Source organism: Halobacillus naozhouensis (assembly GCF_029714185.1).
GTDB lineage: Bacteria > Bacillota > Bacilli > Bacillales > Halobacillaceae > Halobacillus_A > Halobacillus_A naozhouensis.
Genome location: NZ_CP121671.1, coordinates 2,074,938 through 2,132,608 on the forward strand (window position 1 = coordinate 2,074,938; position 57,671 = coordinate 2,132,608).

Consider the following 57,671-nt stretch of genomic DNA (forward strand, 5'->3'; position numbering starts at 1 on the left):
AGAAATAATGATCTATACACTACAGGAGTTAAAAGGTGCAAAGCCGATTTATGTTCGCATCAATGACACGTCCACACCATTCTGGGAAGAAGATATTACATCTTCTATTTTAAATGGTGCAAGCGGGGTGGTCGTACCTAAATCAGAAAGTAAGGAACAAATGATTCATCTTTGCGAAAGAGTGGTTAAATGGTTATCCAGTGAGAATGCAGCCTATGCTGATGGCACCTCACCCTTTGATGTTATTCCGTTGATTGAAACCGCCAAGGGGGTTCAGCATGTAGATGAGATTGCCGGGGCGCATTCCTTTATTTCTAACTTGGCTTTCGGTTCTATTGATTATTCCTTAGATATAGGTTGTGAATTAACCCCGGAAGGAAAAGAACTGATCTACCCTTTGTCTAAAATCGTCGTGGCTTCGCGAGCCGCTGAGATAGGAGGACCTATAGACGCAGTGTACCCTGATCTTTCGAATCATACGGGTTTGGTGGAAGAAGCTAAGCGGTCAAAAAACTTAGGGTTCAAGGGGAAATTAATCATTCATCCTAAGCAGTTGGAAGCGGTTAACCAATTATTTGCTCCTAGTGAGCGAGAGGTGCAACAAGCTCGCGAAATTGTTGATGAGTTTGAAAAAGCAGAATTATCCGGCAAGGCATCTATTACAGTCGATGGAAGGTTAGTCGATTATCCTGTTTATAAGAAAGCGAAAGAGATTGTAAGTTTAGTTAACTATTAAACACAGGAAGCTTTGATTATAACAGTTTACAAAGGAGTGATCACCCGTTGGATTACCGGGTAGAACAAGACACTTTAGGTGAAATGAAAGTACCTGTCGACAAGCTTTGGGCTGCTCAGACGCAGCGAAGTAAGGAAAACTTCAAGATTGGAATAGAAGAAATGCCTGAGGAAGTCTTGAAAGGGTTTGCCGTTTTAAAGAAAAGTGCTGCGCTTGCAAACCAAGAACTAGGCCATTTAAATGCTGATAAAGCTGAAGCTATTGTACAAGCTTCTAATGAAATCCTTGATGGAAAGCTCTATGAACATTTTCCACTTAAGGTTTGGCAAACAGGCAGTGGTACGCAATCCCATATGAATATTAATGAAGTGATTGCCAATCGAGGTAACCAATGGCTTGGGAAAAGCGGCAGTGAGGAAAGACTTCATCCTAATGATGATGTCAATTTATCACAAAGTTCAAACTGTAACTTTCCAACAGCCATGTACATTGCTGGTGTGACAGCCATCGAAGATCAAGTCTTTCCAGCATTAACTGCTATGAAGGAAACACTCTTAAAAAAGTCAGAGGAGTATCAAGACCTTGTGAAGGTGGGGCGTACCCATTTACAAGATGCTGTCCCGCTTACACTAGGCCAAGAGATTAGTGCTTGGCATCGAATGATGGAAAAAACAGAGGATATGATTCAAGAGAGTAATGTCAAGATGGAAGAATTGGCTTTTGCAGGTACGGCTGTAGGCACTGGTCTAAATACGTACAAAGCTTTTCCAGAAATAGCTGTTAAGAAAATTAGTTCATTTACTGGAAAAAGGTTTGTCCCTGCCTCTAATAAGTTCCATGCGCTGACAAGCTATGATGAAGTCGTGTACTGTCATGGAGCATTAAAGGCATTGGCTTCGGATTTAATGAAACTCGCCAATGATATTAGGTGGCTAGCTAGCGGTCCGAGAAGCGGAATCGGTGAAATAACAATTACTGCAAACGAACCAGGGAGCTCCATGATGCCTGGTAAGGTGAATCCAACACAATGTGAAGCATTAACGATGGTTGCAACGCAGGTAATTGGAAATGATGTAACCGTTGGCCTTGCAGCTAGCCAGGGGAATTTTCAGGTGAATGTTTTTAAGCCAGTGATTGCCTACAACTTCCTACAATCAGCTAGACTGCTAGCTGACGGAATGATCTCATTCAATAAAAATTGCCTTAAAGGGCTAAAACCGAATGAGGAGGTTATTAAAAAGAACTTAGATCAGTCATTAATGCTTGTGACTGTTTTAAACCCACACATAGGTTATGAAAATGCTGCAAAAATAGCAAAGACCGCTCATGATCAGGGTTTAACTTTAAAAGAGGCAGCCGTCCAAACAGGCTTACTTACCGAAGAGGTCTTTGATGAAATTGTAAATCCTATTAACATGACTCATCCGAAGTCACTTGAACGAACTCTTTAAGATCATCATACCCTCTGTACTTCTGAGAATTGTCTTTAAATAGGAGACGGAAATGCTATGACCAATCATGCACGGGTAAAAACTCACACAACGATGGACCGAGACAATACAAAACAGAAGTCTTTACAAATTAATAATAGACAGCTATCTGGTGTAATTACAGCTGTCGCAACATTTTTAATTATTTTTCTCTTATTGCCCGGTTCCTTTGATGACCCGGCAAAAGAAATGATTGCAATTGTGACTGCTGGGGTGGTGCTCTGGATTTTTGAAGCTTTTCCCCTAGGTTTGACAGCTGCAATAATCATGTTACTCATGCTCTTATTTAAGCCCGTATCTATTGATGTGATATACAGTGGGTTTGCATCTTCTGCCGTTTTTCTAATCATTGGTGGCATGATGCTTGCGAGAGCGGTGAATGAGACACAATTAGCCAGACGGATTACTTATAGCATTCTTGCGAAATGGGGAGGAACTTCAAATGGGCTGCTAGGGTGCATACTAGTCATCCCGCAAATCCAATCCTTCTTCATACCGGCGGCTGCTGTTAGAACGACATTATTATTACCAGTGGCCCTGGATGTTTTAGACACGATAGGAGCACCTGCACATAGCAATTTAAGAAGGAAAATTTTGCTGGGAGTGGCATTTGGCGGAACGATCAGCGGGACAGCAGTAATGACAGCAGCGATTGGGAACATATTAACAGTGAATTTATTAAAGCAATTCCTAGGGGTGGAGATCACTTATTTTGAATGGTTTATTTATTCATTGCCTCTATGGATCACATTGATTCCGGGTGCTTGGTTTGTGTTGAATAAATGCTTTCCACTTAAAAAGAAAGAACAATCGTTTCCAAAAGTTAAAAAAGAAATGCAAGAAATCATGGCTGAATTTGGCCCCTTAGATAGGAAAGAAAAAAAGTGTTTGGCGATATTAACTTTAACCGTCCTCCTATGGATGACAGAACCTCTCCATGGTTTGGATTTAAGTATTCCCGCAATTATGGGGGTTGTGCTTATGACACTTCCTGGAGTTGGGTGTGCCCATTGGTCGAATGTCATAAAAATTAACTACGACACTATTTTTCTATTAGGGGCTACGCTTTCTATGGGATATGCCTTAACTGAGTCAGGTGCTGCTGAAAAAATCGGAAAAGCTTTGGCTGCCCCTTGGGTTTTATCATTGATTCAAGACCCAATCGTTGCGGTTATATTTATTATAGTTGCTACACAAATGTTTCACTTAATTATGTCAAACGTCTCTACGGCTGTTGTTACATTGATTCCTGTTTATATAGGGATGTCACAGGAAGCAGGTGTTGACCCAACTTTTATATGTTTTACAGCAGCTCTTACCTGTTTACATGGTTATATTTTGGTAGTTGAAACGATGCCGAATGTGATTGTCCATAGTTCAGGGCAAATATCTCAACGTGAATTTTTAGTCCCTGGTCTTTATATGACTTTGTTAATGATGGTGCTGACTATTGTCATTGCTTTCAGCTGGTGGAATTGGCTTGGGCTCGTTCCATAGCGAGAGGTACAGGTGGCCATGATTTATAAACAATATAAGTTCTTAAAATTTACTGGAGGTGTAGAAGTACATGGAAATAGTAGATATTAAAGTTTCAACGGTTCCGATCAAATCAAAGATTAGTAATGCCTATATCGATTTCAGTAAAATGACAGCTGCTGTTGTGGCGATTGTTACTGATGTTGTCAAAGATGGCAAGCGTGTTGTGGGCTACGGGTTTAACTCAAATGGCCGTTATGCTCCAACTGGACTACTTAAGGAAAGGTTTGTCCCTAGATTACTAGACGCTAAAAAATCAGAGGTACTGAATGATACAGAGACAAATTTTGAACCTCATAAAATATGGGATGTCCTTATGACTGGAGAAAAGCCAGGCGGACATGGAGAACGTTCTGTTGCTGTTGGAACATTGGATATGGCCGTTTGGGATGCGGTTAGTAAGATTGAAGGGAAACCTTTGTATCAACTTCTTGCAGATCAGTATCGGGGAGGTGAAATCGATGAAGAGGTGTTTGTTTATGCAGCAGGCGGATACTATCAGCCCGGAAAAGGATTAGAAGAACTTAAAGATGAAATGCAAGGCTATTTAGATCTCGGCTATTCTGTCGTGAAAATGAAAATAGGAGGTACCTCACTTGATGATGACCTTCGTCGAATTGAGTCTGTCCTGGAGGTAGTCAAAGATGGAAGCCGCTTAGCTGTTGATGTCAATGGCCGGTTTGATTTAGAGCAAGCGATTGAGTATGCAGAAAAATTAGAACCTTATGGATTGTTCTGGTACGAGGAGGTAGGAGACCCTCTAGATTATGACCTGCAGGCGGAGCTATCCAAACATTATAAACATTCAATGGCTACCGGAGAAAACCTCTTTTCAATGCAAGATGCCCGGAATTTGATTAGATACGGTGGTATGAGACCTGATCGTGATTATTTGCAGTTTGATTGTGCATTAAGCTATGGGCTTGTTGAATATTTACGAATCATTGACATGTTAAAAGAACACGGTTGGTCACCACGGCGTTGTATTCCTCATGGTGGGCACCAGATGTCATTGAATATTGCTGCCGGTTTAGGGTTAGGAGGAAATGAATCCTATCCTGGTGTATTTGAACCCTTCGGTGGTTTTGCGGACCATTTGCCGGTTGAAAATGGCTATGTCCGTATGCCTGATGAACCAGGTATTGGTTTTGAAACAAAATCTGATTTAAGAGACTTGCTGCATTCTATAGCTACATGATTTTCATATTTTAAAAGTGGAGGAGAGATATCATGAGTAATAAATTTGAAGAAGGTCTTGAAGTTCGTCGGAGTGTACTTGGAGCATCCTATGTTGATCAAGCGATTGAAAATGCTGATGACTTTAACCGCCCTTTACAGGAGTTGGTGACTGAATATTGTTGGGGTGAAATCTGGACGCGGGATGGTTTGCCAAAGAAAACAAGAAGTATGATTAACCTGGCCATGCTGACGGCACTAAATCGCCCGCATGAAATAAAGCTTCATTTGCGTGGGGCGTTAAATAATGGAGTATCTAAGGAAGAGATTCAGGAGGTGTTATTGCAAACAGCCATCTACTGTGGTGTGCCGGCAGCGATTGATAGTTTTAAAATTGCAAGAGAGGTTTTTGCAGAAGCTGATCAAAACTAGGTCTATGTGGAGGGGAAGTTTATGAAAATCGGCTTAGTAGGACTAGGGAACATGGGCGGGCGTATTGGCAAACGACTGCTTAAAGAAGGGCATGAGCTTCATGTCTATGATGTAAATAAAGAGGCTCTCATCGAATTTCAATCCTTAGGAGCTATACCAGCACAATCACTGACAGAATTGGCAAGCAAAAATAACTATATACTCACAGTGTTACCTAATGCGGACATTGTTAAAGACGTGGTATTAGGGGAAAAAGGCCTGGTCACAGGGCTGGAACCTACCTCTGTACTGATCGATATGACGAGCTCAATTCCCAAAGTAACCAATGAGGTTGGTAATGAATTAAAAAAGCATAAGGTTGAAATGCTAGACGCACCAGTAAGCGGCGGGGTCAAACGAGCTGAGGCGGGGACACTTACGGTTATGGTAGGCGGAGATTTGTCTACCTATGAACAGCTGATGCCAATCTTTGAATCCATTGGTTCAAAGATTACACACGTAGGCAAGAGTGGGACGGGACATGCAGTAAAGGCATTGAATAATTTAGTATCAGCAACGACCTTGTCTGTCACTCTTGAAGCTTTAGCTGTTGGGATGAAAACAGGTATAGATCCTTATAAAATGCTAGAAGTTATCAATCATAGCACAGGGAAAAGTAACTCAAGTGAAAATAAAATAGCTCAACAAATTTTGTCAGGAAACTATGAAATTAGCTTTACCATGGATCTTATGTATAAAGATTTAACTACGGCTATGAGTATAGCGGAGACAACTGAAGCACCAAGCCCGATTTCTCAAGCTGTCTATAACTTATGGGGCGAAGCTGAGAAACAAATGGAAGAAAATAAAGTGGACCACACGGAGATCGCCCACCTTATTGGAGAAAGGTCTGGGATAAACTTTTCAAAAGATGGAACAAAATATTATTATGAATATTCCGAATTCATAGACAAGTGAGATTGGATACAGTATCCTAAACGTGAAAGCGTTTTACAATTATTGAAACTGGAGGAATAGACTATGCAACTTACTGTTGAAAAACAAGAAGAACATTTGCTAATTCGTAAGAGCATTCAATCATTGTGTAAAAAGTTTCCGGAATCTTATTGGAGTGAACTTGATGAACGAAAAGCGTATCCGGAGGAATTTATTCAAGCGCTTACTAATGATGGCTGGCTCTCTGTTCTAATTCCAGAAGAATATGGCGGGGCCGGTTTAGGCATTACGGAAGCAGGGATTATCTTGGAGGAAATTAACCGCTCCGGAGGTAATGCCGGGGCTGGACACGCTCAAATGTATACGATGGGGGCCCTTTTAAGACACGGTAATGAGGAACAAAAACAGCGATTGTTACCAAAGATCGCTTCTGGTGAACAACGATTACAGGCCTTTGGTATTACAGAACCGACCGCCGGCAGTGATACCACTAGTATTACGACGACTGCAGAGAGAAAAGGCGATCACTATGAAATACACGGACAAAAAATTTGGACGTCACGAGCAGAACACTCCGATTTAATGATGTTATTAGCCCGGACAACCCCGAAAGAAGAAGTAGCTAAAAAAACAGATGGTCTCAGTCTATTTATTTTAGATATGAAGGATCAAGCAGACAACATTGAGATTGTTCCTATCGATACAATGATCAATCATGCAACAACAGAAGTATTTTTTGATGGAGCAGAAGTTCCGGTGGAGAACATGATTGGTGAAGAGGGTAAAGGGTTCCGCTATGTGTTAGGAGGAATGAATGCTGAACGTATTCTAATTGCTTCTGAGAGTGTTGGAGATGGCATGTATTTTGTTGATAAGGCCGTCGATTATGCGAATGAACGTGAAGTATTTGACCGGCCGATCGGTAAAAACCAAGGCGTGCAATTCCCTATCTCTGAGTCTTATATGGAAATACAAGCGGCCAATTTAATGAGAGACCGTGCGTGTGAATTATTTGATGCCGGTGAAAAATGCGGGGAAGAGGCTAATATGGCTAAATACTTAGCCTCGGAATCTACATGGAAGGCAGCCAATGCAGCCATGACTACGTTCGGTGGATATGGTTTCGCTACAGAGTACAATATAGAACGAAAATTTAAGGAAGCACGACTCTTTATCGTAGCGCCGGTCACTAACAATCTCGTATTAAGTTATGTCGGCCAACACGTTCTAGGACTGCCGCGGTCATTCTAATGGGAGTACGGAAAAGAGGGGTGGGTGACAAGTGCTAAGTCAAACAGTAGCTAAGTTTATTCGCAATACGTCTTATGAGGACTTTCCAGAAGAAGTTATTGATTTTACAAAAATGTGCCTTCTAGATTGGGCGGGGTCTGCCATAGCTGGAAAAGATAAAGCCCCCGTACAAAAAATCGCTGAACACATTGACGAAATGGGGGGACATTCGCAAGCAGCCACGGTTAATGGGAAGACAACATCAGCCGTACAAGCCGCTCTAGTTAACGGGGCGTCCAGTCATATTGTGGAGCTTGATGATATTCATAAGGCATCGATCATTCATGCGGCAACCGTTGTCATACCTGCAGCATTAGCTGTAAGCGAGTGGAAAGAGAGAAGTGGAAAGGAACTGATTACAGCAATCGTCCTTGGTTATGAGGTATGTTATCGAATAGGCGAAGCAGTTTCTCCTTCTCATTACTACTATTGGCATAATACGGCTACATGCGGAACATTTGGAGCTGCTGCAGCGGTTGCTAAATTACTTGACCTAAGTGAAGAACAATTGGTTTATGCTTTGGGAAGTGCCGGTACACAAGCCTCAGGATTATGGGAATTCATTGAAGATGGAGCGATGACTAAGCAGCTTCATCCAGGAAAAGCCGCATACAATGGGACCCTTTCCGCTTTGTTGGCTGAGAAAGATTTTACGGCGGCCGAAAAAATATTAGAAGGGGATCGCGGATTCTTTCTTGCGACGTCTGAAGAGTTTGATCAATCCAGAGTAACTGCTGAATTAGGAGAGCGCTTCAAGATTACCGAAAACTCTTTCAAGGTACATGCCTCATGCAGACACACTCATTCTGTCATCGATGTCATTCTCGATCTGATAGATAAGCATCAGATTGATTTTGATCAAGTGGCTGCTATTCACATAGGGACCTACAAAACAGCCTTGGATATTACAAATAATCCTGATCCAAATACAGTGTATGCATCTAAATTTAGTATACAGTTTTGTGCTGCTTTAGCTTGTTTACGTAAGCAAGCATCTCTTTCCGATTTCGATGAGGAAAATTTGCAAGACGCATCCATACGCTCACTTATAGAACGAACTAAAGTATTTGTAGAACCGACAATTGAAGCGGATTACCCAGAAAAATGGGGAGCGGAAGTTGAGATTGTTTTTAATGATGATAAATCGATCAAACAACAAACGGATTATCCGAAAGGGGATCCAGAAAACCCAGTATCACTAACTGAGTTAACAACTAAATTTAAGGACCTAGCCTCATCTTCTCCTGAAAATGATACAGAGGCAATGATCGAATATATTCTGAATATTGATAAAGAGAATGAACTAGCCATGCACAGTATTTTTAAGGCTGTTTAGATCTAGCATTAAATAAAACCTTCCAATATTCGCGAACTTAGGAACACCATTTAAATAGTCTAAAGGGCGATCGATATGAGCAAAAATTTGAATTTAAAATTAGAAGATAAAAATACACTTCATTTAAAAGTATGCAATGTTTTACGAAAAGCCATTCTTCAAGGTGATTTTGAACCGGGCCAACGATTAATTCAATCTGAACTTGCGGATTCTTTGGGTGTAAGTAGAATGCCGATCCGTGAATCCCTTCGAAAATTAGAATCAGAAGGCTTAGTAAAACTCGAACCTCACCGTGGAGCCATTGTAAAGGCTATGAATGTTGAAGATATTGAGGAAATTTATCATCTAAGAGCATGCCTCGAGAAACTAGCTGTCGAACAAAGTGTACCTCATTTAACAGCAGGAGATATCAGTGAACTTAAGCGTTTAATGGAGGAGATGGAAGGTACAGAAGATCCTGAGGTTTTTGTACAAGCGAATATTTCCTATCACCATTTATTAATTAAACGTTGTAATTGGAACCGATTATTATCCTTTATTGAAACGCTTTGGAATGGCTTTCCACAACAAACACCAACGTTATTACCTGGACAGATGGATTTATCTAATCAAGAGCATCAGCAAATTTTGGATGCAGTGAATGAAAAGGATGAATCGAAGGCAGCTGTACTAGTTTCTGAGCATATCAAACGTACAGGGGAAGCACTAGTAAACAGTCTGGGTTAGAGAATTCATGGTTATCTATAAAAGTGGCCTTTTTTTGGATACAGTATCCGATTTTGAGATCTGATTCGTAACAATACGGATCTTCGGAAGAGTAAGCGGGTGTTCAAGGCATTGAATACCCTCACTTTCGATTTTAAACAATGTTTTGTAAAGGAGAAAGTGGATGAGCGACAAGGAAGAGAAGCAGTTCATGATTGATCGTATCCTTGATAAACTCCCCGATTATTCCTTAGAAGAATTGAGCCATGTGGAGCATGTGTTAGATTCTCTGGAAGCATCGAATAAAAGTGAGCTTTATTATTTTGCGAAGTTCCTTGGTATCCATTGGGATCGTGAAAGAGCAGTTATGAAATTAGGCATTCAACACGCTAATACTTATGGTGTTGCTCAAGGAGGGACCATTTACACTTTGGCAGATTTTGCAATGGGATACAAAGTTCTTTCAAGATTCTCAGGGGAAAAGCAGGTGTACACGTTAGAAATGAAAATGAATTATATCAGCCCTGGAAGAGGTGAAGAGCTTATCGCTGTTCCCGAAATTCTTCATACCGGGAATCGTACAGCCGTACTGACTTGTGGAGTCAAGGATGAGCACTCAACTCTTATTGCACATGCCCAGGGTACGTTCTATATTAAATGACCATTACTAATTGATTAGTTAATGGGTGGGGGAATATCTTATGGTTACGAATAATTTGGTTGAACATATTTTGGAGACAACCTATGAAGATATTCCTGATAGAGTCATTGAACACGGAAAAAAGAGCCTGTTGAACTGGCTTGGCGTTACCATTGGAGCGGCTCAGCATAAAAGTATTGATATTTTACTCGAGGTCTCCAATAGTCTGGGGACTTCTCAGCAGGTATCGATCTTTGGACGCTCAATAAAAACAGATCTGTTAACAGCCGTTTTAGTTAATGGAACAGCTTCTCACGTTTTTGATTTTGATGATACCCATCTAGAGACGATCCATCACCCGAGTGGCCCGGTTGCCCCAGTGGCACTTGCGCTTGGAGAAAAGTTTGATCTCTCCACAAAGGAGATCCTTAGAGCTTTTGTTTTAGGTTGTGAAGCTGAGCTTCGGATTGCTAATTCTGTGTACCCTTCGCATTATCGAAATGGGTTCCACATTACATCCAGTACAGGCGTGTTCGGGGCGGCAATTGCAGCGGGAATTTTACTTAAGCTCAGTAAAGAAAAAATGGCGATGGCACTTGGTTTAGCTGGAACCCAGTCGTTCGGTCTAAGAGAAATGTTTGGAACAATGACCAAACCATTTCATGCCGGAAAAGCAGCTCAAAATGGATTATATGCTGCCATGTTAGTGGAGAAAGGTTTTACAAGTTCATCACAAGTGCTTGAAGCAAAGCGCGGATTTGCCAATGTATACAGTACCTCACATAACTTAGGAAGAATTAACGAGAGGTGGGGGAAAGTCTGGGAGTTTGAGAACAACACATTTAAACCTTTTGCGTGTGGAATTGTACTCCATCCTTCGATTGATGCGTGTATTCAGTTCAGTGAATATGCGAGTCCAGATGAGGTAGAGGAAATTAGATTAAGAGTACATCCATATGTCCACGAATTAACTTCAAAAGAAAATCCGAAGACAGGACTTGAAGGTAAGTTCAGTATTTATCATACAGGTGCCATTGCCTTTTTAGAAAAAGGAGCATCAGAAAACCAGTTTCAAGATGAGCGTGTGAATGCTGGAGAGGTCGTTCAGTTTAGGAAAAAAATAAAGCCGATGGCAGATGAGCAAATCGATAAAGATAAGGTCGTGGCTACGCTGGTACTAAAGGATGGGACAACGAAAAAGCTGGTGATCGACCATGCTATCGGCAGTCTGCAAAATCCTTTAACAACTGAAATGCTAGCTTCAAAGTTTATGAATCTATCTAGCCCTATTATTGGAGAAGAGTCTTCCAAACAAGTGATTGAGAAGATTATGAAACTTGAAAAGCTAGATTATATTCATCCAGTAATCGAAGCGATTGATTAATCTGTACATTCAACATGATTGGGTCCATGAGTAATTCTAAGAATCACTAAATAAATAGGAGGGTTCATATGCGACCATTACAAGGAATTACAGTAGTTTCGATCGAACAGGCCGTTGCCGTACCTTTTGCGACTAGACAACTGGCTGACTTGGGAGCACGTGTGATTAAAATAGAGCGAACGGGTACGGGTGACTTTGCGCGTCATTATGACACCTCCGTCAACGGGATGTCGAGTCATTTTGTTTGGTGTAACCGGTCGAAAGAATCGATCACCCTAGATCTCAAAGATCAGGACACCAAGCAAGTTGTAGATCGACTTTTAGAGAGTGCGGATGTGTTTGTACAAAACCTTGCTCCCGGTGCGGCGGAACGGATGGGATTCGGATCAGATGTCCTTAAAGAGAAATACCCTGAACTGATCATTGGTAATTTATCAGGTTATGGAGAGACAGGTCCATACAAGGACAAGAAGGCGTATGATTTACTCGTACAGTGTGAGGCCGGGCTTGTTTCAGTAACAGGGACAGAAGACGTTCCTTCTAAAGCTGGGATTTCAGCCGCTGATATTGCGGCAGGAATGTATGTCTATTCAGGCATACTCACCGCTCTATTCCAGCGCATGAAAACAGGGAAAGGTACAGTACTTGAAATCTCCATGCTCGAGGCTCTAGGAGAATGGATGGGGTACCCTGCCTATTATGCTGGAAACAGTGGTAAAGAACCAACCAGAACTGGGGCCAGTCACTCGACGATTTATCCCTATGGTCCTTTTACCTGTGGGGATGAAAAAACAGTGTTTCTTGGATTGCAAAATGAAAGGGAGTGGGGGCACTTTTGTGAAGTTGTTTTAAAACAGCCAGAATTGACTGACGACCCCGTCTTTAAGACGAATTCATTAAGAGATGAAAACCGCGACTTACTAAAATCAATCATTGAAAAAGTCTTTGCCGAGCTGACTTCCTCTGAGGTGATTGAAAGGCTTGAAACTGCCAAAATTGCCAACGCCCGTCTCAATAAGGTTCAGGATTTTTACCGGCATCCACAGCTTGAGGCAAGAGACCGGTGGCAGGAAGTAGATTCGCCTGTAGGTGGAATTCGATCCTTAAAGCCGCCTGTTACAATGGAAGGCTTTACCCCTGTAATGAAAGCGATTCCAGCGTTAGGAGAGCACACGGAGGAGATTTTAAGGGAGTATGGCTTTGAAGAAGAAACGATAAATAAATGGGCTAGAGCAGGTTTAGTTTAAACGACTGAGTTGATTAGATTAAAATTTTTAGGGAGGAATGAAGATTGACTGTACAAAAAGGCTGGGAAGGACGATTTTACGAAGACTTTGAAATTGGTGATATTTATCCGCATCCACTAGGAAGAACGATAACGAAAACAGATAATATTTGGTTCACACTGTTAACACAAAATACCAATCCGGTCCATTTTGACGATGTTTATTCAGAGCAAACTGAATTTGGAGAACCGCTCGTTGATTCCACCTTTACTTTGGCATTAGTAACTGGGCAATCGGTTACAGACCTATCCCAAAATGTCATGGCTAATTTAGGATGGGATGAGGTTAGACTGCCCAATCCAGTATTTGAAGGGGATACGATCTATTCCTATTCAGAGATATTAGAAAAAAGGGAATCAAAGTCACGCCCAAATGTTGGGATCGTTCGTGCAGAAACAAGGGGATACAACCAAAATGCTGAAGTCGTGATTAAATATAAACGAACGTTTATGGTCTACAAACGAGAACATGCTCCAGAGAAAAGAGATGAGTTGTTAAATAAAGTCCTTGAGAAGAAAGAAGTGAGCCATAAGTAAGTTTTATGCATTAAATGGGAGATGATGTGAGTGAAAAAAGTTCATTATCAAGATATAGTCGCACACGTTTCCAGCATGTGTGAGGAAGCTAATTTTGAGCTTGGCGAAGATGTCATGAATGCTTTTCAGAGCGCCGTTCGCGAAGAAAAGTCCCCTATGGGGAAGGAAGTTTTGAACCAATTAATTGAAAATGCGAACATTGCCTCTGCCGAGCGGGTGCCAATGTGTCAAGATACAGGGGTGTCTGTTTTTCTTGTAGAATTAGGGCAAGATTGTCACATTGTTGGGGGCAGTTTGCATGATGCGCTTAATGAAGGTGTACGCCGTGGGTATGAAGAGGGGTATTTGCGTTATTCAATCGTAGATGATCCGATTAACCGAAAAAACACAGGTGACAATACGCCGTCGATCATCCATGTGGAGTTAGTTGAAGGCGATAACTTAACGATTCATATGACCGCCAAAGGAGGCGGTGCAGAAAATATGAGCCGTTTGCAAATGCTTAAGCCGAGTGACGGTCTTGAGGGGATCAAAGAATTTATTTTTGAAACCATTAAAATCGCCGGCCCCAATGCCTGTCCGCCGTTAGTCGTCGGGGTAGGCATTGGCGGAAACTTTGAGACTTGTGCTTACTTGGCGAAAAAATCATTGTTTAGACCGGTTGGGGAGAGAAATTCCAATGTTGAGGTTGCTAAACTTGAAGAAGAATTTATGAGTGAAATTAACCAGTTAGGTATTGGTCCCCAAGGCATGGGAGGTTCGACAACAGCGATCGATGTGAAGGTTGAAACAGGGGCTTCGCATATTGCTGCCCTCCCTGTAGCTGTTAATTTAAATTGCCATGCCAGCCGTCATAAAAAAGTGATTATTTAGTGGAGGTTTTCCATGTCTAAACTACGAATTTCCGTTCCTTTTACAGATGAACAGACGATTACTTCTTTAAAAGCTGGTGATCAAGTAACGATTAGCGGAACGATTTATACTGCAAGAGACGCAGCGCATAAACGAATGGCCGAGCAAGTAGAAGCTGGGGAAAAGCTGCCCTTTGATATCAATAATCAAGTCATTTACTATGTAGGACCGACACCTGCTAAACCCGGAGAAATCATTGGTTCGGCGGGGCCTACAACGAGCAGCCGCATGGACAAATATGCCCCTGGACTATTAGATTTGGGGTTAAAGGGAATGATTGGGAAAGGTTATCGAAATCAATCAGTCATCGATTCCATTGAAAAAAATAATGCGGTCTATTTTGGTGCTGTGGGAGGATCGGCTGCTCTAATTTCACGGTCCATTAAGAGTGTAGAAATGATCGCATATAAAGACCTTGGTACAGAAGCCATACGTAAAATGGAGATCGAGGACTTCCCAGCCATCGTCATTAATGATAGTCAAGGGAACGATTGGTATCAATTAGCTTTAGAAAAATATCATAATTAAACTATCCAATTTTTTGGATCAATTAATCATTCGAGTTGTCCTTAATGACGGCTCGATTTATTTTTTCTGCATATTTCATGTATACCTTATCTATAAAGTGGGAACAAACGTTCTGATATTATAATATAAACGATAGATCAATAATGTTTGATCATTGGATTGCGCAATCTTCTCATTTTGTGTAAAATCCATAATTGAAGTCTCCCTTCGGTACATAATTCGAGGTCATGCATGACACTCTCTATCGTACCAAGGGGGCTTTTTTTATGCACATCGCAAATATATTGATATATCATCAAATCATTTCCTACAGGAATGCTCCTCGGGCAAAGCCCTGTGAGGTCTTACCTATCTCGCACGTCTATGTGTATTTCGGGCTGGGACTGCGGTTACTCGCCCCACCTAAAACCATTCCTCAGAGCATATATAGTAGTTTTTTACTTCATTCAAAAGCAACAATCTTTTAGAAAACAGCCTTCTTTTATTATAGTCATCTGACAAGAACCAAGAAACAAAGAGAACTTTCAACCTTTGAATTTACAATGTACATAATAATTCAAATTGCAATTGCTTTTTTCGCAGTCAGTATATGGCTTTTTACGATTAATTGTTGCGAGAGTGTTTAAGGGAGAAGGGGATATCCTTTAAAAGGGGATTCTGATTTATGGATGGTTGAGTGAAAGAAGAATTAACTCTAACTTTTGGACAGTACTCCCTATTCAAGGTATACAAGATAGAAGATTAACCTTTATTATCTTGGAATCGAGTCTTCCATAATCAGGGCTATTATCTTGAAGACTTGATTTCGGGATAATTACAAAAACTATTATGTTAAAATTTAGGTAAATTAAGCTATGAAAGGAAATTATAATAGGGGATTGGTAAAGAAAATTACTTGATACAACTCGCGGAGTATTTGAAATATTCATAAAGGGGAAGGGAGTACCAATGTGTGTAACCCACCTTTACTCTGAATTTAACCAAACAGGAGATTACTTTGCCGAAGCATTTACAAGAACTCACAAAGTCTTCTTAGTAAACTTAAGAGACACTGGTCACTCAGAGAAAGCAAAGGAACCGTATCAACTAAGCATGTTGGAAGCCATATTTGATTTAGAAGCTATTCGTGAAGAACTTGGATTTAATAAGTGGGACTTCGCTGGCCATTCAACAGGAGGAATGTTAGTAATTTACGGAATTTACTATCCAGAATTTCTAAATTTTAATGTGATCGTCGGAGCAGCTGCAAGGGAATATATGACATTTTCAAGAGATTGCATTTATAATTCAGAGCATCCTAAATTTAATAGAATGCAGGAACTAAACGAAGCTTGGAAACGTAAGGATTTACAGCAAGAAAAAAGAAGTGAGCTAAAAGTTGAAAGGACAAAACTGTCTTTATTTGCTCCTGAAAAATATAATGAACTTTTTTCTTTAAACATACATATAGGTTTGTCTGCTATTCCAAGTTTAAAAATGCATTGATTGATGACGCCTTAGAAACCTTTGAAATCAAACGTTCTCTTAGCCTAAAAGGCTCTCCTTATGACAACGCGGTAGCTGAAGCGATGTTTAAGGTAATTAAAACTGAATTCGTCTATGGGCAACATTTTGAAACCCAAGCTGAACTAGATTTGGAATTATTTAATTATGTTCATTGGTTTAACCACATTCGAATACACAGTACAATCGGCTATTTGAGCCCCGTTGAAAATAAGTCTATGCACCTTAATAAAATTGTCTAGTTTAATGTTGACATTCCAATTTTATTTGGTGCGTTACTATGGTTTGTTTTATTGGCTATACTTTTACATGTTGGTGAAAGATGGCTAAACAAAAAGAGTAGACAAGCTATTCTTTTAATAAGTGGTCTGGCAGTTCTAGTTTTTATTTCTTCAGTCAGTGTGTGAACCAAAATTTTAAAAATGCATTAGCCCATACGGTTACAGATCCATTTCTTTTAGTCTGAATCTAGTAGATGTTTTGGTGACTGGATTATGACTGGATACTGTTCATAAAGTATTAAAACTTATTATGTTTAATCAATTTAGTTGCTAAGGAAAACCTTGGTATAACAAGGTTCTACAGGGTCTGTTATAGTATTATTAGCTAAGCGAGTGAATGGGCGGCATGATGTAATCTTTCTAAAATCCTTTAATCTACATGAGGAGTGGAACACTGCAAAGAATGTGGGTCAGAATTTCGCTAGTTTTAGTTCATATTAGTTGGTTTTCCGTCCAACTGTATCCTTGAAAACGTTTTTTTAGGGCTTTATCCAAATAAATTACTGTTAGTCTTACTATGTGAAAGAGACGCCTAAATGGGAGGTTAAATCGATCTGACCACCAAAAAGATGGTGACCACATAATTGACCACGTATTACCTAAAAGGGTATGAAATAGGGCGAAATTGCTTTAGGTATTGGAAGGGGATTTATTGGTATTTGTCAGTTATATCAATGGGAACGTATGTTTGTGTGGTCATGTGATTAAACGAGTGATGTAAGAAACTTAAAGCGCTAACCCCTTATTTAATAGGAGTTAGCGCTTATTTCTTTTATAAATGACCACAAAAGATATCGGAGATAAAAAATGAATTGCTCATGAAAAACCCATAAGGGTGTACAGTCTAACATCCATATAGATATAATCAAATAAATATTTGAATATTAAAAGAAAGTAGAAAGGTCTTCATGCCTCCTATTTTGTAGGGAATACGGGTAGATATTGCTGTAAATATAGCCCCCTTAGACGCGTTCATTTGTTGACAAAATTGATGGAGAAACATATGCTATGGTTAAATAATCAAACGAATATTAGAATGAGGGTGATGAAATGGCAGAAGAAACATTGAAAAGAAGTGTAAAAGACACGTGTGATACATTCTGTTTCGATGAACAAAAAGTGGATCGGCTCCAACCTCAAATGGAGAAGGTTCAAGGGGTAGAATTAATCTTTAAAGCTTTGTCGGACGCTACTCGACTAAAGATCGCCTATGCCCTGACATTAGATGAAGAATTATGTGTATGTGATGTCGCTAATATCATTGGCTCGACAAAAGCTACCGCATCTCACCATTTGCGCCTTTTACGAAATATGAGATTAGCTAAATACCGAAAAGAAGGAAAATTAGTGTTCTATTCTTTAGCCGATGAACATGTACACCAACTTGTCTCTATTGCCATGATTCACTCTAAAGAAGGAAATCAGACTGAACAAGCGTGAGGATAGAACGGAGGAATAAAAATGAGCAGCACAGAAAAACAAGTGCAGGATAGCTGTTGCACAGACGATCATTGTTCATCCAAGCAGACACCTCAAACAGCTATAGATATAGATAAACGAACTTCATGTTGTGGGGATAATGATTGTAAAGAAAGCAACGATTCAAATAATACGGATGAACAAAGCCAAAGTACAAGTTCATTAGAAACATTCGAGTATCAGATCAAAGGGATGGATTGTCCTTCTTGTGCAGCAACTATCGAGAAAAGTCTTACCAAGACAAAAGGGATCGAAACGGTTCAAGTCAACTACGGTACCGGAAAAATGGCTATCGGAGCTAATCATTCCTCGGTTTCAGAGCAAATCCCGAAACAAGTCCGTAAGTTAGGATTTGAAGCTGAGGCCATCCCTGACAAGAAGAATACACAAACTTATAAGGTTGAGGGGATGGATTGCGGTTCCTGTGCGATGACTATCGAAAAGCATCTTACAAAAAATCCAAATGTAAAAGAAGTTAGTGTAAATTTCTCTACAGGGAAAATGCAAATTGACCACGATACCAATCAAGAGGAGATTATAAAAGAAGTAGAAAGGGCCGGTTTTGGTGCCTCTCTAGAATCCAAGAGAAAACAACAGGAGGACCCTTCTGAAAAAAAACAGAAGGATGCAACAACAACTATTTCTGGAATCCTTTTAGCCCTCGGATTCTTTGGTTCTTTTACTAACATTGCTCCTACATTAATTACAGTGTTATACGCCGCAGCGATTGTCATCGGAGGATATAAGCCAGCTAGAAGTGCTTTTTATGCCATTAAAAGTGGATCACTAGATATGAATGTATTAATGGCATCCGCAGCCATTGGCGCATCGCTTATTGGTGAATGGTTTGAAGGGGCAACCGTTGTCTGGTTGTTTGCCTTAGGAAATACACTGCAAAACAGATCGATTGAACGTACAAGGGAATCCATCCGGAGTTTAATCAACCTTACCCCGTCTGAAGCTTCCGTAAAAATAGGAGATAAAATGGTACGTAAACCCGTGGAAGATGTTTCGATAAATGATACGATCATTATCAAACCAGGCGAGAAGATCCCACTCGATGGGGAGATCATGACAGGAACGTCAAGTATCAATCAAGCTCCCATAACCGGGGAATCCATGCCCGTAGATAAGCAACAAGGGGACACGGTTTATGCTGGAACGGTAAATGAGAATGGATCATTAGAGGTTACAGTAACTAAGTTGGTAGAGGACACGACGATTGCAAAGATTATTCATCTTGTTGAGGAAGCGCAAGAGAAAAAAGCTCCAACTCAAGCCTTTGTCGATCGCTTTGCAAAGGTTTATACACCGATTGTTTTCGGCCTTGCCCTACTCGTAATGGTTCTTCCACCGTTATTAGGAATTGGGACATGGGGAGAATGGGTTTATAAAGGTCTTGCTTTATTGGTAGTGGCTTGTCCTTGTGCTTTAGTCATTTCCACGCCTGTAGCCATTGTTTCGGCCATTGGAAATGCGGCCAAAAATGGCGTTTTGATTAAGGGTGGTACATTTTTAGAGAAAGCAGGAGCTATTAAAACCATAGCTTTTGATAAGACAGGGACATTGACAGAAGGTAAACCAAAGGTTTCTGAAGTGTTAGTTATCCATGGAAATGAACAGGAACTGGTAAGCATTACACGAACCATCGAGGAACATTCCACCCATCCGATCGCGCAAGCGATTACGACCTATGCCGCTGAACGGAACATTCCTGCGAAAAACGGGGACTCTTTCAGTGCCATTACCGGTAAAGGCGCACAGGCAACGATTAATGGCGTGGAATACTTCGCTGGTAATCCCAAATTATATCATGAAATGAATGTGTCTCTTACGGATCTGGAGGATCGCATTCAGTCTCTACAGAAGGAAGGCCACACACTAGTGGTGGTTGGTACTCGTTCAGAGGCTCTAGGGATCATTGCTGTGGCAGATACGATCCGAGATATTACCGTTCAATCCATTCAGAATCTTAAGCAAGTGGGAATGGGAGAAATGGTGATGCTGACAGGTGATAATCAAGGAACAGCCAAGAAGATGGCTACCCAAACGGGTGTGGATCGATATTTTGCTGAACTGCTGCCCGAGGAAAAGGTAACAGCTGTGAAGAAGCTGCAGGAAGAAGGAAAAAGTGTCGCTATGGTTGGAGACGGCATTAATGATGCTCCTGCCCTTGCTACAGCCGATCTTGGTATTGCGATGGGCGGTGCAGGAACGGATACAGCTATGGAAACAGCAGACATTGTCTTAATGGCAGATAACCTAGAAAAACTTCCTCATACTATTAGTTTAAGTAGAAGAGCATTAGCTATTATCAAGCAAAATGTTTGGTTCTCCTTGCTTACAAAATTAGCCGCGTTGGTTTTAATTTTCCCAGGGATTTTGACCTTATGGATGGCCGTGTTAAGTGATACGGGAGCTGCCTTACTGGTGATCCTCAATAGCATGAGATTATTAAAGCAGAAATAGGAAGGTGCAGACCTTCCTATTTCTTTTGCCTTTTTATTTTGGAAAAGGAATCCCTTACTCTTTATTTTCGTTCCAATCCCAGTGATTTTCTTGTTTTTTAAGATTTGACTCTTCATCTTCAAGCTGATGGGTCGTGTGTTCGATCCCTAACTCTTCTTTTGAAATCTGGGTGTCTTGTAGAAGGATCTTGTCACGATTACTATTCTTCTTGACATCTAAGTGACCACTTAGGGCCGGATATTCCGTAGAAAGGCACCTCGCATGTTCAGGTTCTCCTTGGTATTGACCTTTACTTCTTAAAATATAAGCGACAATAATTAGTCCCAAAAAGGAATACCTAACATTCCATAGCTAGCAACGGACGGAGGTTCAAAAGATCTTTGGTAGGCCTCCACAAATTAACACGTTTTAAGTAATTTTGAAGAGAAGTTATGAACAAGGAGTTTTAAAGATATGTACTAAAAACCGATTCCTGCGTAAGGAAATCAGCCTTTATGTTCCATATATTGTCTTATCATTGACCCCCGATTAATAATAATAAAGATAGTAGTCTGGATAAGGAAATAGTGTCCTGAAAAGAAGATATGGGAAACGGCGTCGATGGTATCTACGATATCTTCTTCGATAGCCAAATTGCCTGTTTACCTGACTGCTATCAACCTCTTCGGGAACTAACATTCCCATGTTATTCTCGTCCATATCTGTGATAATACCTTCAACGTGTGAACCGCCTCTCATCTCCCCTATAACATGGTATTCCATATATTTTTCACAAAGTTGATTTATATTAGGGTCCTGATATGCTCCCTGGACCCCTGGGTACATCTGATTTTCATAGTGCACTTCATGTACATTATTATTGTGCATGGAAAATCCCTCCCTCCCTCCATCGTTACGGTAACCACCCAGGATGTGCATGTAATGATACTGAAGATAACACCTCGCCCCTTTTACCTATCATCAACTTCCCTCTTATATATTGGAGACTTTTGTATTTCAGTCATGGCGTTTGATTAGACTTTTCAGCAAGTGTGGTAATTTAGAAAAGAATAAAAAGGACGATGAATGAAAAAAATAGGATGGGCGTGACTATACGACAACCAAAGAACTATCCGAAAAGTAACTAAAGAACACGATATTACAGACAATAAAGGAGGAAACAGGATGTCATTAGAAAAAGAAGAACGAATTATTATCCCTGACGAGAATGGAGAAGAACACTTATTTGAAGTATTGTTCACATTTGATTTAGGTCAAACGGAAGAAACCTATGTTTCCGTAGTCCCTGCCGAACAAAAAGAAGGCGAGGACGTAGAAGTATTCACTTTCCGTTATGAGGAAAAAGCGGATGATGGGGATGATCTTGCCATATACCATATCGAATCCGATGAAGAATGGGAATTGGTCGATGAAAAGCTGAACACTTTAACAAAAGAGTAATCCATTTAAGAATGGAGCTTACGGTTTCTAATCCGTAAGCTTTTTTTTACCTTTCCCATCACAAGTACTAATTCCTTAACAGAAATTATGTTTTTCATACTATTCTTTCCTTATTAAGAGGATTAAGTATAATTCCTATAGGGCTCTACCAAAATAAAAAGTAGCTGGATACTCAAGGTTGGGACATTTTTCATGCTTTAAAATTGATAGTAAGGAAGGATATCTTGGTACCGTTTAAACCAAAGAAGGTGATGATCAAGTGAAACAGTTAACTAGACCTGTAATCGGGATTACCAGCTCGAAGGTTAACCACAATAACATTCCGAGCATTAATCTACACGAGAGGTATATTCGCTCTGTGATCCAGGCAGGGGGGACCCCCGTTGTTATTCCAACAGGGGCAGAAGAAGGGATGGCAGAACTGTGGAGTTCCATCTGTAGTGGAATTATTTTAAGCAGTGGGGAAGATGTTGATCCTAATTCATACCAAGCAGAACCCGATCCAAAGATACAAAAAACGAATGGAAAGCGTGATATGTTGGAAATTGAACTAGTGAAGAATGCACAGAAACAGACCAAACCGATTTTGGCCATTTGCAGGGGTATTACCATGTTAAATGCAGCCTTAGGAGGAACGGTTATACAAGACATTGAAACGCATAATTCTGATTCAATCAATCATTATCAACAGGCGGCGAGACCTGAGCCTACGCATGAGATTCAGATTGATAATGAGAGTCGGTTATATCAAATTTTCAATCGTTCAAAGATTCGCGTTAACAGCATGCATCATCAGGCCATTGACCAACTTGCCTCTAGTCTTAAACCAGTAGCCTTCGCTCCAGATGGTGTGATTGAAGCCGTCGAGGGAGTTAACAAAACCCCACTGTTGTGGGGAATTCAATGGCATCCTGAAGAAATGGCTAGTGAAGATCCAAGGATGGTGCAACTATTTAAAGAGTTTGTAGCTGAGTGTACAAATAAGATACAGTAGTTTATTACTGAGAGAAACACTTAAGTTTGTAAGGATGGTGATGATGTTGGAATTAGAAAAGGTGAACTATGTATGGTATGCAAGTTATGGTTCTAATTTAAATAGAGATCGATTTTTATGCTACATAAAAGGAGGCAAGCCTGAGGGCTCTGAAAAAGTGGAAGTAGGCTGTGAAGACCCAACTCTTCCTATTGAGGAAGCAACCTATATCATGCATTATCCTTTATATTTTGCAATGGAATCTGATCGTTGGCAACAACAAGGTGTGGGATTTATAGGGTTAAAGCAAGATAATAAGCACCGCACTTATAGTAGAAAGTATTTAATAACTGTAGAGCAATTTATGGATGTCGTTAAACAAGAAAATAACGGGGCTGCATTGGATATCGATTTACATGAAATTATGGATCAGGGGTATAAGACAATAAAAGATTCATGGTATGGAACCATTTTATACTTAGGTGATGAGGATGGATATCCCGTCCTCACTTTTACAGCTGATTGGGATTTAGACGTTCCATTTCATCAACCGTCTAAAGAGTATCTAAGTATGATCATTCACGGTTTAAAATCGACATTAGGGCTGGAAAATAAGGAAATCATCGATTATCTCAGTTCAAAACCAGGAATAGATGGTTATTACAGAAAGAACGATATTGAACAGTTGTTAATTAAATAAATAGCAGACACATGGTTCTTCTATTATAGCCAAAGTGGCTGGGTCTGGGGGGGGGGATGAACCTATAGTGAACCCGCATGTTGTATTTAGTGATGTCAAGAACTGCGAATATATTGACTCGAAGATGCCCATGTACTTTTATTAGAAACATTTATTTTGGAAATAACAATGGCGAGTCCCAATAATGCAATGTTAAATAATGATGACTTCATAGAGTAAAGAAACGAGCCATACTAACCTCTGTAAGATGATATATTATCTCACTCTTGATTGAGGGTGCCTTCACATACGGGAGGGCGTCCTTTCCTGTTCCGTATAAAGTGTGGCTATTTACACCAATTTACTCTCTTGCGTAAGAAGGAAGAGGATCCCATGTTATTTGGTACAAATCCACATTTCCCAATTGCATCTATTAGGTTTAACTCTTAGAGGTTTAAACTTTAATGATATGAAGACCCTCAACTTCCCCCACATATGGATGTAGTGCCTATTCCGGTAAAAGTGGAAATACTGAATGGAGCAACTACATCATAAATGTTTTAAAAAACTAAAAAGTGCATGATTAAATGAACGATAACTTTTGATTGGTACTTGGTGAAAAGATTTGCTGACCAGTGCGCTCTCCATTTGCGGAACTTGCCGTTTATAAAGCTCTACATACGGGCGAATATGGCTTAATTGACCATATAATAGAAACAATGGACAGTGAAGGTTGTGCAAAAGGTGGGTACACATATAGTTCATGCTTTGTTTATAAAAATCGTAAGCGCTTTGGGGATGTGCTTGTAAACACTCATCAAGAAGCATGCGTTGGTCTTCTTTCGTGACTTTATGAGACCTTGCTAAAAGTTTACTTAAAAGCTCCCTTTGTCCGGTTCGTACTAGTGCCATACCGAGTTGATATTGCTTTTTTAAAGTAAATGTACTTACTTGCGGAAATCCCCCTGAAAGCACGAGCGCCTTGACACGCTCAGGATAGGTTAGCGCAAAATCTTGAGCAATTGAACCTCCTGCTGAATAACCCACAATGGTAACTTGATCAATCCCCAACGCATCTAGAAAAGCCGATAAATCGGCGGTAAGGCGGGAAATAGTCACCTTTTCATCACTAATTCCACTTCTGCCATGACCCTGGATATCATATGTAATTACCCGAAAACGGTCCGAAAGTTCATGCTGGTACTTGAAGACGTTCTGCCCCATATGTGGCGGATGGATAAATACAACTGGAGAGTCTGTTCCCGAGGACTCGTAGTACGTCGACAACGACGAGGAAATCTTGACAATTGGCATGATATTTTTCCCTCCTATTAGAGAATAATGTGTACGGGTTCTCCCTCTCTTTTTTTACTCTCCCTGTTCTATGAGATCGGGAACTAATGACGTCCCTGTCGATTCACTTAATACTTCCAGTTCCTTCATTAATAGATACGCCTCAATGTTTCCGGTCTGAAAAAATACATTCCAAGATATATCGGACACAAAAAATACCGCCTTCCCATACTTCCTAAGGATAATTTCGACATACTTAGGTTGCTCCAGATAAGAAAAACGATGAGTTAAAATATTTTCCAATCCTAATAGTCATCTTTATTGTAATCAACTGAGATTGACGGTGGGTCAACTTTTTTGATCCTTTCGATGATAATCACTGCTTGCACCTACTTCAAATCATAACCCTTCATAAGTAATCACTGTATAATCTAAAGCCGTTTTTAAGAATACTGGAGATTTTGTTGTAAACATTATAAATAGAAAGGAGATGATCTATCCATGAATAAACAACGGGCACAGGAAATTGCTGCTTCACCCATTATGGCTAACGTAACTTATAAAAGGAGTCCCATCTATATTCAACACGTAGATGAAAAGAACGAATCAGCTAGGATATTTCCTCTTGATCAACCAGAGAACGAACAAGATGTTTCTTTAAACGACTTAATGGAGGAGGGTCAATAGGAATCCAACTGGTAATCATTCCGAATACAAGTAGTTATCTGGTAATACAAAATAGATTAAAAGAGAACGTCCCTTGGACTGAGGAACATCGTTCTTTGGTAAATTAATCCTTTTCATGCCTCGGTACTATATTTTTCGCCTTATATACGTACCAAAGAATCGGTGTTGCATATACTGAAAAGTGCGGGAAAAGCGGAAACGATATTCCAACCAAGATTCTTTTTGAAAGTTTCACTCCCTCGCTTTGAGTTAAATACCTTATCTGAGCCCGTATCACTTTAGGTGATGCGGGATTTTTTTAATAACTTATTGATCAATCAAAAAGGTCTTGTCATTTACCTCACCACTATTTGGTGAATAACCTTTTCGAACTAACAAATAGATCTATGAAATGAAAGGGAAGGTGTATTATTACCTTAATTTATGCGCCGTCTCTTGGCGAATAAGAGTTAGGTCAGAAGGTGAATTACAGGGATAAAGTTACAATGAAACTTCGTAAAAATGCTTCTTTTTTCTAACATTCTCTTATTTACTTTCTTAATATTCTCTTTAGATACTTAAAATAAAATCTCGGCTTGTTATTGTGTTACGAAGGGGTCTAAGCATCTAAGTAGACTATGGTCGAAAGCATTGAATATCAAAATGTTTAAAAGCGGTTCTCCTTTGTCCATACTGAGATCATAGTACTAGAATGGGAGCAGCAGATCTATGACCTCAGAAGGACAGAATAATAAAGAAAAATTGGATGAAAACACAACAGGAACATTCCACTTCGATCGTGATCTAGCAATTAATTTAAAAGAAATTAAAAGGGCGTTCGGCCATAGCAGTGATTTAGTTGTTCGTGAATTTACGATCGATAATGATCTTTCCCTGCGTACGGCGGCCATCTACATGAGGGGTTTAGTAGATGAAAAAAGCGTGAATGAATTTGTTCTGGAATCTATAAAGGTCGAAGCCTCAGGTGCGGGGGAGGTCAATCGGGAAAATGTTTTTGATTTTATTAAGACCCATGCTATTTCAGTTGGTGAGGTTAAGGTCCTTCAGGATTGGGATAAGTTAATTCTATCCATTTTATCAGGACATACAGCCATTTTAGTTGATGGCTCTTCTAAAATCATAACTGGGAGTACACAAGGTGGAGAAACTCGTCAGGTTTCAGAACCTTCAGCCCAACTTGTCATTCGTGGTCCAAAGGAATCATTTACCGAATCAATTGGGACAAATGCTGCCTTGATTCGCCGTCGTATTAAAAGCCCTAATTTATGGGTGGAAACCATGCAAATCGGAAGTACAACCCACACCGATGTCGCTCTTATGTACATAGACGGAATCGTTGACAAGAAGGTTCTAAGAGAGGCAAAGAAGCGTGTGAAAAGAATTGATATCGATGGAATTCTTGAATCCGGATACATCGAACAGCTCATCCAAGATCAGCCCTATTCACCATTTCCAACTATCTATAACACAGAACGCCCGGATGCTGTAGTAGGAAATTTACTGGAAGGAAGGGTAGCTATCTTGGTAGATGGCACCCCTTTTGTTTTAGTTATACCAGCCTTGTTTATTCAGTTTTTTCAATCCCCTGCAGACTATTATCAAAACTTTTTTATTGGTTCCTTTTTACGCTTGTTAAGACTAGCTACTTATATACTGGCCTTACTTACCCCGGCACTTTATATAGCTTTAACAACTTTTCATCCGCAGATGATCCCGACACGTCTCTTAATAAGCTTGGCCGCCCAAAATGAAGGCGTTCCTTTTCCTCTTTTTGTTGAGGTCATGCTTATGGAGATTACGTTTGAAATTTTGCGTGAAGCCGGTGTACGGATGCCACGTGCCGTTGGTCAGGCTGTTTCCATCGTGGGTGGTCTTGTGCTTGGACAGGCAGCCGTGCAAGCAGGGATTGTGTCGGCAGCAACGGTCATCGTGGTCGCGCTTACAGGAATCGCAAGTTTTGCATTTCCTTCTTATAATATTGGAGTCCCGGCAAGACTCCTGCGTTTTTTAATGATGATTCTAGCCGGAAGCTTCGGTCTGTATGGCGTGGCAATGGCCTTATTTATTCTTGTAGCGCACTTAAGCAGCCTCCGTTCTTTTGGCATTCCTTATTTAAGTCCTTTTGCACCCTTTGTATGGTCGGATATTAAGGATACCCTTGTACGCAAGCCGATATGGTCCTTGATTCTAAGACCCAGGCTGATTAACCAGCAGAATATCAAGCGACAGGAAAAAGGACAGAAACCAGCTCCACTGGATAAAAGTGAGAAATAAAAGGGTGATGATATGACTCGGAAATTTAAACTGTTTCTGCTATTTCCAGGGCTGATTTTACTAGCGGGTTGCTGGGATCAGCAAGAAACAGGGGAAATTGCACTGGTAATGGGAATGGGGATCGATAAAACAGAAGAAAATTTGTACAGGGTTTCGTACCAGATTGTAAACCCAGGACAAGTAGCCGGTGGAAAAACAGGTCAAGGACAAGGTACAGCGGTTACTACCTATAGTGAAACCGGGGGAACCATATTTGAAACTGTACGGAAAATATCAAAAAAAGTACCACGTATGCTTAGTTTTTCGCACACAGTTGTACTTATCGTCGGTGAGGATTTAGCAAAGGAAGAAGGACTCGCAAGAATCTTGGATTTCTCCGAAAGATATTATGATTTTCGCTCTACAGCTCTTGTGCTCGTGGCAAGGGCGGGACAGGCTCGACCGATTTTAAGTATCCTAAGTCCCTTGGAGAGAATACCTGCCATGAAAATTCAGGAGACTGTGCAAAAAACAGAACAAGTGTGGGGAGAGACACCACAGCGAAACATCAATGATGTTGTGCAAACCTTGTCCAGTAAAAGCAAGGGGCTTGCGTTAGCAGGGATATCTCTCGTTGGAAATATGAAAGAAGGACAGACATCAGCCAACAATCAGCAAGCTATACCAAATACCCTCGTTAAAATTAATGGATTAGCTCTCTTTAAAGATGGGAAACTAAATAGTTGGTTAGACGAAGAAGAAGCACGCGGTGTGGCATGGGTCCAAAATAAAATAAAAAAAACAGTACTCACATCAAAATGCAAGGAAAATAAAGGGGACATGGCGGTAGAGGTCATGCGTACTAGTACGCATGTAAAGCCGAAAGTGGAGCAAGGCAAACCTGAAATAACCATAACGATCCGTGGTGAGGGGCATTTAGAGGAGATCACGTGTCCGGCTGACCTAACCAACCCTAAAGTCATCTTCAAACTCAATAATACATTCGAGTCAAACATTAAACAAGAAGTGATTGCTGCTGTGGAAGTTGCCCAAAAACATAAAAACGATGTCTTTGGTTTTGGTGAAGCGATTAATCGAGCTAACCCAAAAGAGTGGAAACAAATGAAGAAGCAATGGGAAGATAAATTTGCTAACATGGATGTCCAAGTAAATGTCGACTTTTTCATCCGCGGAACAGGACTGAGAAAACAACCTATCATCTTGCAGGAAAAATAAAAAAGGGGGGAGAGATATGGAAAAGGTTAAGATCAGTGGAGGTCAACTGTTTATATTAATGTTTTTATTTGAACTAGGCACTGCCATCGTGATTGGGCCGGGACTTGGAGCTGAAAAAGATGCCTGGCTAGCCGTTTTGCTCGGGTTGATCTCGGGTATGATTCTTTTCCTAGTCTATTATGCCCTTTACCGCCTTTATCCGGATCAACCTTTAACAGGCTATGCAAAGAAAATACTCGGAAAATATATCGGAAGTGTTATCGGAATCGTCTATCTTTTTTACTTTATATACATTGCATCTAGAGATCTTCGCGACTTTGGTGAACTGTTAACCGCCTCAACTTATACCTATACACCGATGTTTGTAATCAACGCCTTCATGATTCTCGCGGTTGCTTATGTCCTATTTCTCGGGATTGAGGTACTGGCTAGAACAGGAGAAATTTTCTTTTTTCTATTAATGCTCATAGGGGTTGTCGGCACTATTTTGGTGTTGGTTTCCGGAATGATAGAGGTCCATAATCTCCTTCCCATCCTTGAAAATGGCTGGGGGCCCGTTTTACAGGCGTGGCCTACCACCTACACATTTCCTTTTGGGGAAATGGTTGCGTTCACTGTTTTACTACCTTATTTGAACAGACCCAATCTCGGTCTCAGGGTGGGCTTGTCAGCTATGAGTTTTAGCGGCATTCTATTAATGTGGGTCGTAGCTATGGAGGTTGCCGTTCTTAGTGTTTACGTGGCAACCCGATCCACTTTTCCTTTACTGTCAGCCATTGGTCTTGTTAATATGACCGGATTCTTTCAACGTTTGGACGTGGTTGTGGTTTTGACCCTCATCATTGGTGGTTTTTTTAAAATCGCCGTATTTTTTTACGCTGCGCTTATCAGTGCTACAGAAGTGTTCCGTGTGTCTAAATATACGCGGTTAATTTTCCCCTTCAGTATTGTCATTTTACTTTCATCGATGACGGTGGCCAATAATTATGCTGGCCATATTCAAGAAGGCCTCGAAATCAGCACGTATTATGCTAGTCTTCCTTTCCAAACCGGGATTCCGCTACTGTTACTCGTCATTGCATTGATCCGGAGATACTTTAAGAACCGTTAAGCTTTACGCTTTTTTATTATAAAAGTAATGATTTTTCTAAGGAAGAAACCTATAAGTAACCCAGTGATAAGCAAATAGCCGAAAGGTGTCATTACCCAAAAGGGATTTAACATATTGAAAATGGCGATCTTTCTGTCTATACCCATCAATAAATCCATTCCAAAGTTAACTAGTGTCATACCGGTAAGCGTAAATAGAAAGACTATAATAACCTTCATGCTCAAACACCCGTTTTTGGTTAATTTGTCCTTATTAAAGTTATTTATTCTGATTAGAAACGTTAGATCGGCTTAATACTTGCTCACTAAGCAATGGAGAACGGCAGGGAAAGTGTCTTTGAAACTTGTATAATTTTTCTAACTAAGAGGTAAGATAGGGGGAGCTAATTTTTAGGAGGTTTTCATTATGGAAGAGAACAAAGAAAAGAATGCTTCAGATGGAAATGATGTGGAACGTGAGACGTTGACAACACGTCAGGGACGTCCTATGACGGATAACCAAAACATCCGTACAATTGGTAATCGTGGTTCTGCAACACTTGAGAATTACGATTTCATTGAAAAGATCTCCCATTTTGATCGGGAAGAGGTACCGGAACGTGTAGTCCATGCACGAGGATCTGGAGCATTTGGATATTTTGAAACCTACGGAAAAGCTGGAGATGAACCGGTAGAGAAGTATACTCGCGCAAAAGTATTTTCGGGTGCAGGGAAGAGAACACCGTTAATGGTTCGCTTCTCAACAGTGGCAGGAGCAAAAGATTCGCCGGAAACAGAGCGGGACCCACGCGGATTTGCAATAAAAATGTACACAGAAGATGGCAACTGGGATCTAGTTGGGAATAATCTGAAAATTTTCTTTATCCGTGATGCGATGAAATTCCCTGATATGATTCATGCGTTTAAAGCTGATCCGGCTTCGAATGTACCAAATCCTCGGCGGATGTTTGACTTCGTTTCCCGTTCCCCTGAGGCAACGCATATGATTACATTCGTGTTCTCTCCATGGGGTATTCCCGCGACATATCGTCACATGCAGGGCTCTGGTGTAAATACCTATAAATGGGTAAATGACAAAGGAGAGGCTGTGTTGGTGAAGTATCATTGGGAGCCGAAATCAGGTATTCGTAACTTAACACAAGAAGAGGCGAACGCAATTCAAGCGAAGAACGTCGGTCATGCCACACAAGATTTATATGAATCGATTGAGCGCGGAGATTATCCAGAATGGGAACTCTTTGTGCAGATCATGGAGGATGGTTACCATCCTGAGCTCGATTTTGATCCACTCGATGACACGAAACTTTGGCCGGAGGATAAGTTTCCGTGGTTGCCGGTCGGTCGTATGGTCCTTGATCGCAATCCAGTTGATTTCCATGCTGAGATTGAGCAAGCCGCCTTCGGTACAGGGGTTCTTGTCGATGGAATGGACTTCTCAGACGATAAAATGCTGCAAGGCCGTACCTTCTCTTACTCCGATACGCAGCGCTATCGCATAGGTGCAAACTATCTAAAGTTACCTGTGAACGCACCGAAAGTGCCTGTTCGTACGAACCAGCATCGTGGTCAAATGGATATTCGTGACCCGAAAGAGTCTGGAGATAATCCACATATTGACTATGAGCCATCAATGACCGGAGGCTATCGGGAAGCAGGTAATGAAGATCCTCCACAGCACCGTCCAACGTATAATGCAGCGGCTATGCGTGAACCAATTGATCGACCTAACAACTACGGCCAAGCGGGCGAAACGTACCGCGAATTTGAAGATTGGGAGCGCGATGAATTGATCAATAACCTCTCCGGAGCACTTGCGGTATGTGACAAACGAATCCAAGATGCCATGATTGAGCACTTCACACAAGCCGATGAAGACTATGGTCGCCGTGTGAAGGAAGATATCGAAAAGAAAATGAAAGAAATGAAGAAAGAAAACAAAGTTCCGGGCCGTGAATCAGGTAAATCGAAATATGGTCAAGGTTCAATAGCTGAGAACGAAGCAACAAAAGATGCTGTTAAGAAAAGCCACGAATCCGATCCTTATTAATTAAAATGTAAGAACGCAAGGGGCTGCCAGTCAGTAAAATTGACTGGCGGCCTTTTTATTTATGTCTATTACCGATTCTTTCCAGGGGGAGTGTTTCTGGGCCTGCCTTTGGTTATTTGGTGGTTTTATTTTGATCTATTATGGGGTCGTTGATACACGGGGAGATGCTTGGGGAAGAAGTGAGCTTATGAGAAATCTCCGTAGAACGAAACAACACTGCAATGATTCTAAAAGTTATGTTGCTCCTTTTCACACTTATAGGCGATCGTACATATTATTTGTCTAAAGAGGTGGTGAACGATGGAGGAAAAAAACGTGAATGTAGAACATGATCCTTTTGCGATTGAGCATGAAGAATGGAAAAAACGACAGGTAAGGTCAAGGTTTAAACAATTACTTACAATTTCTTCACCAATATTTATATTAATATTATGGGAGTTTTTATCCAGAACAGGTCTAGTTGATGCAAGGTTTTTCCCGCCACCGTCAGAAATTGTCGGAACGTTTGTGGCGATGGGAGCCAGCGGAGAGTTATATAACCACATAGGTATTTCATTATATAGAATATTTGCCGGGTTTCTGCTCGGGGTTATACCCGGAGTGATCCTAGGCCTTTTAATGGGATTATATTCTCCGTTACGTCATTTCTTTTCACCGCTTGTTATGGCGCTTATGCCAATACCGACTTTGGCTTTATTGCCCATTATTTTAATTATATTTGGAGTTGGTGAAGTTTCGAAAATTGTAACGATCGCAGGAAGTGTGTTTTTTCCAGTTGTTATTAATACAGTTGCCGGAGTTGTGAACATTGACCGGATTTATTTGGATGTAGCCAAAAATTATGGAGCTAACTCTAAAGATTTCTTCTTTAAAATTGCTTTGCCGGGTTCGCTTCCGGTCATGATAGAGGGTATTCAAATGGGGCAGGCTATCGCTCTTTTAACTATTGTAGCTGCTGAAATGATGGGTGCTAATTCCGGGATCGGATATTTAATTTGGACCTCCTATAATGCCTTCTTATTAAAAGAAATGTATGTAGGCCTTGTACTCATTTCATTCTTCGGGTATCTATTCTCCCTTATTTTAAGAGGGTTTCAAAGAAAGTTATTACCGTGGAGGTAACAGTGCGGAGAGGTGATGACATGGATCATAAACCGAAAATTTCGCTTCAGGATCTGACGAAAGTTTTTTACAAAAAAGACAGTAGTGTCACAGCTTTAAAAGAGATCACGATAGATATTAAAGATGGTGAGTTTGTATGTCTAATCGGACCGAGCGGATGTGGAAAAACGACGTTGCTGCGAATTCTCGCAGGTCTGGAAAATCCAAGCACTGGTACGTTTTCCATCGCTCAAGGTAAGGAAGACCGACCACTGCAATCTATGGTTTTTCAAGAACGAGGTGTGATCCCCTGGTTAACGGTTGAAGAGAATGTGGCTTTTGGCCTTAGGATGAGGCATTTGCCGAAAAGGACGGTCAAAGAACGAACCGCTTATTACTTGGCCAAAGTTGGCCTTGATAAATTTGCGAAGCTGTATCCAAAAGAGTTGTCTGGCGGAATGAAGCAGCGGGTAAGTATAGCACGGGCATTTGCTAATGATCCGGAAATATTATTAATGGATGAACCTTTTGGTGCCCTGGATGAACAAAATAAATTTATTCTTCAAGAAGAATTATTAACGATATGGTCAGAAACGAAAAAAACGGTACTCTTTATTACACATAGCATCGATGAAGCGTTGTTGCTTAGTGACAGAATTCTATTAATGAGTTCTCAACCTGGTAGAATTATCGATGAAAAGATAATCGATTTGCCCCGCCCGAGAACAATGGAACAAGTTCGAGCTAATCAGACGATGGCAGATAATTTTGTAGAAATTTGGAACCATTTGCAAGATGAGGTGCAAGGTTCGAGAGTTTAAGATAAGAGGAGAGATCGAACATGAAAAAATTTACGATCCTGTATGTCCTGCCGTTGCTTTTGTTTGTTCTAATCTTAAGTGGATGTTCCTCAGGGCAGTCAGATCAAGCAGGGGACGAAGATCAATCGAACGATAAGGTTACGAATGAAGTGAATGAAAACAATCCATCGGGAGATCTGGCACCACTTGAAGAGAAAGTAACAGTTGTCATCGCAGAAGATGGTTCGGCTTCAGGAGCGGGATTTTATATCGCCAATGAAAAAGGATATTTTGAAGACTATAATATTGAAGTGGAATTCGCTCAATTCGCAAATAGTGATGATATGCTTCCGGCCCTGGCGGCAGGAGAAGTTGATATCGCCGGGGGTGTGTCTACGGCATCATTTTTTAATGCTATCGCTCAGGGAATCAATGTAAAGATTATTGCTGATAAAGGGCACAACATTAAAGGAGATTCTTATTTTTCCTTTGTCATTCGCAACGACTTAAAGGGTGAAATAGAGGAATATTCAGATTTTAAGGGGAAACGTATTGCTGTTTCATCTCAAAACGCGGTAGATGATTACATTTTTCATAGAATGTTAGAATATGCTGGTTTAACAGAAGAAGATGTCGAGTTTGTACTGATGTCAGACTTTGGTAATATGCTCGCCTCAATCGGCAGCGGCTCCGTTGATGCTGCTCTTCAAATTGAGCCCCTTATTACTCAAGGGATTCAACAAGGGATACACAGCCGATTTGGAGACGCGACTGACTATGCGCCAGAAGCTCAAATCGCTATGGTATTAGGGGCGCCTGACTTCATTAAAAAAGAAACGGATGTTTCGCTGCGGTTTATGGCAGCCTATTTAAAAGGAGTACGTGATTACAATGATGCCTTTATTAAAGGGGAAGGAACCGATGAAATCATTGATATTATGACAGAATACACAGCGCTAAAAGACCCTAAGATATGGAAAGAAGTTGCAGTCACGGGGTTAAACCCAAATGGTGAAATGTTTATTGAAGATATAAAGAAACAATATAAGATGTATAAAAAGAATGGAGCGATACGTGGAGAGATAGATTTCGATAAAGCTATCGATACTTCTATTACTGAAAAAGCAGCTGAAATAATCGGGGAATATGAAAAATAAATAACGAATGTAAGAAAGAGCAGCTGGAATAGGTAATAAATTTCAGCTGCTCTTACCTATATATTTACATAATGCTTTTCACGGAAACTAAGACGGGTGTTTCTGTTGCAGCAAGAATCGGAAGTAATTTTCAATTTGATTGATTTCTTCAGGCTGAACATTAAGCCATGCTTCTTTATCGAAAATGACAGGTTTATCATAGCCTTTGTCTTTTAAGAAGAGTTTGATCTCTCTCATTTCATCCTCTTTTTCATCGCTTAATCCCAGAAGGTAGTCGGCGGTCGTCCTGAGGGCGTGGGCAATTTTAGAGAGATCCTCAAGATCTGGTGAAGTATATTGACGCTCCCAGTTCGATACTACTTGTGCGGAAACGCCTACTTTTTCAGCAAGCATCGTTTGAGTTAGATATCTCTCTTTTCTTAATGACCGAATGCGTTGATAAATCACGTCTAACGCCTCCTTTCTGCTATTATAGCATAAACTAACGAAAGTCGATACCTAAACTAACGAGAATGTTTATTAAATATAACGGATACCGTTAGTATAGATAACTAAATCCGTTAGTTGTCGAGTTTGCAGACTCGTATAGAGTGATTGGTGTATAATGGGTGTAGCGGAAGGTGTGTGTTTATTTGAAACAGAAGGTAGTGAGTATCGTCGGCCCTACTGCGGTTGGGAAATCAAGATTAGGCATTGAAGTGGCTAAACATTTTAACGGTGAAGTTATTAGTGGAGATTCAATGCAAATATACCGTGGTATGGACATTGGGACAGCGAAGGTAACAGAGGAGGAAATGAATGGTGTTGTTCATCATATGATTGATATAAAGAACCCAAATCAATCGTTTTCTGTTGCGGAGTTTCAAAAGCGAGTTCAATCACTTATTGAAGAAATTGCTTCGCGTGGTAAATGCCCGGTGTTAGTGGGTGGGACAGGGTTATACATAGAAGCAACGTTATATAATTTTAACTTTTCTAATCAGGAGAAAGACGAGCGTGTTCTTGATCGTCTTGAAAAACAACTCCAAGAATGTGGGAACGAACAGATGTACGAGCGTCTAGCAAGCGTCGATCCTGTCCAAGCTGAGAAAATTCACCCCAATAATAAGCGGCGTGTTTTGAGGGCGCTTGAGGTTTATGAAACGACAGGCAAAACGATGAGTGAATATCAAGAGCAGCAAAAATCAGAATCACCATTTCACCCCATCCTTATCGGGCTTGAAATGGAGCGGGAGTTGCTATACGAACGAATTAACGGCCGTGTTGATCAAATGATGGAAGAAGGTTTGCTTGACGAGGTTCAGATGCTGTTTGGTCGTGGATTGGAAGGAAGTCAATCGATGAGCGCGATTGGTTATAAAGAATTTATCCCATATTTTAAGGGCGAATATACGCTGTCTCAGGCGGTGGAATTATTGAAACGAAATTCCAGACGATATGCCAAACGGCAGTACACTTATTTCAAAAATAAATTAAATGTTAACTGGTATGAGATTCACCCGAATTATTATAAGGCAAAATTCGAAAAAATTTTAAATGATTTAGCAGGAATGCTGGAAGAAAGCTAGAATGTAATTAATATAGATAGAAAAGAGGAGGAAGATTCATGGCTCAGTCCGTAAACATTCAGGATAATTATTTAAATCAATTAAGGAAAGAACGTATGCAAGTGACGGTTTTCTTACTTAACGGCTTTCAATTGCGAGGAGTAGTGAAAGCCTTCGATAACTTTACGGTATTACTTGAAACGGATGGTAAACAACAACTTATTTTCAAGCATGCCATTTCCACTTTCGCGCCAGTGAAAAATGTCGCGCTTGATAAGGAATAAAGATTTATAACGAGCACAATGATGTGCTCGTTTTTTCTGTGCAAAAAGCTTCATGATTACTTTGTTAACAGGATCACTATATTTCTTACTGGGCAGATGCACAGATTCTTCCCGCCTAGCGTATGATACAGGGAATGAGGAGGGATCGATGTGTATCCACAAGCTAAAGCGGCACGCCCGGGCACGATTAACATCGTACTGAATGAAGCGAAAGGGAAGGCGGATGCCGTACAATCTCCTTCTGTAAAGGGAAAGCATATGGCTCCTTTTCGAAAAATTGATCATTACTTTAAGCCTATTATCGGCTTGCAGGAATTGAAGCATCGTGTAAAAGAAATTTACGCTCAAGTGCTTATCGCCCAAAAAAGAAAAGATATGGGTCTGAAGTCAAATGGCCAGGTGTTGCACATGGTTTTTAAGGGCAATCCAGGAACAGGTAAAACTACGATTGCACGAATGGTTGCAGCGCTGTTTCAGGAGATGGAGGTTTTAGAGAAGGGGCATTTTATAGAAGCTGACCGCAGTGATCTTGTCGGGGAGTATATTGGTCACACCGCACAGAAAACCAAGGATTTAATTAAGAAGTCTCTCGGAGGAGTGCTTTTTATCGATGAAGCTTACTCGCTCGCCCGCGGGGGAGATAAAGATTTTGGTAAAGAAGCGATTGATACGATTGTGAAGTGCATGGAAGATCACCATGACGAATTGGTGATTATCCTTGCGGGTTATCCGTATGAAATGGACAATTTCATGAGAATGAATCCGGGTCTTGCTTCGCGTTTTCCTATTCAACTTGACTTTGATGACTATTCAGCAATGGAGCTATCGGCCATTGCAGATCACATGGTTCAGGATAGGGATTATGTTCTTTCCCATCAAGCCAGCAAGAAACTGTACGAACATTTAGTATCAGTTTGTTATCACTCCCAGCATAATTTTTCAAATGCGAGATATGTTAGAAATATCATTGAAGAGGCTATCCGCAAACATGCTTTCAGGGTAGCAAGCTATCCCAATCACGAAAAAGCAACCTTAACTACTCTAGAAGCAGAAGATTTTCAACTACTATTTGAGAAGTCACGCTATCACTAAGAGAATTTGTGTGTTCATCAACCTTCTCTGATATGATAGAACAAACGTGTTTCATAAGGAAAAGGGTGAATCCAATAGGAATGAAAGAACAAGTTATACTCGTGGCAAGAAAAGACCCTGCCCAACAAGAAGAACGATTTGCTTCTTCCCTGGAGGAATTGCAATCGCTAACGGAAACCGCCGGGGGAGAAGTGAAAAAAATAATGATTCAAAAACGCGAACGAATCCACCCGGCTACTTATATTGGCGAAGGAAAGTTAGCTGAAATAAAAGAAGAAATTGACCAGAGTGAGGCAGAAATAGATATCGTTGTCTTTAATGACGAGTTATCACCTGGCCAACTGCGAAATATTTCTGACCGTTTGGAAAGAAGAGTTATTGACCGCAGCCAGCTTATACTAGACATATTTGCAAGCCGTGCAAGAACGAAAGAAGGGAAGCTTCAAGTTGAGCTCGCCCAGCTGCAATATTTATTGCCGAGGCTTGCCGGGCAAGGCACGGAGCTATCCAGACTTGGCGGCGGAATCGGGACGAGAGGACCAGGTGAAACGAAGCTGGAGACAGATCGGCGTCATATTCAACGGCGTATTGATGATATCAAGCGCCGTCTTCAAACCGTTGTAAAACAACGGAATCAATATCGAAAAAGGCGCGAAGTTAACTATGCTTTTCAAATAGCGATCGTTGGGTATACGAACGCTGGTAAATCTACATTTTTTAATAAAGTGACAGATAGTGACTCGTTTGAAGAGGACTTGCTGTTTGCTACTCTCGATCCATTAACGCGGCAAGTCAGCCTCCCTTCGGGGTTTAAGGCGCTTATTTCTGATACGGTTGGTTTCATTCAAGACTTGCCGACAACGTTGATTGCAGCTTTCCGTTCAACCCTGGAAGAAGTGACTGAAGCTGATTTTATTATTCATATGGTGGATGCCTCCCATCCAGACCATTCAGAACAGGAAAAGACTGTCCATAAATTATTAAAAGATTTACAAGCGGATCACTTACCTGTTCTTACTGTTTATAATAAACGGGATCTTCTGCAAGATGACTTTATCCCAAGTGTCTTCCCATCATTGACAGTGAGTGTACATGACCCCATTGATATCAAGCGAATCCTGGATAAAGTAGAAAACACCCTGAAGGAAGAATGGTATGAATATAACGTCTTTATCCGTGCTTCAGAAGGGAAGCAGCTTCAGCAATTTAAACAGGACAGTATTGTTGTTTCAGTTAAGTTTCATGAAGATCGAGAGGGGTATGCCTTACATGGGTTTATCCACCCGGATCATCCGCTGAAAAATAAGATTTTACAATAGTTAGGAAGAGAAAGATGAATGAACGTATAGAATCAGCAGAGCACCAAATTCGCTCGCAGCACGAGTATGTACAAGCGGTAGTAGAAAAAAATCAACGAAAAGTACTGGATGCTTTTCAAAAGCTGAAAGTGTCTGATTCGCATTTCAATCCCACAACAGGCTATGGGTATGATGATTTTGGACGAGATACTTTAGAAGAACTTTATGCTGAGATTTTTTCAGCGGAAGATGCCCTAGTCAGACCGCAAATTATTTCAGGTACACATGCGATTACCACAGCTCTTTTTGGTGTTTTAAGACCAGGGGATGAGCTCCTTTATATGACCGGAGATCCATATGACACGTTAGAAGAAGTTATTGGTGATAAAGCTGGTCAGGATAAAGGATCCCTGGCTGACTTTGGGATCACTTACAAGGCTGTTCCTTTAAAGAATAACCGGGAAGTGGATCGGGAATTAGTTAAGAGAACGGTATCTGAACGTACAAAGGTTATCGCCATTCAGCGCTCTAAAGGTTATGCTGATCGTCCCTCATTCACCATAAGTGAGATAAAAGAGATGATCCGTTATGTACGATCCTTAAAAGAAGATGCCATTGTGTTTGTGGATAATTGCTACGGTGAATTTGTCGAAGACCAGGAGCCTGTAGAAGTGGGAGCGGACCTTATAGCAGGATCACTCATTAAAAACCCGGGTGGTGGCCTGGCGCGGATTGGTGGTTATATTGCTGGGAGAAAGCACTTAATTGAATTGTGCAGTTATCGTCTGACAGCCCCGGGTTTAGGTAAAGAAACGGGAGCTAGTTTAAATACATTACAAGAGATGTATCAGGGGATATTTTTGGCTCCCCATGTAGTCGGAGAGGCGTTAAAAGGTGCTATATTTACTGCGAAGTTTCTTGATTCACTAGGGTTTTCCACTTCGCCAAGCTTTGATGAGCCGCGGACAGATTTGATCCAATCAGTTAATTTTGATAATGCCGAACAGATGGTGCGATTCTGTCAGGCCATTCAAGCAGCATCTCCGATTAATTCCCATGTGACGCCACACCCAAGTCCGATGCCTGGATATGATAGTGACGTCATTATGGCAGCGGGGACCTTTATACAAGGTGCCAGTTTAGAACTGACTGCTGACGGGCCGCTTAGAAGACCTTATACAGCTTTTGTGCAGGGTGGATTGACTTATGCTCATGTGAAAATTGCGGTAAGCCGGGCTGCAGAGGAATTAATTCAATCAGGCTTTTTACAATCAAACACAATTCAGAAAAACTGAAGTTCAAACCTTCAGTTTTTTTGATACAATTTCATGTTAGCTTACCTAACATAGCTTGACATATTAATTACATCCGTTATATGATAAGTGTAGAATTTCTTTTGGGGGTGGCAAATCGATGAGTGATCAAATTCGTCGTTCCATGCCGTTGTTCCCGATGGGGATTGTACAATCCTTAACTGATCTTTCTGCCCGGCAAATCAGGTATTATGAACAGCATCAGTTAGTAAATCCAGTACGATCAAACGGCAACCAGCGGCTCTTTTCATTTAATGATGTCGATCGTTTGCTTGAGATTAAAGACCTTATTGAAAAAGGTGTGAATATGGCTGGAATTAAGCAGGTGCTTACACTTACTCATCAACCGGAGAAGGAAACATACAGCGGAGAAGAAGTGGAAGTCCGTCATGAACTCACTGACAAAGAACTTCGCCGAATGTTACAACAAGAATTATTCACCGCGGGAAGGCAGGGAAAGGCTAGTATAAGGCAGGGAGAATTATCACGATTCTTCCACTAAAGACATAGGAGGAGACACATGGGATTAACAAGAGAAGAAATTTTCAAGAAGATTGATGAGGAAAACGTAAAGTTTGTCCGTTTACAATTTACGGATATGTTGGGTACGATTAAGAATGTTGAAATTCCAGTAAGTCAAGTAGATAAAGCACTTGACGGGATGATGATGTTTGACGGCTCATCCATTGAAGGATTTGTCCGAATTGAAGAATCGGATATGTACTTAGTGCCAGATCTTGATACCTTCGTTGTATTCCCTTGGTCATCTGAAAAGGGAAAAGTTGCACGATTCATTTGTGATATTTATAACCCCGATATGACACCATTTGAAGGGTGCCCGCGTTATAATTTGAAACGTAATCTGAAGAAAATGGAAGAATTAGGATTTTCAGCCTTTAATATCGGAACAGAACCTGAGTTTTTCCTTTTCAAACTTGATGTTAATGGTGAACCTACCATGGAATTGAATGACAAAGGCGGTTACTTTGATTTGGCCCCAACTGATTTAGGTGAAAATTGCCGCCGTGATATTGTACTTGAACTTGAAGAGATGGGCTTTGAAATCGAAGCTTCTCACCATGAAGTCGCGCCTGGTCAACATGAGATCGACTTTAAATATTCCGATGCAGTTAAGCACTGTGATGACATTCAAACCTTTAAATTGGCAGTTAAAACAATTGCCCGCCAGCATGGGTTACACGCAACTTTCATGCCTAAACCATTGTTTGGTGTGAATGGATCAGGGATGCATGCCAATATGTCTTTATTCAATAAAGACGGAAATGCCTTCTTCGATGAAAATGGCAAAGAGCAGTTATCTGATGTTGCTTATCAATTTACAGCGGGCATTGTGAAGCATGCGACTAATTTCACAGCTGTAACCAACCCAACAGTCAATTCTTATAAGCGTTTGGTTCCTGGTTATGAAGCTCCTTGTTATGTAGCATGGTCAGGACAAAACCGCAGCCCGCTCGTTCGTGTTCCGACTTCACGCGGTCTGAGTACACGTATTGAAGTGCGCAGTGTTGATCCAGCAGCGAATCCGTACATGGCGATGGCCGTACTGCTTGCTGCTGGACTTGATGGGGTTGAGAACAAGCTGGAGGCTCCTGCCCCGGTTGACCGCAATATTTATGTGATGGATAAAAAAGAACGCGAAGCACACGGTGTTAAAGATTTACCTGCAACACTTTCTGATGCGCTTCTCGAACTGCAGTCAGATGAGGTAATGGTTAAAGCTCTTGGAGAGCATTTGTTTGAACATTTCATTGAAGCTAAAGAAATCGAATGGGATATGTTCCGTACTCAAGTACATCCTTGGGAACGCGAACAGTACCTGCAAACATATTAAGATTAAGATTAAAGCCCCCATGAAGCCATAAGGCTTCATGGGGGCTTTTGTTGTAGTCCATTAAAAAAGACCGGGAGCAATTGATATGCTCCCGGTCTTTTTTAATGGACCGTGCGATAAAGTCCGACTACTTTGCCTAGTATAGAAACATCACTTAATATAATGGGATCCATTGTTGCATTCTCAGGCTGTAAGCGAATATGCTTTTTCTCTTTGAAAAACCGTTTTACGGTAGCTTCTTCATCTTCTGTCATAGCCACTACTATGTCGCCATTTTGAGCAGTTTGCTGCTGGCGAACAATGACCATATCTCCATTCAGAATACCAGCCTCAATCATACTATCTCCCTGAACAACAAGGACAAATGTATTTTCATCTGATCCCGCCAATGAATTCGGGAGAGGTACATACTCTTCAATATTCTCTATAGCAGTGATCGGTGAACCGGCTGTTACCTTACCAATAACGGGAGCATAAGAAGCTTCGCCCCTTGGAATGCTCTGATCCTCTTCTAAGTCAATCACTTCTATTGCTCGGGGTTTGGTAGGATCTCTTCTTAAATAACCTTTCTTCTCTAACCGAGAAAGGTGTCCATGAACGGTCGAGCTTGAGGCGAGGCCGACGGATTGTCCAATTTCTCTTACAGAAGGAGGATACCCCTTCAATAATACCTGTTCTTTAATAAAATCTAGTATTGCTTGCTGACGTTTTGAAAGTTTATTCATAGACTGACACCTCGTACATAGGATTATAGTAACAACAGTGTACCATGTGGTTTCAAAAAATGCAAACAAGCGTTCGAAACAAATCTTGACAGGAACGATTGTTCGTATATAATAAAAGTAACAAAAGCGAACAAACGTTTCTAAGAACGGTTGTTCTAATCGGGAGGATGAATGACATGTTTAATAAACTTTCTAAGCTCGATATTACGTATATCCTGTTGTTTGCAGCCAGTCTAGCTTTCTTATATTTCTCTATGGTCACAAGTTTATAAATGCGTTATCCTTGTTTTGATCCAATCAAGAGGTGAGACATCATGAAAGCAGTTCTATATTGTCGTGTAAGTACCGAGAAGGAAGCACAAGTTTCCTCTTTAAAAAGACAACGGAGTGAATTAATGCAGCTGGCTGAGCACCAATCCATAGAAGTAATAGATTGCATTGAAGAGCAAGCCAGCGGATATGAGATCGAACGAGAGGGTGTCTTCTGCTTGCTAGACCATTTTGCAAATGAACGAGCAGAGGCCCTTCTTATTCAGGACGAGACAAGATTAGGTCGAGGAAATACAAAAATTGCGCTTTTTCATCAGTTTCATAAGCTTAATGTTCGTATTTATTCTCTTTCTCATGAAGGTGAGTTGCAAATCTCTGAATCAGATTCGATGGTTTTGCAAATTGTCGGAATTGTTGAAGAATATCAGCGAAAGATACATAATATGAAAATTAAGCGAGGGATGAGAAAGGCTGTTAAGGAAGGATACGATCCCAGCCATAATTTGTCGAACCAGCACTTGGCTCCAGGAAGAGAACGACTTGTTTTTCCTATAGAAGAAGTAGTTCGATTAAGGAACAACAAATTAACCTTTAAAGAAATTGCAGCAACACTGCGGGGGCTTGGCTATGGTGTTTCTAAAGCGACTGTCCATCGCAGGTATCAGGAATACGTCTCACTTGAAAAACAGCAAGAGGACGGGTAACATATGAAATAGAACAAGGGTCTGGTGACGCTTGTCTTTTTCATGGCGAATACCAGGTAAGGAGGTATGTGCAAATGTTATCTAATGAAAAGCTTAACAGAATCAATGAACTAGCCAATAAATCAAAAGAGGAAGGCCTCAATAAAGCTGAAAAAGCTGAGCAGAAAGAGTTGCGTCAGGAATATTTAAAAAATGTTCGCAGCTCTTTTAAAAATCAACTCAAAGGTATGACGGTTGTTGATCCAGAAGGTAATGACGTTACACCTGAGAAGGTTAAAAAGATGCAGCAAAATGAGAAAAAGAATTGAGGACAAAAGCGTAAGCGCCCCTGTAGACATGACAAACATAAGGCAAGCGGCGCAATGGACAATACTTCAGGGAAGTTCGAGCAAAAGAAAGTTCGACTAAGAACGGCACGTACTGTGAGGCCACGGAGGCGAATTATCTTATGTCTCGAGTGTCTGGGTGCTGGAGGCTGAATGTGGCAAACCTCGTGTAAGCTAATCCACAGATATTTTATAATTCCCTGTGTACAAGGAATGCCGTACCCATTTATGGGTGCGGTTTTTTTGTTTATCCTGCAGAAACTAGGGAAAAATACTTGAGGAGTTTAAGAGAAATTGTAGAAAAAACGATAACAATGCTTGTCACTTGCTCATTTTCATTATAGGATTATACATGGTACATATACGGAATTTTGAAAGGAGAATGTTTACATGGCAGCAAGCCTTGAACAGACATCTATTAATACAATTCGAACACTCACTATTGATGCAGTCGAAAAAGCACAATCGGGTCATCCAGGTATGCCAATGGGTGCAGCTCCAATGGCGTATACACTATGGACGCAATATATGAACCATAATCCGAAAAATTCGGATTGGTTCAATCGGGATCGTTTCGTTTTATCAGCGGGACATGGATCTATGCTACTTTACAGCCTGCTGCATCTTTCTGGCTATAATGTCACGATTGATGACATTAAATCTTTCCGCCAGTGGGATTCAAAAACCCCTGGTCATCCAGAAGTAGGGCATACAGATGGAGTAGAAGCCACAACGGGGCCGTTAGGACAAGGGATTTCAATGGCTACAGGTATGGCGATGGCAGAAGCTCATCTGGCCGCTAAATATAATCGTGACAACTTTGATGTTGTGGATCATTATACATTTTCTATCTGTGGTGATGGTGACTTGATGGAAGGCGTTTCTCAGGAATCTGCTTCTTTAGCCGGCCACTTAGGGTTAGGGAAGTTAATCGTTCTTTATGACTCTAACGACATTTCATTAGACGGTGACTTAAATCGCTCCTTTAGTGAAAGTGTTGAAAAACGTTATGAAGCTTATGGCTGGCAAGTCATTCGTGTTGAGGATGGTACAGATACTGAAACTATCGCTCAGGCAATTGAGCAGGCAAAACAAAACACAGAGCAGCCAACCATGATCGAGGTTAAAACGGTTATCGGGTACGGTTCCCCAAATAAATCTGGTAAATCTGCGGCTCATGGTGCACCACTGGGTGATGAAGAAATCACGGCTGCCAAGCAGCACTATAACTGGGAGCACGAACCATTTCATGTTCCAGAGGAAGTTTATAATGACTTCAAATCAAAAGTTCAGGAAAATGGTGAAGAAAAAGAAGCTCAATGGAATGAACTTATGAAACAATACAAGGAAGCATACCCTGAGCTTGGTAAAGAGCTGGAAGAAGCCATCAATGGAGAACTTCCGGATAATTGGCAGGATAGCCTTCCAGAGTTTACGGCTGGTGAAGATAGCCTGGCAACTCGTGCAGCATCTGGGAAAGTTATAAATTCCTTATCTAAAACAGTTCCTTATTTCTTCGGAGGCAGTGCCGACCTTGCCGGCTCTAACAAAACTACTGTAGAAGGTGAAGAAGATTTCTCTCGCAATGACTACTCGGGTCGTAATGTATGGTTTGGCGTCCGTGAATTTGCCATGGCCTGTGCACTAAATGGTATGGCCCTTCACGGCGGCTTAAAAGTTTATGCTGGAACATTCTTTGTCTTTAGTGACTACTTGCGCCCGGCATTGCGTTTATCAGCTATCATGAATTTACCTGTAAACTATGTATTTACTCATGACTCAGTAGCTGTTGGGGAAGATGGTCCGACTCATGAGCCTGTAGAACATCTTGCTTCATTAAGAGCAGTTCCGAATCTTTCACTCATTCGTCCGGCAGATGGAAACGAGACAAGTGCTGCTTGGAGAGTTGCTCTTGAGTCAAATACGACCCCTACAGCTCTTGTCCTGACTCGTCAAGGATTGCCGACACTTGAAGGTACAAGTGAGAAATCATATGAAGGCGTGAAGCGCGGGGCGTATGTCCTTAGCGATTCTGATAAAGAAACGCCTGATGGCATTTTACTTGCATCAGGTTCTGAAGTGCAGCTTGCAGTGAAGGCACAAACTGAACTTAAAACAAAAGGATATGATGTAAGAGTTGTGAGTATCCCTTCATTTGATCGTTTTAAAGCTCAAAGCCGCGAGTATCAGGAGAAGGTTCTGCCTGATGGGGTAAGAAATCGCCTGGCTATTGAAATGGGAGCCTCATTTGGCTGGGACCGTTATGTGGGGCTTGATGGAGCTGTCATTGGAATCGATACATTTGGAGCATCAGCACCAGGGGATGAAGTTATAAAAAACTATGGCTTTACAGTAGAAAATGTCGTCAAACATGCTGAGAATTTGATGAACAAATAAATAGAGCTACGGACTACCGCTTTCTAGTATGCGGTAGTCCTCATTTAAGTTTTTATAATTCTGACAAAAATCGTAGATGTAGCAAGTCATAATGTGACAAATTATTCGCTCTATGCTCTGTATAATCATGAGCAAGGAGTGATAGAGCTATGCAATTTGTAATTTATGCGATTAAACAAGAAGTGTGTGAACACTATTATTATAAAGTAGAAATAATAAAGCGATTTTTTGAAGAATGCTTACGTGCCCCTCATTCTGGGTTGCTTCAGAAGCAATTAGATTATATAACGGAAGATTTCTCGTATAAGCAATGGTTTGCGGACCGCTATAAAGGCTTGCGCAACATACCATTCTCTATTAATGCGAACGGGGAATTATTCAAACGCGGGCAAAATTATGATATCATTATCAAAAAGAATGGCAGTTGTCTATTACAGTGTGACAGTCTCTGGCAAGCAGAACGAGTGTTATTTCAACCACTAAGAATGTGCGATCAGTCGTTTTTTATTGTAGAAGAAAGTGGAGAGCATTATGGATGGATTTCCCCTCTTTCAAGTCAGCGCTTGTTATCGTAGAATGCTCTATTGTATTCGTGTGAGCATTTTACTATACTGTTATGGGAGACAAAACGAAGGAGGAAGACGTAGAGATGACTTTAGGCATAGTGTGGGTAATTATTATTGCCGTCTTGGCCCTCGTTGGTGGAGCAGCCCTGGGCTTTTTCATCGCGAGAAAATATATGATGAACTATTTAAAGAAGAACCCGCCAATTAATGAACAAATGTTACGTACCATGATGATGCAGATGGGACAAAAACCATCCCAGAAGAAGATCAATCAAATGATGCGGGCTATGAACAACCAACAGAACAAATAACAAGTCGAGACCTTCTCTTTCATACCATATGGAGAGAAGGTTTTTTAATGGATAGATGTGTTTCAGTTAGGGCAACCTTCATGGTATGTTCACAACTGATTCATCGTTTTTTTAAATTTGATTTGATACAATAAGATTTGAGTCGATAAATGGGGGGCGTGTTATGACAGATGTAAATATTTTGTTAGCTTTTGGGGCTGGCTTTCTTTCCTTTATATCACCATGTGTTTTACCTTTGTATCCCGTGTTTCTTTCCTACATAACCGGAATGAGTGTAAATGAGTTAAAAGAAGATAACGGTATGCTTAAGAAGAGAAGTATGGCTCATACCATTTTATTCTTGCTCGGTTTTACCACGATTTTTATAATCTTAGGTTTTTCTGGGTCGTTATTTTCACAATTTTTTATTCAAAATGAAGAAATTATTAGAAGGCTGGGAGCTATTCTTGTAATTTTCTTTGGTTTTGTGATTATTGGGGTATTCAATTTTAAATTCCTAATGCAGGATCATAAGATTACTTTTAAAAATCGGCCAGCCGGCTATATAGGCTCCTTTATTATCGGTCTTACGTTCTCGTTAGGCTGGACGCCTTGCATGGGGCCGATTTTGGCTGCTGTTCTGGGGCTGGCTTCAAACAGTCCCGAGTTATTTCTCGTTATGATGATTTCTTACTCCCTGGGCTTTTCTATTCCGTTTTTCGTTTTATCCTTCTTCGTTGGAAAATTAGACTGGATTAAACGACATAGTGGAAAAATCATGAAAATCGGAGGGTATATTATGATTCTGATGGGGATTGCCTTATATTTTAATTGGATGGCGAAGCTGACTTCTTATCTAGCCGGTTTATTTGGCTTTCAAGGCTTATAAATCGTAGCATTCCATTGGATTTTATATTATGATGAAGATATTGAAACAGTATAAGGAGTTTAATTATGACTAGGACGAATGATTTAATCTTAAGAACAACTACATCCCTTATTGCGTTCATCCTGTTCGGGTTCTCAGCCTATTTATTTTTTGCCGGCCACAATGCACCTGGGGGAGGCTTCATCGGCGGATTGATGGCTGCAGCAGCACTCGTGCTCATGTACATGGCTTATGGACTCAATGCGATGGAGAAAGTTATTCGTGTCAACTTTCGGTACATGATCTTCACCGGATTATTAATCGCTGTGGCTACAGGGATCGGATCATTTATATTTGGAGAGCCATTTTTAAGTCACACTTTTGCCTATTTTCAGTTGCCTGTTCTAGGCCGGACAGAGCTTGCTACAGCCCTGTTATTTGATTTAGGTGTATATTTGACGGTGATCGGGGTTTCCATGACGATCATTTTGGCTGTGGCAGAGGATCAGGAATAACTTTTGCCAAAGAGAATCTAAGGCGTCAGGATTTTAAACGCCCTTTAAAGGAATGTAGTCCATGAATGTTGAGCAAAATTGATCAGGAATCGGAAGAAAGAGTGAAAACTTTATGTTTTGGATAATTGCAAGCACAGTAGTAGCTGCATGTATGGCCACGGTCATGATCTTTGTCCGTCTTAGGGCAGCTAAAAAGCCTGCCAGCGTAAAAAAAATCATTTTACCGCCGCTTTTTATGAGTACCGGGGCATTTATGTTTTTATTTCCAGCTTTCCGCGTAGAGTGGGGACAAGTTGCAGAGGCTGTTTTAGTAGGTGTGATCTTTTCTATTTTTTTGATTCGCACCTCAAAATTTGAAGTTAGGGAAGATAACATCTATCTGAAACCTTCAAAAGCATTTGTGTTTATTTTATTTGGTTTATTGATTTTACGGATCATACTTAAATTAATCATAGGTCAGACTATAGCTTTTGGAGAAATGAGCGGTATGTTTTTCTTGCTGGCTCTTGGAATGATTGTCACATGGCGATTAGCTATGTTGAGACAGTACTTACAACTAGAAAAAACGTTATAAATGACGAATGTGAAAGCCTCCTTTTCAAATAATAAGGAGGTTTTCTTCTTTTTTAAAAGGAAAATAAAAAGACCGTACCGGGTTTAAGCGGTCCGATCTTTTTATCGTTCTAGCAGAGGGTGGTAGGGTGTAATATCGATTTCTTTTTCCTGCAGCTTCTTGATTAGAAATTTGTGATCCCGTTTTGGGGTTGCGAGGATATAGCCTTCTATGATGATCTCTTGTGTAATTTTAGAGCATTTCTTTTCCAGAGCCACCTGTCCAATCCTGCCTGCTATTTTCTGTTTGGCTACATCACGGAAGAGTTCCGGAACAGGAGACACAAGTTCTTCAAGCAAAGCTTTTTGATCCGTATTCCACATATGAATAGTCTGGTCAATATAATGCTCTTCCCAGTCAATCGTGGACTTTCCGTCTTCTTTTGGCATCCGCTTAAGGAACTTACGAAACATGAAAAAGCCGCCAATTCCCATGAGAACAACCATGATGACAATCCACCCGATAATAAATAGGGCAAAGCCACCTGACATACAATCACCTGTTTCATTATTGTGCTTATTCTTTCTGCTCCTATAATTATAAAACCATTGGCAAAGAAAGACAAGCGGTTATCTTGTCGTCAGGAAATTATCAAATATTTGCGCTATGATCTAAGAAAACTGTCGTTATAACAAAAATGGTGTCTAATTATTTTACATATTAATCGTTTTCATTTAAAATAGATGGTGCCTATTTGTGAACTTTCATGAAAAAAGGAAGCAAATGTACAAATTTGGGGAATGGGGATGCTGATATACAGCTCACCATTGAATTTTGATGAGGGGGTAAAAGGAATATGGCTAGCAACGCATTTAATGCTCGCAAACAATTCGACTTAAATGGCAAAACGTACAACTACTACGATCTAAAAGCCTTAGAAGATGCGGGACATGGCAAGATTTCCCGTCTGCCTTTCTCCATTCGTATTCTGCTTGAGTCTCTGCTCCGTCAACACGATGGACGCGTGATTCAGGATAGTCACGTGGAGAGTCTAGCAAACTGGGGAACTAGTAAAGCAAAAGGGGAAGATGTTCCATTTAAACCTTCCCGTGTTATCTTACAGGACTTCACAGGTGTTCCAGCTGTTGTTGACCTTGCTTCACTTCGTAAGGCAATGGTTGATATGGGAGGAAGTCCAGATAAAATCAACCCAGAGGTACCGGTGGATCTAGTTATTGACCACTCTGTGCAAGTCGATAAATATGGTACGGCTGATTCATTGGATATTAATATGGAACTAGAATTCGAACGTAACCAGGAGCGTTATGAGTTCCTTCACTGGGCTCAAAAGGCATTTAATAACTACCGTGCTGTTCCACCTGCAACTGGAATCGTTCACCAAGTAAACTTAGAATACATTGCAAATGTCGTTCATGCGAAGGAGAACGATGAAGGCACTGTTGATACTTATCCAGATACACTTGTCGGTACAGACTCTCATACGACCATGATTAATGGCCTTGGTGTTCTAGGATGGGGTGTTGGTGGTATTGAAGCAGAAGCAGGAATGCTTGGCCAGCCATCATACTTCCCTGCACCAGAGGTTATCGGAGTTAAGCTGAACGGCAGCTTTCCACAAGGAACCACTGCAACTGACTTAGCACTGAAAGTTACACAGAAGCTAAGAGAACAAAATGTTGTTGGAAAATTTGTTGAATTCTTTGGACCTGGCCTGCAGGAAATGCCGCTTGCTGACCGCGCAACGATTTCAAACATGGCACCAGAATATGGGGCTACATGCGGGTTTTTCCCGGTTGACGGCGAATCTCTAGAATACATGCGTTTAACAGGACGCAGCGAAGAGCAAATTGAACTTGTCGAAAAATATTGCAAAGAAAACAATCTTTGGTATGATCCATCTCTAGAAGATCCAGATTTCACTTCACTGGTGGAAATTGAATTAAGTGATCTTGAACCTAACCTATCAGGTCCTAAGCGTCCACAAGATTTAATTCCGCTTTCTCAAATGAAGGAATCCTTTAATAAAGCTATTACTGGTCCAGCTGGTAACCATGGCTTTGGGCTGGATGAGTCTGAATTTGATAAAGAAGCTGAAGTACAGTTCGAGGATGGCAAGAAAGCTGTCATGAAGACAGGCGCATTAGCTATTGCAGCCATTACTTCATGTACAAACACTTCTAATCCGCACGTTATGCTTGGTGCCGGATTAGTAGCTAAAAAAGCAATTGAAAAAGGTCTTGAGGTGCCTGGATATGTGAAGACTTCACTTGCACCAGGTTCTAAAGTTGTTACGCGTTACCTTGAGGATTCAGGGTTAATGCCGTACTTGAACCAATTAGGGTTTAACCTCGTTGGGTACGGTTGTACAACATGTATTGGTAACTCTGGTCCACTGCTTCCTGAGATTGAAAAGGCGATTGCTGATAGCGATCTGACAGCATCTTCTGTTCTTTCAGGAAACCGTAACTTTGAAGGACGTATTCACCCGCTAGTGAAAGCAAACTATTTGGCTTCTCCGCCACTAGTTGTTGCTTATGCCCTTGCTGGTACGGTTGATATCGATCTCAAGAAAGAAGCTCTAGGCACAGATAAAGATGGAGAACCTGTGTACTTTGATGATATCTGGCCAACACAGGAGGAAATCAAGGCTGAAATTTCTAGTGCTGTGACACCCGAAATTTTCCGAAAAGAATATGAAAATGTCTTCAACTCTAATGAGAAGTGGAATGAAATCGATACTACAGACGAACCGCTTTATGACTGGAATGAAGAATCTACTTATATCCAGAACCCGCCGTTCTTCGAAGCGCTATCTCGTGATCCAGAAACGGTTAAACCTCTTAATGGCATGCGCATAGTTGGTAAATTTGGTGACTCTGTTACAACCGACCACATTTCTCCAGCAGGTGCGATACCTAAAAATATGCCTGCAGGGGAATACCTTCAGGATAAGAATGTTTCACCACGAAACTTCAACTCTTACGGTTCACGCCGAGGAAACCATGAAGTGATGATGCGCGGTACGTTTGCGAACATTCGTATTCGTAACCAGTTAGCTCCTGGTACTGAAGGTGGCTTCACAACGTACTGGCCGACTGAAGAAGTGATGCCGATTTACACTGCAGCAATGAAGTATAAAGAGGATCAGACTCCGCTTGCTGTTATTGCTGGTGACGATTACGGAATGGGAAGCTCTCGTGACTGGGCTGCTAAAGGAACAGATCTTCTTGGCATTAAGACGGTTATAGCTCAAAGCTTTGAACGGATTCACCGTTCTAACCTTGTGATGATGGGCGTATTGCCATTGCAGTTTAAAGATGGAGATACGATTGAATCTCTAGGATTAACGGGTCGCGAATCTATCGATGTTCAAGTTGATGAATCTGTTAAGCCGCACGATTTAGTCAAAGTAACGGCAACAGATGAAGAGGGCAACAAGAAAGAATTTGAAGTCATTGCCCGTTTCGATAGTGAAGTAGAGGTAGATTACTATCGTCATGGTGGAATTCTTCAAATGGTACTACGTAATAAGTTAAGCTAAACAGCATCTAAAAGGACCGCTCATTTTGAGCGGTCCTTTTTTATGAATTATTTTCAAACAATGATCATCAACGCTTTACAAGGTAATGGTATTATTTATATTGTTATGTATATAGGATTACTCTACAAAAACATGCTGACTGCAGATTGATAGTTCGGCATAATTATTTTGGTTTCAATAGGCATGTCTGCTAGTTCGCTATTGTATGTATAAATAGAAGCGTTCTTTCTATAGTCGGTCGATAAATACATAAAGGATGGGTGATTAATGGGAAAACAAATCGGTGCGGGGCTTTTTTTGGTTGTACTACTAGGGATGGTCGTTTTTAATATGGTTACGGAAGAAGAGAAGGACCCTGCTGAAGGTGAGGCTGAAGAATATAATGTTTCAGGTGATCCTTCACAAGAGGGTACAGCCATCACCCCGCCTAATGCACCTGACGGCCTTGAAGTCGGCGAGAAGGCACCAAATTTTACATTAAAGACACTTGATGGAGAAACGTTAAGTTTATCTGATTTACGCGGCGAAAAAGTAATGTTGAACTTCTGGGCAACATGGTGTCCGCCATGCCGTGAAGAAATGCCGAGGATGGAAAGATTTCATCAAAAATACGGTGATGAGATAAAGATTGTCGCTGTAAATGCAACTGGGTCGGAAAGCAGTATAAAAAAAGTGAAAAACTATATTCAGGAAGGCGGCTACACTTTTCCAGTAGTCTTAGATAAGGAACTGAAAGTAAATAACGATTATCAAGCTATTGCCCTTCCGACAACGTACTTTATTGGAACAGACGGGGTCATTCAACAGCCACGTAAAGTGGGTCCGATGAGCTACGAATACATGGTGAAAATGATGAATGCGTTAAATTAGGAATATTTTGTGTAACATATGGGAATCCTTTGTTCATAAAGGAGAGATTCACATGAGAAGAAGACAAAATATATCCTACACTGAACGAGTCCGGGAAAATATTCGTTTAATTAAAGAAGATGAAAAGTTATTAGACCAAATCGAAGAAAGAATTGAACAGCGACATCGTAAACGTATGAAGCAGATCCCTTCATAAAACAGGGATCTGCTTTTTTCTATGCGAGTACTGAGGCCGGGCAAGTTAATCTACATAAGAGAGCGACTATGTTAAAATAAGGAACGGTAATAATTGGGGCTGCAGGACGTTATGTATCCGTTACCTTCTACTATACTCTATTACATACTTCCTTGAAGGGATGTGAAATCATGGATGAATCCGTCCTGAAACATTGGACAAGTCTGGATATGGTACCTCCCATTACAGAAATTGAAGCATTGCGTCTGATGGATGCTGAGACCGATCTTGAACAGGACATCAAAGCCCGTCTTTATATCGTGCTCGCCTATTATCGCATGCAGCGTCATCAAGACAAGGATCCTCTTGCTGATCAGTTTATTGAGGAAGCGAGGGTAATTCAACCTGATAATCCATTAGTTCGTGATCTATATGAATCCATTCAGCTGTTAAGAGCTTATCGAATCTTGAAAGATACGTCTTATGAACAATGGCTGCTCCACGAAACAGATCACGATTCTACTAAAGGAAAAAAAGCACGAGTTATGTACAGTGATGTGGATATGGTTCAGCAACAATGGGATGAAGAGCTCGCCACTAAAACTCTTATTGATGCAACTAGTCATAGACTTAAACTTTATCAAGAAGTGTATGAGCACTTATCAGTGTTAAAGGCTATTTTGACAGAGGCTCTCGATTCCATTGAGCACCGCCGGATTCAGATTCCGGTCAAACAAGTAAATGAAAAGACGAGAAAGCTTAGTGAATACCAGGATGAATTGTATCGACATTTACCGTCATTTTTAACACTCTCTGTCGATGTTAATCCAATTGAGTCGCTTAAGAACATGGTAGGTTTGCATGACGTAAAAAAATATATGAAGAGATACTATCAATTTTTAAAATATCAACAGCAGCGCCGGAGCTTTGGTTTCTCAATGGTGGATGACCCCGGTCTTCACATGATTATTACAGGAAATCCCGGCACAGGGAAAACGACGATCGCTCGCTTACTTGCTAACATTTACTACGATCTAGGTATACTTGATACGAGAGATGTAGTTGAGGTTAACCGTTCCCATCTCGTCGGTTCATATGTAGGCCAAAGTGAAGAAAATACGCTGAATTATGTCCAACAGGCAATCGGCGGTGTTTTATTTATTGATGAAGCCTATAGTTTGAAGAGAGAAGGGCAAACAGGGAACGACTATGGTCAGGCAGTTATAGATACACTTGTATCCGCGATGACGGGCAAGGAATATGGCGGGAAATTTGCTGTTATTCTAGCTGGGTACCCGGAAGAAATGCGTCAATTTCTATGGTCCAATACAGGTCTTCGGAGCAGGTTTCCAGAGCAGAATCATATCGAGCTTCCAGATTATCAAATGGATGAGCTGCTTGAAATTGCTGAATCGATCGCTCTTGAGAATGACTTCTTTTTTACAGAAAAGGCGCTACGGTTATTTGAAACACTCATAGAAAAAGAACGAGTCGATGATTCATTTGGCAATGCGCGAACGGTGCGTAATCTTGTATTAAAAACCATTTTCCAAAAGGGTGCCTCTGAACAATTAGAGGATAAGCACCACTGGCTTGATCATATGAGGATTAAAGAGGAAGATTTAAGCTTTGATAACAATCTGGACGAAGCATCAACGTCACCTATGGAACGTCTACAGTCGTTAATTGGTTTAAATAATGTCAAAGAAGAAGTGAGAAAACTCTCGGCATTTGTACGCTCCCAACAAAAAAGGAAAGAGCGAGGCTATCCAGTTGTACCGATTCAACTTCATTCCGTGTTTTCTGGAAACCCCGGCACAGGGAAAACAACCGTTGCAGATATTTATGCTCAGGTTTTAAAGGAATGTGGTTTGTTAAAGAGGGGCCATGTTGTGGTCGTCTCAAGAAGTGATCTCGTTGCCGGCTATGTGGGGCAAACAGCGATCAAGACGAAGCGAAAAATCCGTGAAGCGTTAGGTGGAGTACTGTTTATTGATGAGGCTTATGGATTATATAATGGCGGGCGGGATGATTTTGGCAAAGAAGCCATAGAAACCTTAGTTGATGAGATGACCCGTCATAATGAGAACCTCGTTGTTATATTAGCTGGCTATCAGCAAGAGATGAAGCAACTGATTGCCAGTAATCCAGGACTATCATCACGATTTAAAAAGTATTTATTATTTCCGGATTATAATGAACAGGAACTGTTAGATATGTTAATGTATCAAACTTCGCAGTATAGGTACGGACTGGCTGATGACGTTGAACCCTATTTATTAAATCAGTTTCAATCACACACGATAGAGGGGAATGGCCGGTTTATCAATAATCTAGTAAATGAAGCGATTCAATACCAGGCCATTCGTTTAATGGAAGAAGAAGGCGATGGCTGGAATACGTTAACGTTGAATGATCTAACAAATGCATGGCACAACGTTCGGAAGGAGTCATAAGAATGAAACAGAACAGGACTACCATTAAGGTTCGCTATCAGGAAACAGATATGATGGGGGTCGTGTACCATGCCAATTACTTAGTGTGGTTTGAGATGGGACGAACGGCATTTATTGAAGATCTAGGCTTTAAGTATCATGAAATTGAACAGCAGGGGGTTTACTCCCCGGTAGTTGATGTCTCGATCCATTATAAAAAACCCGTTCGTTATGGTGATGATGTTCACGTGTTAACATGGGTAGAAGAGTATGACGGACTGCGAATCACATATGGCTATGAAGTGAGACACGAAGGTGGGGAAGTAGCTGTAAAAGGAACGACTAAGCATGTGATTGTAAAGCAGGACAGCTTCCGTCCGGTTTCGATTCGTAGAAGTTTCCCGGAGTGGCATGAAGCCTACCTTCAAGCCATGGAGCCACAAGCGTAATGGCTTTTGGGGTAAAAAGACAGGAACTGCAAAGCTGGAAAAGACGGGTTCAACACGGTGAAATTGCCTTCTTAACTCATTACTGGATTGATGAAAGGTTCCCTGGTTGTGATACCGTCACAAAGGTCGGCTGCTCAGACATCAACAAA

Annotated in this window: 58 protein-coding genes and 1 pseudogene (2 of these 59 cut by a window edge); 51 read left to right on the forward strand and 8 right to left on the reverse strand. The window is 40.9% G+C overall.

From position 1 onward, the window contains the following. The 19 genes and pseudogenes from P9989_RS10870 to P9989_RS10960 form a co-directional block, all read left to right on the forward strand. Window positions 1–736, forward strand: the 3' portion of a protein-coding gene (locus P9989_RS10870; RefSeq protein WP_283078765.1) for an HpcH/HpaI aldolase/citrate lyase family protein. Its footprint begins 137 nt before the window's first position; only the last 736 of its 873 coding nucleotides appear in the window; the start codon falls outside the window, past its left edge; it ends in the stop codon at window positions 734–736. A 47-nt stretch (window positions 737–783) separates the two neighbouring features. Then, window positions 784–2,187 (forward strand): class II fumarate hydratase, encoded by a 1,404-nt coding sequence (gene fumC / locus P9989_RS10875; RefSeq protein WP_283078766.1) that lies wholly within the window; start codon window positions 784–786, stop codon window positions 2,185–2,187. 57 nt (window positions 2,188–2,244) lie between these two features. Continuing rightward, window positions 2,245–3,723, forward strand: a complete 1,479-nt coding sequence (locus P9989_RS10880) for an SLC13 family permease (RefSeq protein WP_283078767.1) — start codon at window positions 2,245–2,247, stop codon at window positions 3,721–3,723. A 70-nt stretch (window positions 3,724–3,793) separates the two neighbouring features. Further along, window positions 3,794–4,960, forward strand: coding sequence for a mandelate racemase/muconate lactonizing enzyme family protein (locus tag P9989_RS10885; RefSeq protein ID WP_283078768.1), 1,167 nt, complete (start codon window positions 3,794–3,796; stop codon window positions 4,958–4,960). Between the two features lie 32 nt (window positions 4,961–4,992). Further along, window positions 4,993–5,370, forward strand: a complete 378-nt coding sequence (pcaC, locus tag P9989_RS10890) for a 4-carboxymuconolactone decarboxylase (protein ID WP_283078769.1) — start codon at window positions 4,993–4,995, stop codon at window positions 5,368–5,370. A gap of 21 nt (window positions 5,371–5,391) precedes the next feature. Then, the gene (locus tag P9989_RS10895) at window positions 5,392–6,327 is read left to right on the forward strand and encodes an NAD(P)-dependent oxidoreductase (protein WP_283078770.1); all 936 of its coding nucleotides are present in this window, start codon (window positions 5,392–5,394) and stop codon (window positions 6,325–6,327) included. Between the two features lie 63 nt (window positions 6,328–6,390). Further along, the gene (locus P9989_RS10900; protein WP_283078771.1) at window positions 6,391–7,557 is read left to right on the forward strand and encodes an acyl-CoA dehydrogenase family protein; all 1,167 of its coding nucleotides are present in this window, start codon (window positions 6,391–6,393) and stop codon (window positions 7,555–7,557) included. 31 nt (window positions 7,558–7,588) lie between these two features. Next, window positions 7,589–8,932: an MmgE/PrpD family protein gene (locus P9989_RS10905; protein WP_283078772.1), complete on the forward strand. Its 1,344-nt coding sequence runs from the start codon at window positions 7,589–7,591 to the stop codon at window positions 8,930–8,932. Window positions 8,933–9,019: 87 nt separating this feature from the next. Further along, a complete protein-coding gene (locus tag P9989_RS10910; RefSeq protein WP_283078773.1) occupies window positions 9,020–9,658 on the forward strand; it encodes a GntR family transcriptional regulator in 639 nt (212 codons plus the stop codon). A 163-nt stretch (window positions 9,659–9,821) separates the two neighbouring features. Further along, entirely contained in the window at window positions 9,822–10,298 is a 477-nt protein-coding gene (locus P9989_RS10915; RefSeq protein WP_283078774.1) for a PaaI family thioesterase, read from the forward strand. 40 nt (window positions 10,299–10,338) lie between these two features. After that, entirely contained in the window at window positions 10,339–11,661 is a 1,323-nt protein-coding gene (locus tag P9989_RS10920; protein ID WP_283078775.1) for an MmgE/PrpD family protein, read from the forward strand. A gap of 68 nt (window positions 11,662–11,729) precedes the next feature. Then, a complete protein-coding gene (locus P9989_RS10925) occupies window positions 11,730–12,908 on the forward strand; it encodes a CaiB/BaiF CoA transferase family protein (RefSeq protein ID WP_283078776.1) in 1,179 nt (392 codons plus the stop codon). A gap of 44 nt (window positions 12,909–12,952) precedes the next feature. Then, window positions 12,953–13,483 (forward strand): MaoC family dehydratase, encoded by a 531-nt coding sequence (locus tag P9989_RS10930; RefSeq protein WP_283078777.1) that lies wholly within the window; start codon window positions 12,953–12,955, stop codon window positions 13,481–13,483. Window positions 13,484–13,513: 30 nt separating this feature from the next. Then, window positions 13,514–14,356, forward strand: coding sequence for a fumarate hydratase (locus P9989_RS10935; RefSeq protein ID WP_283078778.1), 843 nt, complete (start codon window positions 13,514–13,516; stop codon window positions 14,354–14,356). A gap of 12 nt (window positions 14,357–14,368) precedes the next feature. After that, window positions 14,369–14,923 (forward strand): Fe-S-containing hydro-lyase, encoded by a 555-nt coding sequence (locus P9989_RS10940; RefSeq protein ID WP_283078779.1) that lies wholly within the window; start codon window positions 14,369–14,371, stop codon window positions 14,921–14,923. Window positions 14,924–15,871: 948 nt separating this feature from the next. After that, on the forward strand, window positions 15,872–16,408 hold the full coding sequence (locus tag P9989_RS10945) for an alpha/beta fold hydrolase (protein ID WP_283078780.1): 537 nt from the start codon (window positions 15,872–15,874) through the stop codon (window positions 16,406–16,408). Then, window positions 16,387–16,668 (forward strand): annotated as a pseudogene (locus tag P9989_RS10950) (IS3 family transposase); the annotation flags it as partial. The gene P9989_RS10945 and the pseudogene P9989_RS10950, both read left to right, overlap by 22 nt. A gap of 1,089 nt (window positions 16,669–17,757) precedes the next feature. Further along, window positions 17,758–18,147, forward strand: a complete 390-nt coding sequence (locus tag P9989_RS10955) for an ArsR/SmtB family transcription factor (protein WP_283078781.1) — start codon at window positions 17,758–17,760, stop codon at window positions 18,145–18,147. A 21-nt stretch (window positions 18,148–18,168) separates the two neighbouring features. Continuing rightward, window positions 18,169–20,655, forward strand: coding sequence for a heavy metal translocating P-type ATPase (locus tag P9989_RS10960; protein ID WP_283078782.1), 2,487 nt, complete (start codon window positions 18,169–18,171; stop codon window positions 20,653–20,655). Between the two features lie 54 nt (window positions 20,656–20,709). On the opposite strand, the gene P9989_RS10965 is transcribed toward P9989_RS10960, so the two are convergent. Together P9989_RS10965 and P9989_RS10970 are read right to left on the reverse strand one after the other, a co-directional pair. After that, window positions 20,710–20,982 carry a hypothetical protein gene (locus tag P9989_RS10965; RefSeq protein WP_283078783.1) on the reverse strand — a complete coding sequence of 91 codons (273 nt, stop codon included), beginning with the start codon at window positions 20,980–20,982 and terminating at the stop codon, window positions 20,710–20,712. Between the two features lie 201 nt (window positions 20,983–21,183). Next, entirely contained in the window at window positions 21,184–21,522 is a 339-nt protein-coding gene (locus tag P9989_RS10970) for a small nuclear ribonucleoprotein (RefSeq protein ID WP_283078784.1), read from the reverse strand. A gap of 297 nt (window positions 21,523–21,819) precedes the next feature. On the opposite strand from P9989_RS10970, the gene P9989_RS10975 reads away from it, so the two are divergent. The 3 genes from P9989_RS10975 (at window position 21,820) to P9989_RS10985 (ending at window position 23,768) form a co-directional block, all read left to right on the forward strand. Next, entirely contained in the window at window positions 21,820–22,095 is a 276-nt protein-coding gene (locus P9989_RS10975; RefSeq protein WP_283078785.1) for a DUF1292 domain-containing protein, read from the forward strand. A 259-nt stretch (window positions 22,096–22,354) separates the two neighbouring features. Continuing rightward, entirely contained in the window at window positions 22,355–23,089 is a 735-nt protein-coding gene (locus P9989_RS10980; protein WP_283078786.1) for a gamma-glutamyl-gamma-aminobutyrate hydrolase family protein, read from the forward strand. Between the two features lie 43 nt (window positions 23,090–23,132). Further along, entirely contained in the window at window positions 23,133–23,768 is a 636-nt protein-coding gene (locus P9989_RS10985; protein WP_283078787.1) for a hypothetical protein, read from the forward strand. A 528-nt stretch (window positions 23,769–24,296) separates the two neighbouring features. Here the strand turns inward: P9989_RS10985 and P9989_RS10990 are convergent. Both P9989_RS10990 and P9989_RS10995 read right to left on the reverse strand, forming a co-directional pair. Further along, complete coding sequence (locus P9989_RS10990; protein ID WP_283078788.1) at window positions 24,297–25,061, reverse strand: alpha/beta fold hydrolase; 765 nt, start codon at window positions 25,059–25,061, stop codon at window positions 24,297–24,299. A gap of 54 nt (window positions 25,062–25,115) precedes the next feature. After that, the gene (locus P9989_RS10995; RefSeq protein ID WP_283078789.1) at window positions 25,116–25,250 is read right to left on the reverse strand and encodes a YqzL family protein; all 135 of its coding nucleotides are present in this window, start codon (window positions 25,248–25,250) and stop codon (window positions 25,116–25,118) included. Between the two features lie 291 nt (window positions 25,251–25,541). On the opposite strand from P9989_RS10995, the gene P9989_RS11000 reads away from it, so the two are divergent. The 4 genes from P9989_RS11000 (at window position 25,542) to P9989_RS11015 (ending at window position 30,327) form a co-directional block, all read left to right on the forward strand. Continuing rightward, window positions 25,542–25,727, forward strand: a complete 186-nt coding sequence (locus P9989_RS11000) for a small acid-soluble spore protein H (protein WP_283078790.1) — start codon at window positions 25,542–25,544, stop codon at window positions 25,725–25,727. Between the two features lie 708 nt (window positions 25,728–26,435). Continuing rightward, window positions 26,436–28,001 (forward strand): spore germination protein, encoded by a 1,566-nt coding sequence (locus tag P9989_RS11005; protein ID WP_283078791.1) that lies wholly within the window; start codon window positions 26,436–26,438, stop codon window positions 27,999–28,001. A gap of 12 nt (window positions 28,002–28,013) precedes the next feature. After that, window positions 28,014–29,216: a Ger(x)C family spore germination protein gene (locus P9989_RS11010; RefSeq protein ID WP_283078792.1), complete on the forward strand. Its 1,203-nt coding sequence runs from the start codon at window positions 28,014–28,016 to the stop codon at window positions 29,214–29,216. Window positions 29,217–29,232: 16 nt separating this feature from the next. After that, window positions 29,233–30,327, forward strand: coding sequence for a GerAB/ArcD/ProY family transporter (locus P9989_RS11015; RefSeq protein ID WP_283078793.1), 1,095 nt, complete (start codon window positions 29,233–29,235; stop codon window positions 30,325–30,327). Here P9989_RS11015 and P9989_RS21760 read toward each other — a convergent pair. Then, window positions 30,324–30,545 (reverse strand): YczF family membrane protein, encoded by a 222-nt coding sequence (locus tag P9989_RS21760; protein ID WP_487247021.1) that lies wholly within the window; start codon window positions 30,543–30,545, stop codon window positions 30,324–30,326. The genes P9989_RS11015 and P9989_RS21760 overlap by 4 nt on opposite strands. Window positions 30,546–30,732: 187 nt before the next feature. Here P9989_RS21760 and P9989_RS11020 point away from each other — a divergent pair, with 187 nt between their 5' ends. The 4 genes from P9989_RS11020 (at window position 30,733) to P9989_RS11035 (ending at window position 35,431) form a co-directional block, all read left to right on the forward strand. Beyond that, the gene (locus tag P9989_RS11020) at window positions 30,733–32,373 is read left to right on the forward strand and encodes a catalase (RefSeq protein WP_283078794.1); all 1,641 of its coding nucleotides are present in this window, start codon (window positions 30,733–30,735) and stop codon (window positions 32,371–32,373) included. Between the two features lie 300 nt (window positions 32,374–32,673). Beyond that, window positions 32,674–33,495, forward strand: coding sequence for an ABC transporter permease (locus tag P9989_RS11025; RefSeq protein ID WP_283078795.1), 822 nt, complete (start codon window positions 32,674–32,676; stop codon window positions 33,493–33,495). A gap of 20 nt (window positions 33,496–33,515) precedes the next feature. Continuing rightward, window positions 33,516–34,295 carry an ABC transporter ATP-binding protein gene (locus P9989_RS11030; protein ID WP_283078796.1) on the forward strand — a complete coding sequence of 260 codons (780 nt, stop codon included), beginning with the start codon at window positions 33,516–33,518 and terminating at the stop codon, window positions 34,293–34,295. A gap of 20 nt (window positions 34,296–34,315) precedes the next feature. Continuing rightward, complete coding sequence (locus tag P9989_RS11035) at window positions 34,316–35,431, forward strand: ABC transporter substrate-binding protein (protein ID WP_283078797.1); 1,116 nt, start codon at window positions 34,316–34,318, stop codon at window positions 35,429–35,431. 87 nt (window positions 35,432–35,518) lie between these two features. Here the strand turns inward: P9989_RS11035 and P9989_RS11040 are convergent, their stop codons facing one another. Continuing rightward, window positions 35,519–35,878, reverse strand: coding sequence for a helix-turn-helix domain-containing protein (locus tag P9989_RS11040; RefSeq protein WP_283074976.1), 360 nt, complete (start codon window positions 35,876–35,878; stop codon window positions 35,519–35,521). A gap of 185 nt (window positions 35,879–36,063) precedes the next feature. Here P9989_RS11040 and miaA point away from each other — a divergent pair, with 185 nt between their 5' ends. The 7 genes from miaA (at window position 36,064) to glnA (ending at window position 42,817) form a co-directional block, all read left to right on the forward strand. Next, window positions 36,064–36,999 (forward strand): tRNA (adenosine(37)-N6)-dimethylallyltransferase MiaA, encoded by a 936-nt coding sequence (gene miaA / locus P9989_RS11045; protein WP_283074977.1) that lies wholly within the window; start codon window positions 36,064–36,066, stop codon window positions 36,997–36,999. 38 nt (window positions 37,000–37,037) lie between these two features. Then, complete coding sequence (hfq, locus tag P9989_RS11050; protein ID WP_283074978.1) at window positions 37,038–37,262, forward strand: RNA chaperone Hfq; 225 nt, start codon at window positions 37,038–37,040, stop codon at window positions 37,260–37,262. A gap of 150 nt (window positions 37,263–37,412) precedes the next feature. Beyond that, entirely contained in the window at window positions 37,413–38,354 is a 942-nt protein-coding gene (locus P9989_RS11055) for an AAA family ATPase (RefSeq protein ID WP_283074979.1), read from the forward strand. A gap of 80 nt (window positions 38,355–38,434) precedes the next feature. Further along, window positions 38,435–39,673 (forward strand): GTPase HflX, encoded by a 1,239-nt coding sequence (hflX, locus tag P9989_RS11060; RefSeq protein ID WP_283074980.1) that lies wholly within the window; start codon window positions 38,435–38,437, stop codon window positions 39,671–39,673. Window positions 39,674–39,687: 14 nt separating this feature from the next. Beyond that, complete coding sequence (locus P9989_RS11065; protein ID WP_283074981.1) at window positions 39,688–40,947, forward strand: methionine gamma-lyase family protein; 1,260 nt, start codon at window positions 39,688–39,690, stop codon at window positions 40,945–40,947. Window positions 40,948–41,065: 118 nt separating this feature from the next. Then, the gene (locus tag P9989_RS11070) at window positions 41,066–41,467 is read left to right on the forward strand and encodes a MerR family transcriptional regulator (protein ID WP_283074982.1); all 402 of its coding nucleotides are present in this window, start codon (window positions 41,066–41,068) and stop codon (window positions 41,465–41,467) included. An 18-nt stretch (window positions 41,468–41,485) separates the two neighbouring features. After that, window positions 41,486–42,817, forward strand: coding sequence for a type I glutamate--ammonia ligase (gene glnA, locus P9989_RS11075; protein ID WP_283074983.1), 1,332 nt, complete (start codon window positions 41,486–41,488; stop codon window positions 42,815–42,817). A gap of 101 nt (window positions 42,818–42,918) precedes the next feature. On the opposite strand, the gene lexA is transcribed toward glnA, so the two are convergent. Next, window positions 42,919–43,542 carry a transcriptional repressor LexA gene (lexA, locus tag P9989_RS11080; protein WP_283074984.1) on the reverse strand — a complete coding sequence of 208 codons (624 nt, stop codon included), beginning with the start codon at window positions 43,540–43,542 and terminating at the stop codon, window positions 42,919–42,921. 314 nt (window positions 43,543–43,856) lie between these two features. On the opposite strand from lexA, the gene P9989_RS11085 reads away from it, so the two are divergent. The 8 genes from P9989_RS11085 (at window position 43,857) to P9989_RS11120 (ending at window position 50,052) form a co-directional block, all read left to right on the forward strand. Then, on the forward strand, window positions 43,857–44,516 hold the full coding sequence (locus tag P9989_RS11085; protein WP_283074985.1) for a YneB family resolvase-like protein: 660 nt from the start codon (window positions 43,857–43,859) through the stop codon (window positions 44,514–44,516). Between the two features lie 74 nt (window positions 44,517–44,590). Beyond that, on the forward strand, window positions 44,591–44,824 hold the full coding sequence (locus tag P9989_RS11090; RefSeq protein WP_283074986.1) for a DUF896 domain-containing protein: 234 nt from the start codon (window positions 44,591–44,593) through the stop codon (window positions 44,822–44,824). A gap of 408 nt (window positions 44,825–45,232) precedes the next feature. Next, complete coding sequence (gene tkt / locus P9989_RS11095; protein ID WP_283074987.1) at window positions 45,233–47,239, forward strand: transketolase; 2,007 nt, start codon at window positions 45,233–45,235, stop codon at window positions 47,237–47,239. 149 nt (window positions 47,240–47,388) lie between these two features. Then, window positions 47,389–47,814 (forward strand): sporulation inhibitor of replication protein SirA, encoded by a 426-nt coding sequence (gene sirA, locus P9989_RS11100; RefSeq protein WP_283074988.1) that lies wholly within the window; start codon window positions 47,389–47,391, stop codon window positions 47,812–47,814. 74 nt (window positions 47,815–47,888) lie between these two features. After that, on the forward strand, window positions 47,889–48,116 hold the full coding sequence (locus tag P9989_RS11105; RefSeq protein ID WP_283074989.1) for a YneF family protein: 228 nt from the start codon (window positions 47,889–47,891) through the stop codon (window positions 48,114–48,116). A gap of 163 nt (window positions 48,117–48,279) precedes the next feature. Next, complete coding sequence (locus P9989_RS11110) at window positions 48,280–48,984, forward strand: cytochrome c biogenesis CcdA family protein (protein ID WP_283074990.1); 705 nt, start codon at window positions 48,280–48,282, stop codon at window positions 48,982–48,984. Between the two features lie 65 nt (window positions 48,985–49,049). Next, window positions 49,050–49,478, forward strand: coding sequence for a Na(+)/H(+) antiporter subunit B (locus tag P9989_RS11115; RefSeq protein WP_283074991.1), 429 nt, complete (start codon window positions 49,050–49,052; stop codon window positions 49,476–49,478). Window positions 49,479–49,590: 112 nt separating this feature from the next. Continuing rightward, window positions 49,591–50,052, forward strand: a complete 462-nt coding sequence (locus P9989_RS11120; RefSeq protein WP_283074992.1) for a CcdC family protein — start codon at window positions 49,591–49,593, stop codon at window positions 50,050–50,052. Window positions 50,053–50,153: 101 nt separating this feature from the next. Here P9989_RS11120 and P9989_RS11125 read toward each other — a convergent pair whose 3' ends face one another. Next, window positions 50,154–50,582: a DUF2621 domain-containing protein gene (locus P9989_RS11125; protein WP_283074993.1), complete on the reverse strand. Its 429-nt coding sequence runs from the start codon at window positions 50,580–50,582 to the stop codon at window positions 50,154–50,156. Between the two features lie 305 nt (window positions 50,583–50,887). On the opposite strand from P9989_RS11125, the gene acnA reads away from it, so the two are divergent. From acnA to P9989_RS11155, 6 genes are all read left to right on the forward strand, one after another. Next, complete coding sequence (gene acnA, locus P9989_RS11130; protein WP_283074994.1) at window positions 50,888–53,593, forward strand: aconitate hydratase AcnA; 2,706 nt, start codon at window positions 50,888–50,890, stop codon at window positions 53,591–53,593. Window positions 53,594–53,860: 267 nt separating this feature from the next. After that, the gene (locus P9989_RS11135) at window positions 53,861–54,463 is read left to right on the forward strand and encodes a TlpA family protein disulfide reductase (protein WP_283074995.1); all 603 of its coding nucleotides are present in this window, start codon (window positions 53,861–53,863) and stop codon (window positions 54,461–54,463) included. A gap of 52 nt (window positions 54,464–54,515) precedes the next feature. Beyond that, window positions 54,516–54,659, forward strand: a complete 144-nt coding sequence (locus tag P9989_RS11140; RefSeq protein ID WP_283074996.1) for an FbpB family small basic protein — start codon at window positions 54,516–54,518, stop codon at window positions 54,657–54,659. Window positions 54,660–54,829: 170 nt separating this feature from the next. Next, complete coding sequence (locus P9989_RS11145) at window positions 54,830–57,094, forward strand: AAA family ATPase (RefSeq protein ID WP_283074997.1); 2,265 nt, start codon at window positions 54,830–54,832, stop codon at window positions 57,092–57,094. 2 nt (window positions 57,095–57,096) lie between these two features. Beyond that, complete coding sequence (locus P9989_RS11150) at window positions 57,097–57,522, forward strand: acyl-CoA thioesterase (protein ID WP_283074998.1); 426 nt, start codon at window positions 57,097–57,099, stop codon at window positions 57,520–57,522. Beyond that, window positions 57,522–57,671, forward strand: the 5' end (the start) of a protein-coding gene (locus P9989_RS11155) for a hypothetical protein (protein ID WP_283074999.1). 159 nt of this gene lie beyond the right edge of the window; 150 of the gene's 309 nt are visible here — the first part of the coding sequence; the start codon lies at window positions 57,522–57,524; the stop codon falls past the right edge of the window. Before P9989_RS11150 ends, P9989_RS11155 begins: the two co-directional genes overlap by 1 nt.

Excerpts from the sequence above, each read along its gene's own strand:
- P9989_RS10880 (WP_283078767.1), top strand. The coding sequence starts at position 2,245 with ATGACCAATCATGCACGGGTAAAAACTCACACAACGATGGACCGAGAC.
- P9989_RS10885 (WP_283078768.1), top strand. The coding sequence starts at position 3,794 with ATGGAAATAGTAGATATTAAAGTTTCAACGGTTCCGATCAAATCAAAG.
- pcaC (WP_283078769.1), top strand. The coding sequence starts at position 4,993 with ATGAGTAATAAATTTGAAGAAGGTCTTGAAGTTCGTCGGAGTGTACTT.
- P9989_RS10895 (WP_283078770.1), top strand. The coding sequence starts at position 5,392 with ATGAAAATCGGCTTAGTAGGACTAGGGAACATGGGCGGGCGTATTGGC.
- P9989_RS10900 (WP_283078771.1), top strand. The coding sequence starts at position 6,391 with ATGCAACTTACTGTTGAAAAACAAGAAGAACATTTGCTAATTCGTAAG.
- P9989_RS10915 (WP_283078774.1), top strand. The coding sequence starts at position 9,822 with ATGAGCGACAAGGAAGAGAAGCAGTTCATGATTGATCGTATCCTTGAT.
- P9989_RS10920 (WP_283078775.1), top strand. The coding sequence starts at position 10,339 with ATGGTTACGAATAATTTGGTTGAACATATTTTGGAGACAACCTATGAA.
- P9989_RS10925 (WP_283078776.1), top strand. The coding sequence starts at position 11,730 with ATGCGACCATTACAAGGAATTACAGTAGTTTCGATCGAACAGGCCGTT.
- P9989_RS10940 (WP_283078779.1), top strand. The coding sequence starts at position 14,369 with ATGTCTAAACTACGAATTTCCGTTCCTTTTACAGATGAACAGACGATT.
- P9989_RS10945 (WP_283078780.1), top strand. The coding sequence starts at position 15,872 with ATGTGTGTAACCCACCTTTACTCTGAATTTAACCAAACAGGAGATTAC.
- P9989_RS10955 (WP_283078781.1), top strand. The coding sequence starts at position 17,758 with ATGGCAGAAGAAACATTGAAAAGAAGTGTAAAAGACACGTGTGATACA.
- P9989_RS10960 (WP_283078782.1), top strand. The coding sequence starts at position 18,169 with ATGAGCAGCACAGAAAAACAAGTGCAGGATAGCTGTTGCACAGACGAT.
- P9989_RS10970 (WP_283078784.1), bottom strand. The coding sequence starts at position 21,522 with ATGCACAATAATAATGTACATGAAGTGCACTATGAAAATCAGATGTAC.
- P9989_RS10975 (WP_283078785.1), top strand. The coding sequence starts at position 21,820 with ATGTCATTAGAAAAAGAAGAACGAATTATTATCCCTGACGAGAATGGA.
- P9989_RS10985 (WP_283078787.1), top strand. The coding sequence starts at position 23,133 with ATGTTGGAATTAGAAAAGGTGAACTATGTATGGTATGCAAGTTATGGT.
- P9989_RS10990 (WP_283078788.1), bottom strand. The coding sequence starts at position 25,061 with ATGCCAATTGTCAAGATTTCCTCGTCGTTGTCGACGTACTACGAGTCC.
- P9989_RS11000 (WP_283078790.1), top strand. The coding sequence starts at position 25,542 with ATGAATAAACAACGGGCACAGGAAATTGCTGCTTCACCCATTATGGCT.
- P9989_RS11005 (WP_283078791.1), top strand. The coding sequence starts at position 26,436 with ATGACCTCAGAAGGACAGAATAATAAAGAAAAATTGGATGAAAACACA.
- P9989_RS11010 (WP_283078792.1), top strand. The coding sequence starts at position 28,014 with ATGACTCGGAAATTTAAACTGTTTCTGCTATTTCCAGGGCTGATTTTA.
- P9989_RS11015 (WP_283078793.1), top strand. The coding sequence starts at position 29,233 with ATGGAAAAGGTTAAGATCAGTGGAGGTCAACTGTTTATATTAATGTTT.
- P9989_RS21760 (WP_487247021.1), bottom strand. The coding sequence starts at position 30,545 with ATGAAGGTTATTATAGTCTTTCTATTTACGCTTACCGGTATGACACTA.
- P9989_RS11020 (WP_283078794.1), top strand. The coding sequence starts at position 30,733 with ATGGAAGAGAACAAAGAAAAGAATGCTTCAGATGGAAATGATGTGGAA.
- P9989_RS11025 (WP_283078795.1), top strand. The coding sequence starts at position 32,674 with ATGGAGGAAAAAAACGTGAATGTAGAACATGATCCTTTTGCGATTGAG.
- P9989_RS11030 (WP_283078796.1), top strand. The coding sequence starts at position 33,516 with ATGGATCATAAACCGAAAATTTCGCTTCAGGATCTGACGAAAGTTTTT.
- P9989_RS11035 (WP_283078797.1), top strand. The coding sequence starts at position 34,316 with ATGAAAAAATTTACGATCCTGTATGTCCTGCCGTTGCTTTTGTTTGTT.
- hfq (WP_283074978.1), top strand. The coding sequence starts at position 37,038 with ATGGCTCAGTCCGTAAACATTCAGGATAATTATTTAAATCAATTAAGG.
- hflX (WP_283074980.1), top strand. The coding sequence starts at position 38,435 with ATGAAAGAACAAGTTATACTCGTGGCAAGAAAAGACCCTGCCCAACAA.
- P9989_RS11065 (WP_283074981.1), top strand. The coding sequence starts at position 39,688 with ATGAATGAACGTATAGAATCAGCAGAGCACCAAATTCGCTCGCAGCAC.
- P9989_RS11070 (WP_283074982.1), top strand. The coding sequence starts at position 41,066 with ATGAGTGATCAAATTCGTCGTTCCATGCCGTTGTTCCCGATGGGGATT.
- glnA (WP_283074983.1), top strand. The coding sequence starts at position 41,486 with ATGGGATTAACAAGAGAAGAAATTTTCAAGAAGATTGATGAGGAAAAC.
- lexA (WP_283074984.1), bottom strand. The coding sequence starts at position 43,542 with ATGAATAAACTTTCAAAACGTCAGCAAGCAATACTAGATTTTATTAAA.
- P9989_RS11085 (WP_283074985.1), top strand. The coding sequence starts at position 43,857 with ATGAAAGCAGTTCTATATTGTCGTGTAAGTACCGAGAAGGAAGCACAA.
- P9989_RS11090 (WP_283074986.1), top strand. The coding sequence starts at position 44,591 with ATGTTATCTAATGAAAAGCTTAACAGAATCAATGAACTAGCCAATAAA.
- tkt (WP_283074987.1), top strand. The coding sequence starts at position 45,233 with ATGGCAGCAAGCCTTGAACAGACATCTATTAATACAATTCGAACACTC.
- sirA (WP_283074988.1), top strand. The coding sequence starts at position 47,389 with ATGCAATTTGTAATTTATGCGATTAAACAAGAAGTGTGTGAACACTAT.
- P9989_RS11105 (WP_283074989.1), top strand. The coding sequence starts at position 47,889 with ATGACTTTAGGCATAGTGTGGGTAATTATTATTGCCGTCTTGGCCCTC.
- P9989_RS11110 (WP_283074990.1), top strand. The coding sequence starts at position 48,280 with ATGACAGATGTAAATATTTTGTTAGCTTTTGGGGCTGGCTTTCTTTCC.
- P9989_RS11115 (WP_283074991.1), top strand. The coding sequence starts at position 49,050 with ATGACTAGGACGAATGATTTAATCTTAAGAACAACTACATCCCTTATT.
- P9989_RS11120 (WP_283074992.1), top strand. The coding sequence starts at position 49,591 with ATGTTTTGGATAATTGCAAGCACAGTAGTAGCTGCATGTATGGCCACG.
- P9989_RS11125 (WP_283074993.1), bottom strand. The coding sequence starts at position 50,582 with ATGTCAGGTGGCTTTGCCCTATTTATTATCGGGTGGATTGTCATCATG.
- acnA (WP_283074994.1), top strand. The coding sequence starts at position 50,888 with ATGGCTAGCAACGCATTTAATGCTCGCAAACAATTCGACTTAAATGGC.
- P9989_RS11135 (WP_283074995.1), top strand. The coding sequence starts at position 53,861 with ATGGGAAAACAAATCGGTGCGGGGCTTTTTTTGGTTGTACTACTAGGG.
- P9989_RS11140 (WP_283074996.1), top strand. The coding sequence starts at position 54,516 with ATGAGAAGAAGACAAAATATATCCTACACTGAACGAGTCCGGGAAAAT.
- P9989_RS11145 (WP_283074997.1), top strand. The coding sequence starts at position 54,830 with ATGGATGAATCCGTCCTGAAACATTGGACAAGTCTGGATATGGTACCT.
- P9989_RS11150 (WP_283074998.1), top strand. The coding sequence starts at position 57,097 with ATGAAACAGAACAGGACTACCATTAAGGTTCGCTATCAGGAAACAGAT.